Here is a 54,518-nt window from a genome sequence, read left to right as displayed (position 1 = left end):
AGTACCCGGCCTGGCTCGACGCGCTGCAGGCAGACTCGTCCTCGCGCCTGCCGCGGAAGACGTCCGGCGACGGCCTGCGCGCCGAGACCCTCGCCCTGCTGGGCTCGGCGAACCTCGCCGACAAGAGCTGGATCACCTCGCAGTACGACCGCTACGTGCTCGGCAACACGGCGCTCAGCTACCCCGACGACGGCGGCATGGTCCGCGTGGACGAGGAGTCGGGCCTCGGCTTCGCCGTCGCGACCGACGCCAACGGCCGCTGGTGCCAGCTCGACCCGGCGCAGGGCGCTCGCCTCGCGCTGGCGGAGGCGTACCGCAACGTCGCCGTCACCGGCGCCTCCCCCGTCGCCGTCTCGGACTGCCTCAACTTCGGCAGCCCCGAGAACCCCGAGGTGATGTGGCAGTTCCGCGAGGCGGTCACCGCCCTCGCCGACGCCTGCCTCGAGCTCGAGATCCCCGTCACGGGCGGCAACGTCTCGTTCTACAACCAGACCGGCGACGTGCCGATCTTCCCGACCCCGGTCGTCGGCGTGCTCGGCGTGATCGACGACGTCGCGCGCCGCATCCCCTCGGGCTGGCAGGACGAGGGCGACAACGTCTACCTCCTGGGCACGACCCGCGACGAGCTCGACGGCTCGGCCTGGGCCGGCACCGTGCACGACCACCTCGGCGGCCTGCCGCCCGAGCTGGACCTTGGCCAGGAGAAGGCCCTCGCCGAGCTGATCGCGGCGGGCGCGCGGGAGTCGCTGATCGCCTCCGCCCACGACCTCGCCGACGGCGGGCTCGTCGTCGCGGTCGCCGAATCGGCGCTGCGCTTCGGCGTCGGCGTGCGGATCTGGCTCAACGAGCTGATGGAGCGCGACGGGGTCGACGCGACGGCCGCCCTCTTCTCGGAGTCGACCGGCCGCGTGCTGGTGTCGGTGCCGCGCGAGGACGACGTGAAGTTCCGCGGGCTCTGCGAGGGGCGCGGGTACCCCGTGCTGCGCATCGGCGTGACGGACGCGGCGACTCCGGCCGTCGAGGTGCAGGGGCTGTTCACGCTGCCGCTCGCGGAGCTGCGCACGGTGAACAGCGCGGTGCTGCCGAAGCACTTCGCCTGAGGGGCGTCGCGGTTCCGCAGAAGTTGCGGTGAGCGCGCGCGCTTCCGCCGACTTCTGGAGAGTCGCCGTGCGGGCTCCTGCGGGCTCGGTTCCGCAGAAGTTGCGGTGACTGCTCGCGCTTCCCGCAACTTGTGGAGAGTCGGCGCGTCTCCGTGGCCGTCGCGCCGTCCACTGTCCAGAAGTCGTCGTACTGGGGCTCGAGTACGACGATTTCGGAGGACTCGAGCGCCGCAGTGCGACGCGCGGAGTCCCGCCCGCTCGCTTCCTCAGAAGTTGCGGTGAACGCTCGCGCTTCCCGCAACTTGTGGAGAGTCGGCGCGTCTCCGAGGCCGTCGCGCCGTCCACTGTCCAGAAGTCGTCGTACCGGGGCTCGAGTACGACGACTTCGGAGGACTCGAGCGCCGCAGTGGGACGCGCGGGCTCCCGCCCGCTCGCTTCGCCAGAAGTTGCGGTGACCGCGCGCGGTTCCCGCAACTTCTGGACGACCGGGAGCGCAGGAGGGTTCCGTTATTACGGAATAGTTGCAAGAGTGGAGGCATGACCTCCCGCGACCTCGCCGCCGAGCTCGACGAGCTCCGCTCGCGCCTCGACCGGCTCGAAGCGGGCGGAGTCGTCGCCACCGCGCCCGACGCCCCGCACGACGACCCGCTCTGGGCCCTCACGGCCCTCCGCGACCGGCTCCCCCCTCCCGGCGGCGTCGTCTTCGCGGGCACGGTCGGCACTCCGGCGGGCCCCGTCGAGTGGCAGTACGGGCTCACCACCGACGCGTTCTTCGAGCGCGACTGGGGCGCCAGCCCGGGCCCCGCCGCGCTCGCGGCCCTCGGCAGTCCGGTGCGCCTGCGCTTCCTCCAGGCCGTCGCCGGCGGAGTCGAGACGGTCGCGCAGCTCGCCGAGAGCGAGGGCGCCGGCACGACGGGTCAGATCTACCACCACGTCAACCAGCTCGTCGCGGCCGGCTGGCTCGAGGCGCGCGGACGCGGACGCTACGGCGTCCCTCCGGAGCGCCTCGTCCCGCTGCTCGTGATCCTGCTCGCCTCCGGAGGTCCCCGATGACCCGCCGCACCCGTCTCGTGGCCGCCGCCACCGCCGCCGTCGCGGTCCTCGCCGCCGGTGTCCTCCTCCGCCCGCCGACCCCGTCCCTCTCCCCCGAGACGACCGGCGACGCCGAGCTCGCGAGCTGGATCGGCGACAACCTCGGCGACGGCGTGCGCGACGAGATCGTCGCCGCGGTCGTCACTCCGGACGGCGTGCGCTTCGCCGGCTTCGGCGCGGACGAGACGACCGAGGTCGAGATCGGCTCGGTCACCAAGACGATCACCGCGCTCCTGCTCGCGCAGAGCGCCGCGGCGGGCACCGTCGCGCTCGAGGATCGGGCCGCCGATCACGCCGACGTCGGCGACTTCAGCGGCACCCTCGAGGAGCTCGCGACGCACACCTCCGGACTGCCGCGCCTGTCGAGCGGACTCGGCACGATCGGGCGGTCGCTGCTCGCGCAGCTGCGCGGAACCGATCCGTACGCGGGCTACTCCGCCGACGACGTGCTGCGCCACGCTGCCGATGCGTCACGCGTCGACGAGCCGTTCCTCTACTCGAACCTGGGCGCCGCGGTGCTCGGCCAGACCCTCGCCCGGGCGGAGGGGGTCGACTACGCCGATCTCGTGCAGGAGCGCGTCTTCGCCCCGCTCGGCATGACCGGCAGCCGCGTCCCGACGACCGCCGACGCCCTCGGACCGGACGCTCCGACCGGGTACGCCGCGAGCGGCCGCTCCGTCGACGCCTGGGCGATGGGCGGCTACGCGCCCGCCGGAGGCGTGCGCTCGACCGCGGCCGACATGGCCCGGTACGCGCAGGCGCTGCTCACCGACGACCCCGCGCTCGGAGTCGCCGCCGACGAGGTGCTCGCGCCGCGGCACGACGCCGGCGGGTCGGGTCGGGTCGGCCTCGCGTGGTTCACCTCCGAGGCGGTCGGCGGCGGCGGGACGACGTGGCACAACGGAGGCACCTCCGGCTACTCCACCATGCTCGCGATGGACCGCGAGCGCGGAGTCGCCGTCTTCGTGAACGGCAGCACCGCCACCTCGGTCGACGACGTCGGCCTGGACCTGCTCGCCCACGTCCTGGAGGGGGAGTCGTGATCCTCGCCACGCTCGTCGCACTCGTCATCAGCCTCTACGTCGTCGGACGCACCGCCCTGGCCGCAGTGCCGCTGCGCCGGTTCCGGAGGCTCCTCGCCGGCGACCGCCTCCGCCTGCTCTCGCACCTGGTCGACGCGGTGCTCGTGCTCGCGCTCGTCCGGGTCTTCGCCGACTGGACCGCGGTGACGCTCGCTCCATGGTTCGCACTGGTCGTGGTCACCGCGGCCGCCGCCGCCGGAGCCGCCCTGCGCTGGGAGTCGCTGCCCTGGCTCGCCGAGGGCGAGAAGGCCGGCCGGCGCGGAGTGGGGCTCGCCGCATCCGTCGCGGTGACGGCGGTGCTCGTGGGACTCGTCGCGGCCTGACGCGCGGTCAGTCCTCCTGCTCGGGCAGCGGGTCCGGGGCGTCGTTGTCGAGCACGCGGCCGTTCTGGTCGCCGACGCTCAGCACGGTCGACGGGCTCAGGTTGAGCGTGTCGCCGGCGTAGAGCGAGTCGATGCCCACTCCGTCGCGCCGCACCGAGTTGAGCGCGTCGAGGAACTCGGGGCTGACGCAGAACCGCTCGGCGATCTCGGCGCTGATGTCGCCTCCGGCCACGAGGTAGGAGGCGGGGCTGCCGTCGGTCGCGGTCGTGAAGGTGCCCGTCGCGCCGGTCGTCGGACCGCTGTCGCGGACGGACTCGAGATCGACGTCGCCGATCGAGCCCGAGGGAGCGGCGGCAACCGAGGCGCAGGAGCCCGTCGACGGCGTGGATCCGGAGGCGCCCGCCAGCGGAACCGGCGCGAGCACCTCGCTCGGAACGGGACGCGGAGCGGCGGCGGGCTCCGTCGTCGCGGCCGGCGTCTCGGCCGGAGCGCTCGGGCTCGGGGCCGGCGACGTGCAGCCCGCCAGCAGGAGCGTCGAGGAGAGGGCGATCAGGATGCGCTGGGTCGTCGTCTGCCGTGCCACCCGGCGACTCTAACGCGGCCTCCGCCCGACGGCGCCGCCCCGCACCGCCTGTCTTCGAGACGGGCGCACCTCGGGTCTGCACGCGGGTCGAGCATTGCCTCCGAGGGCGCTGAGGATCACACTGTCCCGCAGGAGGCGATGATGCCTGATCCGTACTGCTCGTCGATCGACCGGGATACCGCCGACCCGCGCCCGCACACGTCTCACTATCGAGGCGGTGGGAGCCTCCGCGCGCAGTGGAGAACACTGACGATCGTGCTCCTGCTGGCGGCCCTCGCCGGCCCGGCCGCCGGTGCCGCCGGGAGCGATCCCGTCGTCACCGTCGAGGAGACGGTGACGACCCCCGCTCCGGGGACGACGGTCACCACGACGCGCACGTCGACATCCGCCCCGCCCGCAGAACCGGAGGAGCCCGCCGCGGTGGACCCGGTCTGCACCGCCGCTCAGACCCTGATCGACCAGGGCCGGCCCGTCGACGCCCTCGCCCTGATCGACGCCGAGCGCACGGCACGGGGCGAGGAGGCCGCACAGCTGTGCACGGAGCAGCGCCGGGACGCCCTGCTCGCCGAGACCACGGGGCCGGAGGGACCGATCGGCGACGCCGATCGTGCATGGGAGGCCATCGTCGAGCAGTGGATAACCCCCCTGCTCGGGAGCATGCTCCTTGCCCTCGGCTGGACCGCGCTCGCCTTCGTCGTCGCGGTTCGCGTCCTCACCGCCCTGCCCTGGATGCACTCGCGGCGGCGGGACCGCGGCGCTCAGGCGGCTCTGGCGGTCGGAGCCGCGACGAGCGCGGTGGTGGCTCTCGTGCTGATCGCCGCGCTTCTCGACCAACGCGGTCGAGGTTCGCGTTTCGAGGAGGGCGGTGTCGCCGGAGAGGGAGTCGTCCAGGCGCCGTCCGTGTTCTGGATCGGGCCGGCCGTGCTCCTGGTCGTGTCCGCCGTCCTGACCGCCGCCCACCTCCTCGGGCGCCTCCGGGTCTCGCTCCTGGCGATGGACGTGCAGGGGGACGTCGACCGCTCGAAGGAGAGGACGACTCAGCTGATCGCCCTCCTCGGAAGGGTGGGCGGCAGCCCGCCGGCCGGCGTCGAGATCCCGCGAGGCAGCGACGTCACGTCGCTCGGTGACTCCATGTTGCTGCCGGCCCCGGTCGGCGCCGTGGCGAAGGCGGTGCTCGGGATCCTGGCGGCACTCGTCGGCAGGACGCCCTGGAAGGTGGCGCTCGACTACCTCGACGACGACACCGCCGCGGTCGTCGTCAGCAGGAACGGTCGGACGGTGCAGACCGCCGAGCTGTCGACGTCGGCGGGTCCGGCGGTCGGCGGCGTCTTCGCCGGGAACGACATCGAGGAGAAGCGGTCGATGCTCTGCGCCCTCGCGGCCGGGGTCGTGATCGTGGCGCTCAGCCGGGCCCATCCGGGCTTCGAGGGACTCGGAGGCGCGACCGACGGGCGGAGCGTCGGGCTGCAGTACGTCGCGACGACGACCTTCACCGACGACCACCGGACGGCGATGCTCCTGCTCGGAAGGGCCCTGCAGATCGACCCGGGGAACCGCGCCGCGGACGTGGCGCTGCAGAACCTCCTCCACCGGCGGGCGACGGACGCCGTCGAACTGCGCGCCTACCGCGACAGCCTCGCGGAGACCGCCGACTCCCTCCAGCGGGACGGTCACACCCTCTTGGCGCAACGGGTGCTCATCACCTACTTCGCCGTCCTCGTGAATCTCCACGCCGCGGCGCCCACGACCCTCCGCCCCTACGACCTCCCTCAGCGCCACCTGCAGATGGAGAAGCTCCTCGCCGAGACCGAGCGTCGGGACCGCGTCACTGAGCAGGATCCGCTCCTCCTCGCGACACGGCAGCGGTACGCGGTGCTCGTCGCGGCGGTCGAAGCCGAGTACCGCGGGATCGGGTCGGAGCCCGCGCCGGGCGGACTCGACGCGGTCGCGGCGTCGACGGCGCCGGCCGCGGGCCCGCCGACCGTATCCGCAGCGACGACGCCGACGGCGGTACCGGACCGCTCCCGCCTCGACCCTCACGGCGCCTACAACTCCGCCCTGGTCGCACTACAGAACAACGAGGACGCACTCGCGGAGTTCCTCATCCAGCCCGCCCTGACCTCGCTCGAGCTGCGCCGGTGGATCCGTCGGGACCCGGATGTGGTGCGGAACCGCGACCGGGCGGCCGTCGCTCGGATGGCAGGAGGAGGGTCACCCGCCCGACTATGGGATCTGGAGCTGTTCGCTCCGCACCGCGCTGCCTGCCGCCGCGCGGGCATCGCGACTCCTCTCGCCCTCGCCACCGTCGGGTCGGACGAGAAGACCGCTGCCGATCTGGGCCTGACGACCGCGACGCTACGCCGACTGGCGGATGCGGCGGGCGTCGCCGGTCGCCTCTGGAGCGTGGCGGCTCCCTCTCTACCCCGTCGAACGAACTTCCTGACCGTTAGAACAGACCTCGCTCAGTGGCGGGTGGATCTGGCCGAGATCGTGCTCGACGGCGACGAGCCCGACGTCGCCACGCCGAACGGGGTCGTCGAGGCTCTCAGGAAGCGGGTGCCGCGGCCCGCTGCCGAACACGAGGACTTCGCCGCCGAAGTCGGAGCGTGGCTCGTCGAGCTCGGGCTCGTCGCCTGAGGAGCGCCGACGACTCCCCGCCCGCATTGACCTCCGCCGCCGCTGAATGCCATGACGAGCCCCTGTTGGACACGGGGGTCCGGGCGGCGTGGGATGGGAGCATGCAGTACACGAATCTCGGCCGCACCGGCCTGTCCGTCTCCCGCGCCGTCCTCGGCACCATGAACTTCGGACCCGAGACCAGCGAGCCCGACTCGTTCGCGATCATGGACCGGGCGCAGGAGCTGGGCGTCAACTTCTTCGACACCGCCAACGTCTACGGCGGCGACGGGAACCGCGGCGGCACCGAGGAGATCGTCGGCCGCTGGTTCGCGCAGGGCGGCGAGCGCCGCGAGCGCACCGTGCTGGCGACCAAGGTCTACGGCGACATGGAGCAGTACGCGGCGCCCGGCGCCGAGCGCGGCCGCGACTCCTGGCCCAACGGCGGACGCCTGTCGGCCCTCAGCATCCGCCGCGCCCTCGACGACAGCCTGCGCCGCCTGCAGACCGACCACATCGACCTCTACCAGTTCCACCACGTCGACCGCTCGACGCCGTGGGACGAGATCTGGCAGGCGATGGACGTCGCCGTGCAGCAGGGCAAGGTCCTCTACGTCGGCTCGAGCAACTTCGCCGGCTGGCACATCGCGCAGGCGCAGGAGGCGGCCCGATCGCGGCACTTCACCGGACTCGCCTCGGAGCAGTCGATCTACAACCTGCTCACCCGCGACATCGAGCGCGAGGTGCTGCCGGCCGCGCTCCACTACGGGCTCGGCGTGATCCCGTGGTCGCCGCTGCAGGGCGGGCTGCTGGGCGGAGTGATCGAGAAGACGGAGTCGGGCAGCCGCCGCAATGCGGGCCGCTCCGCCGAGGCGATCGAGAAGAACCGCCCGGCGCTCGAGCAGTACGAGGCGTTCGCCCGCGAGCGCCGTGTCGCGCCCGGAGAGCTCGCGCTCGCGTGGCTCCTGCACCAGCCGGGCGTGACCGGGCCGATCACGGGCCCGCGGACCATGGAGCAGCTCGAGAGCGCGGTCGCGTCGGTCGACGTGGCGCTCGACTCCGACGACCTGGCGCGCCTCGACGAGATCTTCCCCGGACACCGTACGGCGCCCGAGGACTACGCCTGGTGACGCCGCCACTCACCCACCCACTCCCCACGAACGAAGAGGACTCATGAAGCAGCGCGCACTCGGCGACATCACCGTCGGCGCGATCGGCCTCGGCGGCATGCCGATGTCGATCGAGGGCCGCCCCGACCGCGACCGGTCGATCGCCACGATCCACGCGGCGCTCGACGCCGGCGTCACCCTGATCGACACCGCCGACGCCTACCACCTGGGCGGCGAGGACGACCTCGGACACAACGAGCTGCTGATCGCCGAGGCGCTGCGCGGCTACGGCGGCGACACCTCCGGAGTGCTCGTCGCCACGAAGGGCGGGCACCTGCGCCCCGAGCCCGGCGTGTGGACGCAGGACGGCCGTCCCGAGCACCTGAAGGAGGCGGCGCGCGCGTCCGCGCAGCGCCTCGGAGTCGAGGCGATCGGGCTGTACCAGTACCACCGGCCCGACCCCTCGGTGCCGTACGCGGACTCGATCGGAGCGCTCGTCGAGCTGCTCGACGAGGGCGTGATCGTGCGCGCCGGCATCTCGAACGCCGACCCGGCGCAGATCCGGGAGGCGCACGGGATCCTCGGTGCGCGCCTCGTCTCGGTGCAGAACCAGTTCTCGCCGTCGTTCCGCTCCAGCGAGCCGGAGCTCGAGCTCTGCGCGGAGCTGGGCATCGCGTTCCTGCCGTGGAGCCCGCTCGGCGGCATCTCGTCGGCGGCGGAGCTGGGCTCGCGCTACTCGGCGTTCGCGACCGTCGCCGAGGCGCACGGAGTCTCACCGCAGGTGGTCTGCCTGGCGTGGGAGCTGGCGATGGCGCCGATCGTGCTGCCGATCCCGGGCTCCTCGCGTCCCGAGAGCATCCGCGACTCGGCGACCGCGGCCGACCTGGAGCTGACCCCGGAGGAGCTCGCGTCGCTCGAGTGAGTGGCGGGCCTCGATACGCCCCTCCGGGGCTACTCGACCAGCAGACGGAGCCGACGCAACATCAGTGCAGAGGGGGGTCTGGCGGCTGTCAGCCGTCCGACCCCCCTCTCAGCTGAGGTTCTGCGACACCGCGGACGGCGACGGCAGCGCCGACACGAAGGCGCGGGCCGCCGCGGTCGGCCGCTCCGGAACCGCCACCATCGTGCGCCAGACGAGCAGCGGATCCTCGAGCGGCACCGCGGTCAGCGCCTCGGGCCGCTTCTCGGCGAAGTGCGCCGGCACCACCGCGACGCCCATGCCGTAGCCGACCAGGTCGAGCAGCGTGTGCACGTCGTTCACCTCGAGCTCGATCTCGAACGCCAGACCGTGCTCGGCGAACGCCTGCGCGGCCAGGTGGCTCGCGCCCCAGTGCCCCTGCAGCCCCACGATCGTCTCGCCGACGAGATCGTGTACGCGGCACACCGCGCGGTCGGCGAGCGGATGATCGGGGTGCGCCAGGACCGCGAAGCCCTCGCTCGCGAGCGGCAGGGTCCGCACGCCCGCGGGCGTCGCTCCGATGTCGGCGACCAGCGCGAGATCGAGACGGCCGGCGGCCACCGCGTCGAGCAGCGCGCCGGACCCGTCGTGCGTCAGCCGCAGCGCCACTCCCGGATGCTCGCCGCGGAACGTCGCGAGCTCGCGCGGCAGGTGCACGCCGCCCAGGCACTCCTCCGTGCCGACCGCGAGGCTCCCGCGCAGCACGCCCTGCACCGCCCGCACCGCGTCGCGCGCGGCGAGGGCGCTCGCCACCGACCGCTCCGACTCCTCGAGCATCGCCCGGCCGGCGGACGTCAGCTCCACGCGCCGGGTGCTGCGGGTGAACAGCGGACTGCCGAGCTCGCTCTCGAGCGCGCGGATGGAGGCCGAGAGCCCGGACTGCGAGATCTGCAGCGCGCTCGCGGCGCGGGTGAAGTGCTGCTCCTTCGCCACGGCGAGGAAGTGTTCGAGCTGACGCAGTTCCATGGGTCCATCTTCGCCGCGCGCGGGGGCCGGCGGGGACCGCGGGCTCAGACCGGGGCCGAGACCGCGATCACGACTCCTGTGAGGGACGAGCGGAGCCGCTCGAGGCTCTGGTCGTCGGAGTCGCCGTCGAGGAGGGACTGCTTCACCGCGCCCTCGTAGCTCGCCAGCACGAGACGGACCGCGACGGTCGGCTCCAGCGCGAACGTCCGGCCGACCTGCTGCAGCGCCGAGCCGATGATGTCGACGAGGGAGGCGTCGAAGCGCGCCCGGAACCCGCTGTAGCGCGGCGCGATCGCCGGGTCGCGCAGAGCCAGCAGCTCGAACTCGGCCTGCACCAGGCACCAGCGGCGGTCGTCGTCGAAGGGGCCGTGCAGGAAGTCGAGCACCACCGCGCCGAGCGCCTCGGCGGTCAGCGGCTCCGCGGTGCCGGCGAGCTTGGGCAGCGTGCGGCCCATCTGCTCGACGAGCCCGGCGAGGCGGGCGCCGTTCTCGCGCTCCATCAAGGCGAAGAACAGCTCTTCCTTGCTGGTGAAGTTCGAGTAGAAGGCCCCGCGGGTGAAGCCGGCCCGCTCCGACACCTGCTCGACCGAGGCCGAGTGCACGCCGGTCTCGGCGAAGACGTCGTAGGCCGCGTCGAGCAGCCGCTCGCGGGTGCGGCTGCGGCGGGAGGACTGCTCGGGAGCGTCGACCACGGTCATTCCTGGATCCTCTCCGAGAGCTGTCACGGGGCGTTGAGCGGAATCACTGTATCGGATACGTTCCTGTATCGGATACATTCGTGTATCGGGTACACCGTCGTATCGTCCTCCTCCCCTCGATCATCAGGAGACCGCGTGTCGTCGCTGCTCTACCGACTCGGGCGATGGGTCTACAAGGCCCACCGTCTCGTCGCCGTCCTCTGGCTCGCCGTCGTCGTGCTCGCGGGAGGCGGCGCCGTGCTGCTGAACCAGGGCACCGACAACAGCTTCTCGATCCCGGGCACCGAGTCGCAGACCGCGCTCGACCAGCTCGAGCGCACGTTCCCGCAGGTCAGCGGTACGTCCGCTCGCTACGTCGTCGTCGCTCCGGACGGCGGCAGCGTGGAGGACGCGGACATCACCGGGCCCGTCGGCGACGCCGTCGCCGCGCTCACCGGCATCGAGGGCGTGGCCGCGGTCACCGATCCCTACTCCGACACCGTCGAGGGCACGATCTCGGACGAGGGGAACGCCCTCGTCATCACCGCGCAGATGGAGGGGTCCGCCACCACCACCTCCGAGGAGGCCCGCGACGCCCTCCAGGCCGAGGCGACGACCCTCGAGGACGCGCTGCCCGCCGGCTCCGTCGTGTCGCTCGGCGGCGACCTCTTCTCGCAGAACCTGCCCGGAGTGACGATCACCGAGGCCATCGGCCTCATCGTCGCCCTCGTGGTCCTGGTCCTGACCTTCGGCTCGTTCCTGGCCGCCGGCATGCCGCTCGTCACCGCTCTCCTCGGCGTCGCGCTCTCGATGTCGGCCATCTTCATCGCGACCCGCTTCGCGTCGATCTCGTCGACGACTCCGCTGCTCGCCCTGATGCTCGGGCTCGCCGTTGGCATCGACTATGCCCTCTTCATCATCAGCCGCCACCAGGACCAGCTGAAGCAGGGCATGCACCCGGAGGAGTCGACCGCCCGCTCGGTCGCGACCGCCGGCTCCGCGGTGGTCTTCGCCGGCCTCACGGTGATCATCGCGCTGGTCGGCCTGTCGGTCGCGAACATCCCGTTCCTGACGACCATGGGCGTCGCCGCGGCGGGCGGAGTCGCGATCGCGGTGGTCATCGCCCTCACGCTCACTCCGGCGCTGCTCGGGTTCGCCGGCGAGCGCCTGCGCCCGAAGGAGCGCCGCGCGAAGAAGAAGGCGGCGGCCGCGAAGCAGGTCGCCGGCGCCCATGCCGACCCCGAGGTCGAGCCCGACTCGCTCCCCGCCTCTCCGGGCACCCACGTGCACGCCGAGGTGCCACGCGGCTTCTTCCGCGGCTGGGTCCGCGCCGTCACCCGGTTCCCGATCGTCACGATCATCGCCGTGATCGGCGTGCTCGGAGTCGCGAGCATCCCGGCGCTGAGCCTGCGCCTCGCACTGCCGGACGCCGGCTACCAGGCCGAGGGCACGCCCGCCCGCGAGACCTACGACCTGCTCGCCGAGAACTTCGGCGCCGGCTACAACGGCCCCCTCATCGTGACGGGCACCATCATCGGCTCGACCGACCCGCTGGGCCTGATGGCCGATCTCAAGACCGAGATCGAGGGCCTCGACGGCGTCGCCTCGGTGCCGCTGGCCACTCCCAACGAGACCGCCGACACCGGCATCATCCAGGTGATCCCCGAGGGCGGACCGGACTCGGAGGCGACCAAGGCGCTGGTCGCCGAGATCCGCGACAAGCACGACTACTTCCAGGAGGAGTACGGCGTCGACCTCGCAGTGACCGGCCAGACGGCGGTCGGCATCGACATCTCGGACACGCTCGCGAACGCCCTGCTGCCGTTCGGCATCCTGGTCGTCGGCCTCTCCCTGGTCCTGCTGACCATGGTGTTCCGCTCGCTGTGGGTGCCGCTGAAGGCGACGCTGGGCTACCTGCTGTCGGTCGGCGCGTCGTTCGGCGCGGTCGCCGCGGTCTTCGAGTGGGGCTGGTTCGCCGACGCCCTGCACGTGGACAAGACGGGCCCGATCATCAGCTTCATGCCGATCATCCTGATGGGCGTGCTGTTCGGCCTCGCGATGGACTACGAGGTCTTCCTGGTGTCGCGGATGCGCGAGGACTACGTCCACGGACGATCGGCGCGTGCCGCGGTCGAGTCGGGCTTCGTCGGCTCGGCGAAGGTCGTCACGGCGGCCGCGGTCATCATGTTCTCGGTCTTCGCGGCGTTCGTGCCCGAGGGCGACACGAACATCAAGCCGATCGCGCTGGGCCTCGCCGTGGGCGTGTTCGTCGACGCGTTCATCGTGCGGATGACGCTGGTCCCGGCGGTCCTGCACCTGCTCGGCGACCGCGCGTGGCACATGCCGCGCTGGCTCGACCGGATCCTCCCCTCCTTCGACGTGGAGGGCGAGGGCCTGACGAAGGAGCTCGCGCTCGCCGACTGGCCCGAGCCCGGAGCGACCGACGCGATCGCCGCGGACGGCCTCTCGCTCGACGGACCCGACGGCCCGCTCTACCGCGACGTCGCCGTGCGGGTGCCGGCCGGAGCCGCGCTCGTCGTGCACGGACCGCACCGCTCGGGACGCACCGCCCTGCTGCTGACGCTGGCGGGCCGGCTGGCGCCCGACTCCGGTCGCCTCAAGGTCGACGGGCTCGTGGTGCCGATCCGCTCCTCCGCGGTGCGCGGCCGGGTCGGGCTCGTGCGCCTGGCCGGAGCCGCCGATCCGATCGAGGAGGTGCGCGCGGCGCTCTCGACGCACCCGGCGCTCCTCGTGCTCGACGACGTCGACACGGTCACCGATCCGCAGCTGCGCGACGACCTGCGGGCCGAGCTCGACGGCGCCCGGGCGCACGCGCTCGAGCACGAGCGCCCGTTCACCGTCGTCGCCTCCGCCGTCGAGCCCGACGCGCTCGACGATCTCCTCCCCTCCGACCGCGACGTGCGCGCGGTCCCGACTGCGGCCGCCGGCCGCGCGATCGCAAAGGTCCTCTGACAGATGGCTCTCTTCTCCCTCGAGCGCCCCCGCGGCGCCAAGAAGGTGTCCTGGTTCACCCTCCTCGGGATCGTCCTGGTCCCCCTCGCCATCGGCGGGCTGCTCGTCTGGGCGCTGTGGGACCCGACCCAGCGCCTCGACCAGGTCACGGCCGCGGTCGTGAACGAGGACACCCCGGTCGACCTCGACGGGCAGACCGTGCCGCTCGGGCGCCAGCTCGCGGCGGGACTGGTCACTGGCGGCACCGAGGAGACGCCGACCGCGTCCCCGACTCCCGCGCCGAACGTCTCGGGCTCGGACTCGACCTCGAACTTCACCTGGGTCCTCACCGACAAGGACGACGCGGCGGAGGGACTCGCCGACGGCTCCTACGCCACTGTCGTCACCATCCCCTCGAACTTCTCGGCGGCGGCGACCTCCTACGCGGGCGACGCGGCGGCGGCGACCAAGGCCACCATCGACATCGCCACGAGCGACAAGGCGAAGCTCGTCGACGACGCGATCTCGGCGACGGTCACGAGCACCGCGACGTCCCTCCTGAACACGCAGCTCACCACCGCGTACCTCGAGAACGTCTACGTCGGCTTCAACACGCTGAACGAGCAGATCGGGCAGGCGGCCGAGGGCGCGGGCACGCTCGCCGACGGAGCGACCGAGCTCGGCACGGGGGCCTCCTCGCTCGCCGACGGCACCAGCTCGCTGGCCGACGGCATCGACGAGCTGTCGACCGGCGCATCGGCGCTGTCCGACGGAGTCGCGCAGCTGGGCACCGGGGCGACCGATCTGTCGGGCGGAGTGGCGCAGCTGGGCACCGGCGCGTCCGCGCTGTCGGGCGGAGTGACGCAGCTCGCCACCGGCGCGCGCGACTCGGCGACGGGCGCCGCGCAGCTGGGCACCGGAGCGACCGCGGTCGCCGACGGGCTCGACCAGTTGAGCGCGAGCACCGTCACGATCGGCGAGAGCACCCAGCAGATCGCGCAGCTCTCGGGCGGCGCCGCGCAGTCGACCGCGGGGACCTTCGCGGCGCTGCAGCAGGCCCTCGAGGGCTGCGCCGACCCGCAGTGCCTGGCCGCGAGCGGCATCGTCGCGAACGCGCTCACCGCCGCCGACGGTCCCGTCGCGCTGACCGCGACGGCGGCGGGGGCGACGCAGGCGCTCGATGCGGGGATCCGCGTCGGCACCCCCGAGGTGCCCTCACTCGTCACAGGTGCGCAGCAGGCCGCGGGCGGCGCCCGACAGGTCGCGACCGGAGTGACGTCGCTCTCGACCGGCCTCGAACAGCTCGCCGACGGGGCCGACCAGACCGCCGCCGGAGCAGCCCAGCTCTCGACCGGAGCCACGGCCGCCGCGACCGGAGCCGCCCAGCTGGCGACCGGCGCGACCTCGGCCGCCGACGGCGCCTCCGAGCTCGCCACCGGCGCCTCCTCGGCCGCCGACGGAGCCGACCAGCTCGCCGAGGGCGCCGTCGGAGTCTCGGACGGAGCCCTGCAGCTCGCCGACGGCACGCGGACCCTGGCCACCGGCCTGGACTCGGCCGTCGCGCAGCTGCCGACCTACACCGAGGCGGAGTCGCAGAACCTGGCCGACGTGGTCGCGGATCCCGTCGAGAACGCGAGCAGCTCCACGTCGCTGTTCGGGGCGTCCTCGGTGCCGTTCTTCACCACGATCGCCCTCTGGCTCGGCGCGCTGGCGTCGTTCCTGGTGCTCGCCGCGTTCTCGCACCGCGCGCTGACCTCGACCCGGTCCTCCGCGGCGCTCGCCCTCTCCTCCTACGCCCCGGCGCTCGGGATCGGGCTCGTGCAGGGCCTCGCCGTCGCGATCGTGATGCAGTTCGTCGCCGATCTCGACGCCGGCAGCTTCGTCGGCTTCGCCCTGCTGTCGATGCTGGTGGGTGCGTCGTTCGCCTCCGTCAACCAGGGCCTCGTCGCGCTGCTGGGCGGAGTGGGGCGCTTCCTCGCGATGCTCGCCGCGGTCATCGGGCTGGGCGCGGGCATCATCTCGACGGTGCCCGGCGTGTTCGAGGACGCCCTCAGGTTCCTGCCGCTGTCGGCCGCGCAGAACGCGCTGTCGGGCGTGGTGGAGAGCACCGGAGGCGTCGGCGGCGCGGTCGTCGGCCTCGTGCTCTGGCTGCTGTTCGGCCTGCTGCTGACGGTCGCGGCGATCGCCCGCCGCCGCGTCACCTCGGTGCGCGCCCTGGGCCGCCCCGCGGAGGCGTAGGCCCCCCGTTGCTGGTCGAGTAGCCCCGCAGGGGCGTATCGAGACCCACCCTCTCCAGCAGACGCGGATCTCGATACGGCCGCTCCGCGACCTACTCGATCAGCAAGCCCGGCGGGACTCAGGCCTCCGCGCCGTTCGCGATCTGCTCGTGGTGGTGGATGACCTCGGCGACGATGAAGCCGAGGAACTTCTCGGCGAACGCCGGATCCAGGTGCGACTCCTCCGCCAGCGACCGCAGCCGCGCGATCTGGCGCGCCTCGCGGTCGAGGTCGGCGGCCGGAAGTCCGTGCGCCGCCTTCAGCCGTCCGACCTTCTGCGTGAACTTGAAGCGCTCCGCGAGCAGGTGGATCAGGGCGGCGTCGATGTTGTCGATGCTCTGCCGGATCTGCTCGAGCTCGGCCCGGGCCTCCGACTCCTCGAGCGACGGGTTCTCGGTCATGCGTCCGACCCTAACGGACCCCGTCGACGACGAAGGCCCCCGCTCCGCGAGGAGCAGGGGCCGTCGAAGGGCGCGTCGTCAGGAGACGATCGTCAGCTCCACGGGGATGTTCCCGCGGGTCGCGTTCGAGTACGGGCACAGCGTGTGCGCCTTCTCGGTGACCTGCTGCGCCTGCTCCGGACTCGCGTTCGGCACGTGGATGTCGAGCTCGACCGCGAGGCCGAATCCGCCGTCGTCGTTCTTGCCGATCGAGACGCTCGCCGACACGGCCGCATCGGTCGTGTCGATCTTCAGCTCCCGGCCGGCGCCGTGCAGGGCGCCGAGGAAGCAGGCGGAGTACCCGGCCGCGAACAGCTGCTCGGGGTTGGTGCCGTCCCCGGAGCCGCCGAGCTCCTGGGGCGGGCGGGTGTCGAGGTCGAGGCGGTCGTCCTCGGTGCGGACGTGACCGTCGCGTCCTCCACCGGAGGCGTGGGCGATAGCGGTGTAGAGAGCTTCCATCCCCCCATCACACCACTCGTCGCCCGTGTGCGAGGTGAACGCCGGATGCACGTCCTCCCAGTGCGCGCTGCCCGCGGCCCGAGAATCCCCGGCAGGCCGAGTATCCGCCGACGATCAAGGCGCCAGGGCGTCAACCCCCTGACAGCCCCTCCCCGCGCGGTGTGGCCTGGAGGGGCACGACCGGCGAGCGCCGGTCAGAACGGAGCAAGCATGCGCGCACTCACGTGGCAGGGCGTCGAGAAGGTCTCGGTCGAGACCGTCCCCGACCCCCGCATCCAGCAGCCCACGGACGCGATCGTCCGCATCACCTCGACCGCGATCTGCGGATCGGACCTGCACCTGTACCGCCTCCTCGGGCCGTACCTCGACAAGGGCGACATCCTCGGCCACGAGCCGATGGGCGTCGTCGAGGAGGTGGGCGCCGGAGTGACCTCGCTGTCGGTCGGCGACCGCGTCGTCGTCCCCTTCAACATCGCCTGCGGCGAGTGCTTCATGTGCCGTCGCGGACTGCAGTCGCAGTGCGAGACCACGCAGGTCACCGAGTACCAGTCGGGCGCCGCGCTCTTCGGCTACACGAAGATGTACGGCCAGGTCCCGGGCGGGCAGGCGGAGTTCCTCCGCGTGCCGCTCGCCGACTACAACACCGTCAAGGTCGGCACCGACCTGCCCGACGACCGCTACCTCTTCCTCAGCGACATCGTGCCGACCGCCTGGCAGGGCGTCGACTACGCGCAGGTCCCGGAGGGAGGCACGCTGGCCGTCTACGGGCTCGGCCCGGTCGGTCAGTTCGCCGCCCGCATCGGCGTGCACAAGGGCTTCCGGGTGCTCGCGATCGACCCGGTCGCCGAGCGCCGCTCCATGGCGGCTCGCCACGGCGTCGAGGTGTTCGATCTCACGGACGACGTGGTCGCCGAGCTGCGCGACCTGACCGAGGGGCGCGGCCCCGACTCCGTCGTCGACGCGGTCGGCATGGAGGCGCACGGTTCGCCCGTCGGGTCGCTCGCGCAGTCGATGGCCGGGCTGCTGCCCGATCCGCTCGCGCGGAAGGCGATGGACACGGTCGGACTGGACCGGCTCGCCGCGATCCAGGGCGGACTCGAGCTGGTGCGCCGCGGCGGCACCGTGTCGCTCAGCGGCGTGTACGGCGGCGAGGCGGATCCGCTGCCGTTGAAGTCGATGTTCGACAAGCAGGTCACGCTCAAGATGGGCCAGTGCAACGTGAAGCGCTGGATCGACGAGCTGCTGCCGCTCGTCGAGGACCCGAGCGATCCGCTGGGCGTCATGGACCTCGTCACGCATCACGCGCCGCTCGAGGACGCGCCGGGCCTCTACGAGACGTTCCAGAAGAAGGAGGACGGCTGCATCAAGGTCGTCCTGCAGCCGTAGGGCTCCCTTTCCGCGATCAGAACGTCGGCCAGGAGTAGGGCTCAGCCACCATCGTGGCTGACAAGCACTCCTGGCCGACGTTCTGCTCGGCCACGGCTCCGAGGCCCGTTGACGCACGAAGGCGGCGCCCCCCGCGAGGGGAGCGCCGCCGACGTGAGCGACTGCCTACTTGAAGACGTCCTTGACGTCCTCGCCGACCTTCTTGGTCGAGGCGGCAGCCTGGTCCTTCTGGCCTTCGGCCTTCAGGTCCTGGTCGTTCTTGTGGTCGCCGACGGCTTCCTTCGCCTTGCCGGCGATGTCCTGAGCGGCGTTCTTGATCTTGTCATCGAGCCCCATAGGTGGTGCCTCCTTCACTGATCGTTGAGCACGACGTTAGGCATCGAAGCTCGCTACCACCTGAACAGGGGCAGGGGGTTGCGTCCCGGCCCGGGGAGGGCCAAGCTCCGCCCCTCAGGTCGCGGGAGTCGCCGTCTCGGACGCCGGAGTGTCCGACGGCGGATTCGTGGGCGTCTGCGTCGATCCGTCGTCGGCGCTGGTCGGCACCGCGCTGCCCGACTGGTTCGGCGTCTGCGCGTCACCCGTGCAGCCGGCCAGCAGGCCGACCATCAGGGCGGACGCGCCGAGCGCCCCGAGGATCCGTCGGGCGGTCACTTCTTGCTCACCGCGTCCTTGACCGCTCCGGTGACCTTCTCGACGATGTTGGGCTTGGGGTCGGTGCCGTAGAAGCGCGGGTCCGGCTGAGTGGCCGGCGGCATCGGCGCGCTGGTGGTCGGCCCGTCGTGGTAGCTGAACTCGCCCTTGCCGTCGGGGGTGGGGCCCGACGCCCAGGTGCCCTCCTTGGCGGCCTGCCCGTCCGAGAAGTTGAGGTACTGGTACGAGACCGAGCGCTCCTCGTTCGCGAGCGGGAAGTTCGAGGGCACCGGCAGGTCCTCCTTGCCCTCCGCGCGCAGCTCGGCGGCGGCCGCCATCCACTGGTTCTGGTGCATGGTGTCGCGGGCCAGGAGGAACGACATGAGGTCGCGCACGCCGTGGTCGTCGGTCATGTGGTACAGCCGCGCCACCTGGAGGCGGCCCTGCATCTCGGCGTTCGCGTTCGCGGTGAAGTCGGCGAGCAGGTTGCCGCTCGCGGTGATGTACGAGCCCTGCCACGGGTTGCCCATGCTGTCGACGGGGCGGGCGCCGGCGCCGGCGACGATCGCGTGCTGGATATCGGTGCCTCCGATCACCGCGGCGAGGACCGGGTCCTTCTTCATCGCGTCCTCGGACTGCTCGATCGGAGCCTTCTCGAGCAGCTGGGCGATCATCACCGCGATCATCTCCACGTGGCCGAACTCCTCGGCACCGATGCCGAACAGCAGGTCGCGGTACTTGCCGGGCTCGTGCGAGTTCCACGCCTGGAAGCCGTACTGCATGGCGACGGAGATCTCTCCGTACTGCCCGCCGAGCACCTCCTGGAACCTCCTCGCGAAGACCGCGTCGGGCTTGGAGGGCGACGCCTTGAACTGCAATTCCTGCTTGTGGAAGAACATGCTGATGGTTCCCTTTCCTCACAGATATGGGCGGGTGCGACCCCGTGTCCTCTCGACCGTAGGCAGCCCTGTTCGCGGGCCAGAAGGGGCTTGACTGCGGAGCGTTCCCGCCGCGGGACCGACGAATTGAGAGCGCTTTCCCGGCGACTCCGCAGTGCGCTCCGAGGCGCTCGACGGCAGCCCCCGTCGCACCCATTCCGGGCATCGCGGGGGCGCGATGGTAGACCTGTCCACCGCCTCAGCGCTACGCCCTTCCCGCTTCCTGGGAGCGCTGCCCAGACTGGCCACTGCCGGCGCACCGATCCCCTCGGAGCGGCCCGTCGGCACGCACACCTATTCCCCCGACTCGATCCTGGAAGGGACTGACGATGTCCACCATCGATCCCGATTCACCTCCGTTCGGCAACGGCGCGGCCAACTACGGCGCGACCGAGGCGAGCTACGACACCACGACGACCACCGGGACCACCGGCACTTCCGGGACCTCCGGCAAGGTCGACACCGCGAAGGAGGCTGTCGGCACCGCGAAGGAGCAGGCCGGCTCCGTCGCCGGCGACGCCAAGCAGGCCGCCGGTGACGTGCTCTCCACCGGCAAGCAGGAGGCGGCGAACGTCGCCCACGAGGCCAAGGTGCAGGTCAAGGACCTCCTCGACCAGAGCCGCGGCCAGCTGACCGAGCAGGCGCACGCCCAGAAGGACAACGCCGCCAAGGGCGTCCGCGCCTTCAGCGACGACCTCACCTCGCTCGCCAAGGGCGAGGGCGGGAGCAACGCCGCCACGAACCTCGTCTCGCAGCTCGCCGATCGCGCCCAGGGTGTGGCGTCGTGGCTCGAGGACCGCGAGCCCGCCGAGCTGCTGGAGGACGTCAAGTCCTTCGCCCGCCGCCGTCCGGGTGCGTTCATCCTGATCGCCGCGGCCACCGGCCTCGTCGGCGGACGCCTCCTCCGCGCGCTCACCGCCGAGGCCAAGGACGAGAAGGAGGCCACCGCCTCCACGTCGGGCCCCGAGTACAGCGCCCCCGCCGCGTCCAGCGTCGACACCGCGTACGTCGACAGCCCCTTCGTCGACGACACCTACACGGGCACCACCGGCAGCAGCTCGCTCGAGCGCGACCACCTGCCCACCGAGCCGGTCGCCGACCCGCTGAGCACGCCGCCGACCTCGACGGGCTACGACACCTTCCCCGGTGGGAGCAGGCCATGACCGACTCCACCGGAGCGCATCGCGCCGGGTTCGGCGAGCCGACCCCCGACGAACGCGCCGCGACCACCTCGCTGGGCGAGCTGCTCGGCGAAGTGTCCCGCGACCTCTCCACGCTGATCCGCCAGGAGATGGCGCTCGCGAAGGCCGAGATCAAGGAGTCCGCCGGCAAGGCGGGCAAGGGCGCAGGACTGCTCGGAGGCGCCGGTTACGCCGGCGCGATGGCCGTGCTGTTCCTCTCGATCGCCCTCTGGTGGGGCCTGGGTCACCTGATCGACAACGGCTGGTCGGCCGTCGTCGTCGCCGTGATCTGGGGCGTCATCGCCGCGATCCTCTACTCCGTCGGGCGCAAGAGCCTCAAGCAGGTGGAGGGCGCACCCGAGACGGTCGACTCCCTCAAGAAGATTCCCGAATCACTCAAGCCGAACGGGGCAGGACGATGACGTACGACGCAGCACAGAACAAGACCGCGGACGAGATCCGCGCCGACATCGAGCGCACCCGCGGCGAGCTGGGCACGGATGTGGACGCGCTGGCCGAGAAGGTCAGCCCGCACGCCATCGCGCAGCGCCAGACCGACAAGGTCAAGAACGCTGTCGGCTCGGTCCGCGACCGGGTGATGGGCACCGTGCACGACGCGACCGACTCGGTCTCGGGCTCGGTCTCCGGAGCGGGCGACTCCGTCAAGGGCGCCGCCGGCTCGGTCAAGGGCAAGGCCGAGGGCAATCCGCTCGCCGTCGGCCTGATCGCGCTGGGTGCGGGACTGCTCGTCGCCTCCCTCATCCCGGCGTCCAGCGCCGAGAAGCAGGCGGCGTCGAAGGTCAAGGACTCGGCCCAGCCGGTCGTCGACAAGGTCACCGACGCGGCGAAGGAGGCGGCGAGCGAGCTCCAGGAGCCTGCGCAGCAGGCCTTCGCGTCCGTCAAGGAGACCGCGACCGACGCCGCCGCGAACGTCAAGGACGCCGGCACGTCCGCGACCGAGGACGTCAAGGACTCGGCCCGCGAGGCCAAGCACGCGGTGCAGGAGAACGGACAGGCGTAGCCTCTCCCCTCACAGACGAAGAAGGGCGGTGGATCCTCGGATCCGCCGCCCTTCTTCGTTCTCTCAGCCCCGCAGCGGAGCCGATCCCGCCTTCGTGGTCCGCTCGGCGAGTCCGGCGAGCAATTCCCGGAACGCGTCCTCGGCCGTCCGCGTCGGTTCCCACCCGAGCACCTCGCGCGCCCGCTCGGTCGACATCACCGGCACATTCGTCGCGATGTCGATCCATCCCGCGTCCGTGCGCTGCAGGCGCAGGTGCCAGGTGGCGGTGACGAGCGAGCGGATCAGACCCGTCGGCGCCGGGATCCAGCGCGCGCCGACGAGGTCCGCGATCCGCTGCGGTGTGAGCACCGGCTCGGCCGCGATGTTGAACGCGCCGCCCGCCCGGCGGTCGATCGCCCGCCAGAAGGCGTCGGCGACGTCGTCCGCGTGCACCGCCTGGAAGATCATCGTGCGCGGCAGCGGCAGCACCGGCGGCCGGATCGCTCCGAGCCACCGCGTCGGGTAGCGCGGCCCCGCGAAGAGCCCCGCGATCTCGGTCGCCGCCGCCTTCTGGAACACCAGCCCGGGCCGCAGCCGCGTGACGACGATCTCCGGATGCTCCGCCTCGAACACGTCGAGCGCCCGCTCGTTCGCCGCCTTGTGCACGCTGTAGGTCGAGGTGTGCAGTCCGCCCGTGGGCCAGCTCTCGTCGACCCGGTCCGACTTCGGCGCCGCGCTGTAGGCGCCGACGGAGGAGGCCACCGCCACCTGCCCGACCCCGCTCGCGGCCGCCGCCTCGAGCACCTTCGCCGTGCCTCCGACGTCGACGAGGCGCTGGAACGCCGGATCGTGGCTGGGCTGGAGCGCCCACGCCAGGTGCACGACCGCGTCGACGCCCGCGAAGGCCTCGCGCAGGAGCCGCTGCGCCGCACTCGACGCGACGTCGATCTCCTTCCACGTCGCTCCCCGGTACTCGGAGGAGTCGGGGCGGGGCGCCCGGCGCGCGATGCCGACGACCTCGACCGACTCCTCCCCCTCGAGCCTGCGCAGCAGCGCCGTGCCCAGGTTGCCCGTCGCTCCGACGATCGCGATCCGCATGTCGATGTCCTCCCCCGGCCGGCAGGCGCCGCCGTGGTTCGAGGCTAGGCAGTGGTGCAGGGGTGACGCGGCGGCTTGACAGGGTGCGCCCGTCGGCGACGAGGTAGTCGCCCGCGTGTCTGACGCGCTCTCTTCCTGCTGCGCCGCCGAGACCAGCGCTGGGACGCTTCGAGCGGGATCCGGTGGAGAGCCATGAACATGGGCGCCTCGGCCGTGACCTCCCGATGAAGCGCGCTACGGAGTGGTCGACCGAGAAGGGCACGCAGACGCCACCAGTCCGATCGGTCGTCGGCGAACGCTGTCGTGACCTACCGCTCGAGGACGGTGAACTGACGATTCCGACCGACCTGGTTCCACTGTCTCCGGATGACAAAGGCCTCCTGGCGCACTTCATCCGCGTAGAGCTGTAACGGGCCTATGTCCTCGTCGAGGATCCAGCCCCTGCGCCGCAGCCATTCAGCCGCATGCGCGCCCCCGAGAGATACTCCGCGATGAGGCTTTCACAGGACCACCTTGTTCGAACCCGGACGGAGAACAGAGGTGACCGACCTCGCAGGTCGCCGTCGAGCTCGCCGCTCTCTCGCCCGATCTCGTCGAGGGGTCGTGCTGATCGGCCCCGTGGTGGATCCGGAACGCCCCGGAGCCGTCCGGCAGGGCCTCGCGCTTGACGACGACGCACTCCGCGACACCTCCCACGAGCACCTACCTCCCGGGTCAGGGCCCGACCGCCGCATCACTTGCGGCTCTCCGGTCATGCCCTCCGACCATCACCCGCATGCCGCCTGTGCAGGGGCGGATAGACTTCACAGGAACGGCGTCCCGTACATGGTGGAGCGTACGGGACGCGTCTCCTCCCAGCCCCCGAGGACGCAGACGCTCCTTGCTTCGGAGGGCCGTTCCATGCCCGAGAGCCGATACGTCGCAGCCCTCCGCAGCGCTGCCGAGGCCCAGGACTGGAGTCGCACCCTCGAACTCCTCGAGGCGTACTGGCCGCGTCTCGTGCACGTCCGCCAGGCCGAGCTGCTGGGGATCCTCGAGCTGATCCCGGAGAGCGTCCTGGACGAGCGCCCGCGGTGGATCCGGGCACGGGACTTCGTCCGCAGCCGCTCGAGCACCGCACCACCGGACGACGACGATCCTCACGGGCTCCCGGCCCTCACCTCCCGGATCATCGAGCTCCGGCACGCGGGCCGAGCCGCGGAGGCGCTTCCGCTCCTCGCGCAAGGCCGGAGCCTGGAGAACGCGACCTCGCAGGTCGAGACGTCCGGCGAGCGCTCCGAACGGCTCTACCAGTGGGCTCGCGCTCTCGAGGACATCGGCGAGACGAGCGACGCGCTCGACCTCTACGAGGACGCGGCCCTCGCGTCGGGGTCCGCACCGTCCGGCCGGATGCGCTCGCTCGCGGGCGGCGCCGCCGCCCTCCTCGCCGCTTTCCACGGCGAGCGGGCCCGAGCTCAGCGCTCTCTCGACGAATTCTGCGGGGGCGAGGAGGAGCCGCTCGGCGGCGGCGCCTCCGCGGCTCTCGCCCGGGTGCTCCTGCGCTTCGACGTCCTCGACCGCGAGGGGGCTCGCCGACTCGTCGCCGGGATCGATCCGACCACCGTCAGGCACCGCTGGGCGCACTACTTCCACGTCCGCGCGATCGTGGAGTGGGAGCAGCGATCGCGCGTTCTCGGAGCCGAGCTGGACACGCAGCTGAAGTCGCGACCGCTCTCGACGCTCTCCGTGATCGATGCCGGTTCCGTGCGGATCACGCGCTACCTCCTGCATGCCGCCGATGCTCGGACCCGTCGCGCAGCGGACGCACTGGGTTCCTCGACGTCGATGAGCACGATCCTCGACCACTTCATCACAGCCCTCAGGGCGTCCGTCCACACCCGCGAGGGACGCACCGCCGACGCCCGCCACCTCCTCGCCCGCCTCCGCACCGCCCGGCTCGCTCCCCGCGCCGAACTCCTGGCGCTCGTCGTCGGACCGGACCGCTCCCCCGATGACCTCGAGCGCATCGCCGCCCTTGCGGCCGAGCACGGCCTGTACTGGCTCCTCACTGTGCTCCCCGAGCAGGATCGGAGCGCGGTCTCGGCGCTGCTCGCCCAGCACGAGCCGTTCATCGCCCCCGCGAGCGCCATCGAGCCGACTAGAGCCCTCTCTCCCCCGCTGCTGACCCCCCGGGAACAGGACGTCGCCCAGCGCGCCGCCCTCGGGGAATCGACCGCCGACATCGCCTCCGCCCTGCACGTGAGCCCCAACACGGTGAAGACCCAGCTCCGCAGCGTCTACCGCAAGCTCGGCGTCTCCACCCGCGACGAGCTCTTCGCCGCGCTGCACTGACGGGCGCCCTGGTCGGCGAGCCGGCGCTGCCGACCGGGACGACGGAACGCACCCGGCGACGACGCGGGCCGACGACCCCTAGCCCAGCCACCGCCCCCGCGCATCCCCGCGCGCAGCATCCGCACGCTCCCTAGCCTGGGACGCATGCCCCACCGCGATCCCGCCGTCCACCACGAGGTCGACGGCGTGCAGCTGCGCTCCTACGCCGTCGGCCCGCTCGACGCGCCCCGGACCTTCGTGCTCCTGCACGGCATCGGGATGTCGCACCGCACGTTCTCGCGCCTGGTCGCTCCGCTTCGGCGGCACGGCCGGGTGGTCGCCGTCGACCTCGCGGGCTTCGGCGCCAACCGCTCGCCGAGGCGGCGGGTCGGCATCGCCGATCACGCCCGGTTCGTGGCACGGGTGCTCGAGGACCGCGGCGTCACCCGCGCGATCGCCGTCGGCCACTCGATGGGCACGCAGGTCGCGGTCGAGCTGGCCGCACTCGTCCCCGACGTCGTCGAGGGGGTCGTCCTCATCGGCCCCGTCGTCGATCCGCAGCGCCCCGGAGCCGTCCGGCAGGGCCTCGCGCTCGCCCGCGACTGCCTCGGCGAGCCGATCGGAGTCGACGCGCTGGTCTTCGTCGACTACCTGCGCGGAGGCATCGGCTGGTACCTGCGGCAGCTCCCGGAAATGCTGCACCACCCGATCGTCGAGCGGGCGGCCGTGCTCGCGCAGCCGGTGCTGATCGTCCGCGGCTACGACGACCCGATCGGCACGCGCGACTGGTGCACGCGGCTCGCCGACGCCTGCTCGGACGCCCGGGTGATCGAGCTCGGTCGCTCCCGCCACGTGGTCCCGCGCACCGAGCCCGAGGAGCTGGCCCGCGAGCTGGGGCGCTTCGCCGCCGCGATCGGGACGCCCACCGCGGCTCCCGGCGAGACGACCGCCGAGGCCTCCCCCGAGACGGCCCCCGTCGTCGAGGCCGTGCGGTGAAGCGGATCCTGCGCGACGGCCTCTGGTGGATCCAGGACTACGCCTACGCCGTGGCCTGGCAGGTGCGCGGCGTCGTCTCCCGCCGTGCCCCCGACGACTACCTCGACGGCGACCGTCGGCCCGTGCTCGTCCTGCCCGGGATCTGGGAGACGTGGTCCTTCCTCCGCCCGATCATCGACCCGCTGCACGAGCGGGGGCATCCGCTGCACGTGCTCGACGACCTGGGCCGCAACGGCCGCCCGGTCGCCCGCACGGCGGAGGACGTCGCCGCCTACCTGGAGCGCCACGACCTGCGCGACGTGGTGATCGTCGCCCACAGCAAGGGCGGGCTGATCGGCAAGTACGTCATGACCGAGCTCGACCCCGACGGCCGGGTCGACCGCATGGTCGCGGTCTCGACCCCGTTCGGCGGCTCGCGCTACGCGCCCTACCTCGTGCTGAAGAGCCTCCGCTCGTTCTCGCCGCGCGACGCCACGACGCTGCTGCTGGCCAGCCGGGCGGGAGCGAACGCACGCATCACCTCGGTCTTCGGCGTCTTCGACCCGCACATCCCCGAGGGCAGCATGCTCGAGGGCGCGGTCAATGTGCGGATCGAGACCGGCGGTCACTTCCGGATCCTCGGGAACCCCGAGACGCTCGCGGCCGTGATCGCCGCGGTGTCGGCCGAGGAGCGCGCCTGAGCGCCTACTCCTTCGCCGCCGACCGCCCCACGAAGTGCACGGAGCGGCGTCGCTCCGCCTCCTCGCGCACCTCCAGGTGCCGCACGACGAAGGCGCCGGCGAGGAACGCGTAGCCCACACCCGACGCGACTCCGGCGGTGATCGAGAGCACCTGGAGCAGCAGCGCCAGCGTCGGCGACGACCCCTGGTACGGCCCCCAGACGAACGGCGCGACGTCGATCAGCAGGATGCGCAGCGCTACGGCGACGAGGCCGATGACGAGCATCGCGCGCGAGGACAGCGTCGGGATCATGGGTCTCCTCCGGTCATCGTCCCAGTCTCGTCCGCGCGCCGGGAGGAGTCGAGGGCCCTGTAGCGCGCGCTCCTCACCGGTCGCAAACCCCTACCCGTCCGGGGGCACCGAGCGGATGCTGGTGGCATGGCTCCTGCGCGCACGACCGGACCGACCGAGCTCCTCCTGGTGCGCCACGGCGAGAGCGTCGCCAACGTCGCCGCCAGCGCGGCCGAGGCCGAGGGTGCTCTCGAGATCGCGGTCGACCGGCGCGACGCCGACGTCGAGCTGTCCGAAGCCGGGCAGGAGCAGGCCCACGCGCTCGGACGCTGGCTCGGCGGGGAGGCGGCCCTGGTCTCGGCCTGGAGCTCGCCCTTCCTCCGCGCCTCGTCGACCGCGCACCTGGCCCTCGCCGAGGCCGGCCTCGACCTGCCGCTCCGGATCGACGAGCGCCTCCGCGACCGCGACCTCGGCATCGCCGACCGGCTGACCACCTCCGGGTTCCGCGCCCGCTACCCCGACGAGGCGGCGCGGAGGGAATGGCACGGCAAGTTCTACTACCGGCCGCCGGGCGGCGAGTCCTGGACCGACCTGGCGCTCCGGATGCGCTCCTTCCTCGACCACCTCGCCGCCGTTGCGCCGCCCGGACCCGCGGTGCTGTTCTGCCACGACGCCGTCGTGCTCATCACCCGCTACGTCTGCGAGGGGCTGTCCGAGCGCGAGCTCCTCGACATCGGCGCCTCCACCCCCGTGGCCAACGCGTCGGTGACGCGCCTGATCCGAGGCGACGACGGCTGGAGCGTCGAGCGCTTCTCGAGCACCGAGCACCTGGAGCGGACCGGCGCGCCGGTCACCCGGCACGACGACCGTGACGAAGGAGAGGGAGACCCGCATGAGTGAGGTCATCGACCGCGCACTGCTCGAGGGGCGCTGGCCGCTGCCCGAGCCCGGAGGATCCAAGCACGCCCGCGGAGACGTGGTCGTCGTCGGCGGCGCCAGGAAGACCCCCGGCGCCGCCCTGCTCGCGGGGATCTCGGCGCTGCGGGTCGGCGCGGGCCGCATCACGCTCTGCGTCGCCGAGTCCGTCGCCTCGGCCACCGCGGTGGCGCTCCCCGAGTGCGGCGTCGTCCCGCTGCAGGAGTCGCGGACCGGATCGATCACCGGCCGCGGGCTCGAGGCGCTCGAGGGCGAGCTCGCCTCGGCCGACGTCGCCCTGGTCGGACTGGGCCTGGACGACCCGAAGGCGACCGCCGCGACGCTGCGGGCCCTCGCTCCGCTGCTGCGGGACGTGCCCGCCGTGCACCTGGACGCGTTCCCGCTCGGCGTCCTGCCGGGCCAGAAGCGGGTCGCCCGCTCGCTCGCGGGACGGCTCCTGATGACTCCGAACACGGCCGAAGCCGAGCGGCTGCTCGGAGCGGAGATCGACGACGTCGAGACGGCCGCCGTCGCGATCGCGCGCCGCTACGAGGCGGTCGTGAGCCTGTTCAACGTCGTCGCGAGCCCGGACGGCGTGCTCGTGCACGCCGAGGGCGAGCACCCGGGCCTCGCGACGGCCGGGAGCGGCGACGTGCTCGCCGGCGCGACCGCGGGACTTCGCGCGCGAGGCCTTGACGGCGCCGGCGCGGCGGCCTGGGCGGTGCACCTGCACACCGAGGCCGACTCCCGCCTCACCGAGCGGATCGGCGCGGCCGGCTACCTGGCGCGCGAGATCCCCGCCGAGTTCCCGCCCCTGCTGCGCCCCTGAGCCACCCCCTCCGAGACATCGCGGATCTCGATACGGCCGCTGCGCGCCCTACTCGATCAGCGAGGGCGACCGCTCAGAGCGCGACGTCCGCGACCGAGAACGCGACTCCCGGAGTGATCAGGATCGCCGTCTTGCGCGGCTCACCCTCGCCCTGGTTCACGATCAGCCAGCGTGACGCCTCGCCGTCGAGCGCCCGCTCCACATCGGCGCGCACCTCCGCGGCGCTCGTATCGGTCAGGCTGTACGGCGATCCGCCGTAGATGATCTCGACACGCTTCACAGGATGGGCTCCTCGCTCGGGCGACTGCTTCCGTGCGGTTCCTCGCTGATGCGCAGACCGTGTGCGGTGTGCGAATCGGCCAGCAGCTGACGGATCCAGTCGGGGTTGATCGAGGGCGCGCGGCCCCCGTGGTACTTGAAGCGCAGCGGGATCGCGGGGTGCAGCCAGATCGAGGTGCGCCCGTCGCCGACCGCCTGAGAGTCCTTCCACGAGAAGTAGAAGGACTCGTTGCGCGACAGCTTCGAGCCGATGACGATCTGCAGGTGCGCCAGCAGGCGGTCGTCGAAGTCGGCCTCCAGAGTGGAGTCGTAGATCAGTCGGCCCATCAGGGCACTCTCCGTTCGGGCCGCGATGCTCGGCGGGGGCCGGGTGACGCCGGGGCAGCGCTCCCGCTCCGGTACTCGCGGCAGGAGCCGATCCTACCGAGACGTCCTCGTGCGGCCACCTCAGCGGACCTCGTCGTCGTCGAACCCGGTGAAGTCCAGGTCGGGCAGGTGCAGCGCGCTCTCGGAGTCCGCCGGCTCGGCGACCGGGTGCGAGACGCCCAGCCGCCCCGCCTCGCGCGTCATCCGCGCCACGAGCTCCTCGTCCACGATCTCCTCGGCGTCGCTCTCCTCCGGCTCGCTGAGGAGCTGGCTGGCGGGGCCGATGAGCAGTGCCGCAGTGCCGAGCCCGCCGTCCTCGCGCCGGACGGGGATCTCGACCGCCGCGGATCCCCTCCCCAGCGCGAGCGCCTCGGCGTAGTGCACCAGCGACCGCGCGATGGCGCTGCCGGTCAGCACCGAGCTGCCCGCGTAGTGGATCCGTTCCATGGCCTCTTCCTACTCCTGTCCCGGATCGGGGGGCAGGAGTTGCGGGAGCGGCCTCGCCGTTGCTAACGGAGCGCCTCGAGGCGCCGGTCGAGGCCGTCGCGCACCGCCGGCCACTCCTCGCGGAGGATCGAGTGCACGGCCGTGTCGCGCCATGATCCGTCGGCCCGCCGCTGATCGTGCCGCAGAACCCCCTCGAACGTCGCGCCCAGGCGGAGGATCGCGGCCCGCGACCGCGCGTTGGCCGCGTCGGCCTGCAGCTTCACCCGCGAGTAGCCGCTGTCGAACGCGAGGCCGAGCAGCAGCCGCTTCGTCTCGGGGTTCACCGCGGTGCCCCACACCTCGGGCGCGTAGGCGGTCCAGCCGAGGTGCGCCGCCTCGCGCGTCTCGTCGAAGTCGGCGAGCGCCGTCGCCCCGACCACCCGCCCGTCGACGAGGACGGCGCACGGCAGTCCCTCCCACGGGTAGTAGCGGCGGACGAAGGCGCGGAAGGCGGCCGGATCGGGATCGAGTCCGGCTGCTCCTCCTCCGTAGCCGCCGGCGAAGACCTCGGGGCGCGCGATCGCGGCGTGCAGGCCGTCGAGGTGCTCCTCGCCGAGCGGCTCGAGCACGACGATGCGGCCGACGAGGCGCACAGGGCCCGGGCGGCGCGGAGGGACGGGAGCGGAGTCGGTCACCCGGCCATTCTGGGTCCCCTCCGCCCCGGCGAGAGGTCCAAACCGCGTGCCAGCATGGGGTCCATGGCCGACTCCGCGCTGTTCGAGACCTCCGCCGCCGCCTTCGTCCGCCTGCTCGAGCGGATCCGCGACGACCAGTGGACGCTGCCCGCCCTCGGCGAGTGGGACGTCCGAGGGCTCGCCGGGCACACCTCGCGCGCGATCCTCACCGTCGAGGCGTACCTGGCCGCCCCGGAGCCGGCCGAGGCGACGGTGCCGGACGCGCTCGCGTACTACGGGGCCCTCGCCGGCAACATCGGCGACCCGGCGGCCGTCGCCCGGCGCGGAGTGCAGGCGGGCGCCGCGCTCGGCGACCGGCCCGCGATGGTCGCGGCGGAGGCGCTGCGCCGCGCGTCAGCGCGTCTCGCCGAGCAGCCGCCCGGTCGGCTCGTCGCGGTGGGGCCGCACTCCCTCGCGCTCGACGAGTACCTCCGCACCCGCGTGCTCGAGCTGGTCGTGCACTCCGTCGACCTGTCGCGCGCGACGGGAGCGCCCCACGGGCTGCCCGGCCCCGCTGTCGAGGCGGCCTGCGCGCTGGCGGGGTCACTCGCGGCGAGGTCCGGGCGGGCGGAGGAGTTCCTCATGGCGGTCAGCGGCCGCGACGGGCTCCCGGCCGGCTTCTCGGTCGTCTGACCCCGGGCACACGAAAGGGCCGCCGCTCCGGATCCCTCCGGGCGACGGCCCTCCTGCACACCCGGCGCACCCTCGCTGACCGAGTAGGCCGCTCACGGCCGTATCGAGATCCGCATCCGCCCTACTGCCGGCGGAACCAGACCCCGCTCAGGCCACCGCGAGCGCGGCGACCGGTGAGACCGTCGTCGCCCGGCGGGCGGGCAGCACCGCCGAGACGACCGTGATCAGCACGCCGACGGCCACCACCGAGACGAGGACCCCCACCGGGATCGTCGGCGGCACGAGGCCGATGCCCTTCATCGAGCCGAAGATCGCGATCGCCCCGCTCCAGCCGTAGACGACGCCGAGCACGAGGCCCAGCAGCGCCGCGGCGAGCACCATCTGCGCAGCCTCGAGCACGACCATCCAGCGCACCTGCGAGCCCGTGAATCCGAGGGCGCGGAGCAGCCCCAGCTCGCGGCGCCGCTGCAGCACGCTGAGCGAGAGGGTGTTGACCATGCCGACCGCGGCCAGGAGCACCGAGAAGCCGAGCAGGACGCTCATGATCGCGGTGCTGACCGACACGAACTGGTCGAGCGCCGCGAAGAGCTCGGGCTCCATGTCCTCGGACATCCGCATGATCGTGGCGAAGGTCGCGGCGGCGACCGCGAACATCGTGACGAGCGTCACTCCGATCACCAGCCCGATGACCGCGCGGGCGCTGCGGGCGGGGTTCCTGATGGCGTTCGCCGAGGCGAGGCGGGCGACGGACCCGCCGCCGAACGCCCGGCCGACCAGCGAGGTCAGCGGAGGCAGGAGAACGGGGGCGCCGAGGATGACGCCCGTGAACGAGACCATGCCCCCGACGAGACCGAGCAGCACGCCGTACGGGCTCACCAGTCCGGCCACGACACCCGCGCCCAGGAGGACGAAGCCGAGCACGACGAACGCGATCGCGAGCGCGTTGCGTCCACGACGTCCGCGGAGCTCGTCGTAGCGCGGCTCCGCGGCGGATCCCGCGGCCTCGGCCGGCGAGACCGAGAGCACGCGCCGCGATCCGCCCCACGACGCGATCACGGTCGACGCGATCACCGCGGCGGCCGGCAGCACGAGGCCCGGCGAGACGAGCGGGTAGTCGATGCGCGAGAACGTGCCCGTGGCGAAGGCGAGCTCGGCGCCGGCGGCGACGAGCGCGACGGCGGCGACGAGGCCGATGACCGCGCCGAGCACCCCCTGCACGAGGCCGTTCCGCACCACCTCGGCGCGCAGCGAGCGACCGGAGGCGCCCAGCAGTCGCAGCAGCGAGATCTCGCGGGTGCGCCCCGCGATGACGGTCGACACGGCGTTCGAGGTGACGATGCCGCCGACGAACACGGCGATGCCGAAGAACACCGCGCCGACGACTCCGAGGGTCGTCGCGGCCTGCTCGATGCCGTCGAGGCCGGCGTCCTGGAACGCGGCGACCATGTCGGCGACGACCATGACGAGCACTCCGCCGAACGCCGCCGAGAGGGCTGCGACCGTGACGATCGCGCCTCCGCCCTGGTGGGAGCCCGTGCGCACGCCGCTCACGCCGCGGCCTCCATCTCGAGCATCGCGCGCGAGACCTCCTCGGCGCTCATGCCGCGGCGGTCGTCGACGACGGCGCCGTCGCGGAGGAACACGATGCGGTCGGCGTACGCGGCCGCGATCGGGTCGTGGGTCACCATCGCGATCGACTGGCCGTACTCGCGGGTGGAGGCGCGCAGCAGCGTGAGGACCTCGCGGCCGGTGCGCGAGTCGAGGTTGCCGGTGGGCTCGTCGGCGAAGATGAGCTGCGGCCGGGTCGCGAGGGCGCGGGCGATGGCGACGCGCTGCTGCTGGCCGCCCGAGAGCTCGTAGGGCCGGTGGGTGAGGCGCTCGCGCAGCCCGAGCGACTCGATGAGGCTCGCGATCCACGCCTCCTCGTCGGCCGTGACGCGGCGGCCGTCGAGCTCGAACGGCAGGCGGATGTTGCCGCGCACGTCGAGCGTGGGGATCAGGTTGAACGCCTGGAAGACGAAGCCCACCTCGCGGCGGCGGAGCATCGTCAGCTCGGCGTCGCCGAGGCCGCTGATCTCGGTGTCGCCGAGGAACACGCGCCCGTCGGTCGCCGTGTCCAGGCCGGCGAGGACGTGCATGAGGGTGGACTTGCCGGAGCCGCTCGGACCCATGACGGCGGTGAACTCGCCGCGCTGGATCGAGAGGGTGACGCCGTCGAGGGCGACGACGGGGGGCGTGCTGCCGTACAGCTTGCGCACGTTCTCGACGCGCGCCACGACGGTGGAGGTCTGGTTCTGCATGTCCTCGACGCTACGGAGCGGGCCGCGTCGCGGGCGTCGCCCGAGGGTGGTCGCCCGGTCATCCCAGCGGGGGACCGGAGGTGGTCCTCTGTAGGGGCGGCCCAGGATCAGCGGGCGCGGAGTCCGGCCCGGCGGAGCGCGAGGGCGGCGAGGGCCCGCGTCGCCCCGGGGTCGCCCGTGCGCCACCCCGGGACGGCGTCCGGGTGCGCCGCGAGGATCTCGCGCGGCGACGCCTCCGTCAGCGCACGCAGCGCCAGGAGCTCGGAACCCGCGGCCGTCGTCCCCAGCGCCCGGAGCTCGGCGGTGCGCCGGGCGAAGCGCAGTCGCGGGCGCAGCCAGAGCACGGCCAGGAGCAGGAGCGGCAGCCCGCCGACGGCCAGGCCCGCCACGATCGCGAGGGCTCCCGCGAGCTGCTGCTGGTCGCGACCCGCGGCGGCCAGCACGGAGCCGGCTCCGCTCGCCTCGTCGAAGGGCGCGCGCACGGCGTCGCCGAGCAGCGGGATGCCGCCGAGCGTCGTCCCGGCGTCGGACATGGTGGAGCCGAAGCCGCTGCCCGCGCTCTCGAGGCGGCGTCCGATCTCGGCCAGCCCGGCGATCAGGCTGCCCACGGCGACGCCGGCCGCGATCGCGATCACGGCGACGGCGACCGCCAGGGCGTCGGCCGTGATCTGCCGCGCACGCACGGCGGGGAGGTCCGCGTAGATCTGCATCCGCCGATCATGCCCCGCCCGAGCCCACTCGTGTTCACAACGAAGGAAGGATCCACCTCAGGGGCCGGCGATCCCCGTCGATCCGTCGCCACCCGCAGATCCTTCCTTCGTTGTGAACGCGGCCCGGGCATCGGCCCTCCTCCCCAGCCCCCTCACGCCCGAGATCGGTGCCTGGAAGCCGTGCCGAGCGCTCCCGGTCCTGCCCGCCGCCGCGACACTGCGTTCATGGACCTCGACGCAGTGCTGATGCGCCACGGCGGCACTGCCAGCAGGGCGGCCCTCGTCGAGGCCGGGCTCAGCAGCCGTCATCTGACGGCCGCCGTCGCCGACGGCGCCCTCGTCCGGGGCCGCCGGGGACAGTACGCCTCCGCCCGGCTCCCCTCGGAGGTGCTCACGGCCTTCCGGATCGGAGGCAGGCTCGCCGCGACCGATGCGGCACGCTCCCACGGGCTGTGGGTACTGCGATCACCACGGCTCCACGTGCACGTCGCACCGAGCACCGCGCGTGTCGACCCACCCCGAGACGTCCGGCTCCACTGGGACCCCGCATGGCCCGACGACGAGCCGCTCCGCGTCTCGCCCGCGCACGCCCTCCTGCAGCTCGGACGTTCCGTGGGGGTCGAGGACATGCTCGTCGCTCTCGAGTCGGCGAGGGAGCAGCGTCTCGTCTCCCGGGACGACCTCGTCGAGCTGCGACGGCTCTGCCCGGTCCGACTCCACGAGTTGCTCGCCTTCTCCCGTGATGACGTCCAGAGCGGTCTCGAGTCCCTCGCCCGCTGGCGGCTCCGGTCGATGGGCGTCATCGCGATCGCCCAGGCCTGGATTCCGGGGGTCGGCCGCGTCGACCTCCTGATCGGCCGCAGCCTCATCATCGAGCTCGACGGCCGGTCGACGCACGACTTCGAGAACGACCGTCGTCGCGACACGGCGGCCGCCGTCGACGGCTACGTCACTCTCCGCTTCTCCGCGAGTCAGGTGCTCACGCGGTGGCCGGAGGTCGAGCGCGCGATCGTGAGCGCGATCTCACGCGGACTGCACCGCCTCTGAGCGGGTCAGTCGAGGAGGTCGTGCAGGACGACGACCTGCTCGCGCTCGGGGCCGACTCCGATGGCCGAGAAGCGGGCGCCGCTCATCGCCTCGAGGGCGCGGACGTAGTCCTGCGCGGCCTGCGGGAGGTCGGCGAACGTGCGGCAGCCGGTGATGTCCTCCTGCCAGCCGGGGAACTCCTCGTAGATCGGCTTCGCGTGGTGGAAGTCGCTCTGCGAGACGGGGACCTCGTCGTGGCGCACGCCGTCGACGTCGTAGGCGACGCAGACGGGGATCGTCTCGAGGCCCGAGAGGACGTCGAGCTTGGTGAGGACGAAGTCGGTGACGCCGTTGATGCGCGCGGAGTAGCGGGCGATCGGGGCGTCGTACCAGCCGCAGCGGCGCGGGCGGCCGGTCGTGGTGCCGAACTCGAAGCCCTGCTTGCGGAGGTACTCGCCCCACTCGTCGAACAGCTCGGTCGGGAAGGGGCCCGCGCCGACGCGGGTCGTGTACGCCTTGATGACGGCGATGACGCGCTCGATGCGGTTGGGGGCGACTCCGGAGCCGGTGGCGGCTCCTCCGGAAGTCGCGTTCGAGGACGTGACGAACGGGTAGGTGCCGTGGTCGACGTCGAGCATGGTGGCCTGGCCGGCCTCGAAGAGCACGGTCTTGCCGGCGTCGAGCGCCTGGGCGAGCACGAGCGAGGTGTCGGCGACCATGGGGCGCAGGCGCTCGGTGTACTGCAGCAGATCCTCCATGACCTGCTCGACGAGGATCGCGCGGCGGTTGTAGACCTTCACCAGCAGGTGGTTCTTCTGGTCGAGGGCGCCCTCGACCTTCTGACGGAGGATGTTCTCGTCGAAGAGGTCCTGGATCCGGATGCCGACGCGGTTGATCTTGTCGGCGTACGCGGGGCCGATGCCGCGGCCCGTGGTGCCGATCTGGCGCTTGCCGAGGAACCGCTCCGTCACCTTGTCGAGGGTGCGGTGGTAGCTCGTGATGACGTGGGCGTTGGCGCTGACGAGCAGCTTCGAGACGTCGACGCCGCGGGCGCTCAGCGCCTCGAGCTCGTGGAAGAGCACTTCGATGTCGACGACGACGCCGTTCGCGATGACGGGGACGACGCCCGGCGTCAGGATGCCCGAGGGGAGCAGGTGCAGCGCGTACTTCTCGTCGCCCACGACGACGGTGTGGCCGGCGTTGTTGCCGCCGTTGAACTTGACCACGTAGTCGACGCGGCTGCCGAGGAGGTCGGTGGCGCGTCCCTTGCCCTCGTCGCCCCACTGGGCGCCGGTGATGACGATTGCTGGCATGGCGTGTCCTTCTCGACGGGGAGTGGGCGCCCGGCCCGTTTCGGGTCCACCGGGCCTCGGCGGGCCGGCCCGGCATCGAGATGCCGCTTCTGCGCGACCAGCCGCTCGATTCTAGCGGAGCGGCTCCGGGGGTGCTCAGGAGGCGGAGGGGATGCATCGCCGAGCAATGCTCTCGAATCCGACACACGGCGTTCACACATCCGGCCTAGGTTCGAAGACGTTCACTCTCCACCCATCACGCGAACAGGACACCGATGCGCCGATACCGCGCTGCCAGCCTCCTCGTCGTCGCCGCCCTCGGAGCGGCCACCGTCGCCCCCTCGGCGGCAGCGGCCACCGTCGACGACGGCCTCGAGCTCACCCTCGTCTCGACGACCGACACCCACGGACACGTCTACAACTGGGACTACTTCGCGAACGCGCCCTACGAGGGCGAGGACACCCTCGGCCTCACGCGCGTCGCGACCGAGGTCGACCGCCTGCGCGCCGAGAAGGGCGACGAGTCCGTCCTCGTCTTCGACAACGGCGACGCGATCCAGGGCACCCCGCTCACCTACTACTACGGCCTGGGCGACGGAGCCGCGGGCGTCCTCGCGGGCGAGACGACGCATCCGATGGCCGCCGCGTTCAACACGATCGGCTACGACGCGCAGGTCGTCGGCAACCACGAGTACAACTACGGCCTCGACATGCTCAGCTCCTACGAGGGCGATCTGAACGCCCCGCTGCTGGGCGCGAACGTCGTCGACGTCGCCACCGGCGAGCCGTACCACGAGCCCTACACGCTGATCGAGCGCGAGATCGACGGCGAGACCGTCACCGTCGGCGTCCTCGGCCTCGTCACCCCGGGCGTCCGCGTCTGGGACAAGCAGTACGTCGACGGCGTGCTCGAGTTCCGCGACATGGTCGAGACCGCGAAGGAGTGGGTGCCGAAGGTGCAGGCCGAGGCCGACGTGGTCGTCGTGCTCGCGCACACCGGTCAGGGCACCGTCGCCGACGCCGACTACGACCCGGCCGACCTCAACGAGGACGTCGTCAACAACATCGCGACGCAGGTCCCCGGCATCGACGTGCTCGTCGCCGGGCACAGCCACCAGGACGTGCCGCAGACGCTCTACACGAACGTCGCCGGCGAGCAGGTGCTCGTCACTCAGCCCTACTACTGGGCGCAGGGCCTGACCGAGGTCACGCTGAACCTCGTGCCCGATGCGGCCGGCGACCTGCAGGTCGACTGGTCGGCGGGCGAGGCGCCGGTCGCCGAGGCCGTCTACGCGCGCGACATCCCGGAGGAGTCGACCGCTGTGCTCGACGCGCTCGCCGAGGCGCACACGACGACCATCGACTACGTGAACACCCCCGTCGCGGAGTCGGTCGAGGAGCTCTCGGCCGAGACCTCGCGCTACGAGGACACCCCGATCATCGACTTCATCAACTCCGTGCAGGCCGAGACGGTCGACGCCGCGCTCGAGGGTACGGAGTGGGCGGACGTCCCGGTGATCTCGCAGGCGTCGCCGTTCTCGCGCACCGCGGTCTTCCCGAAGGGGCAGGTCACGATCCGCGACATCGCGGGCCTCTACATCTACGAGAACACCCTGCGCGGAGTCGAGATGACCGGAGCCGAGGTGCGCGAGTACCTCGAGTTCTCGGCCCGGTACTTCAACCAGGTCGCGCCCGGCGCACCGTTCGACCCGGCCACGGGAACGAACGCGATCACCGAGGACCGCCCGACGGGCATCCCGGACTACAACTACGACGCGCTCTCGGGCCTGGACTACGTGATCGACATCTCGCAGCCCGCGGGATCCCGCATCCGTGATCTCACCCAGCTCGACGGCACCCCGGTCGCCGACGACGACGTGTTCGTGATGGCGGTCAACAACTACCGTCAGAGCGGCGGAGGCGCCTACCCGGCCGTCGCCGCGGCTCCGCTGGTCTACGACGAGCGGCTCGAGATCCGCCAGCTGCTCATCGACTGGGCGACCGCGCGCGGAGTGATCGACCAGGCCGACTTCTTCGACGCGAACTGGTCGCTGACCTCGGTCGCGGCTCCCGTCGCGCCCGCCCCGACCGAGCCGGGCACCCCCGCGCCGACCGAGCAGCCCACGGCCGCTCCGTCGCCGCAGCCCACGGCCACGGCGGTGCCGGTCGCCGGAGGCGGGAACTCGGGCTCGCTCGCGCACACCGGCTCCGACGCGGCCGGCTTCGCGGGCGCCGCGCTCCTGCTGCTGCTCTCGGGAGCGGCGCTGACGATCCTGCGGCGCCGCCGCACGGCGTAGCGAGCGCCGCGCCCCGCGGGCTCCCTCCGCGGGAGCACCTCCGGCTCGTGGAATCGCGTTCGGCTCGCGGAATCGTCCTGATTCCGCGAGCCGGACGTCGTTCTGCGAGCCGGACGCCTCTGCGCCGGCGGGCGGATCGACCTCCGGCTCGTGCGAATCAGTTCGGCTCGCGGAATTCTCCGGGCCTTGCGAGCCGAACGTGATTCCACGGGCCGGACGTGAGGCCGGCGTACCGAGCCGCCTCAGCGGCGGGCGACGATGCGCTCGGTGCCCGTCCACGTCGGCAGGGGACCGTGGCCGTCGCGGACGACGGAGACGACGGCCGCGGCGATCGCCCAGACGATCAGGGCGGCGAGGACGATGAGGAAGACCATGGCGAACTCCTTCGCATTCGGGCGCTCTCTGCGCCGATCACGACGATCCGCGTAAGACCCCGCCGGCCGCATCGGGCGATCGCCCTATCCCTCCCGATCCCCGCCGTTCCGCGGATCGGGACGCACGTTCCGCCCGGGTGGCACCGCTCAGCGCCCCGGGATCCACGGGGCGGGACTCGTCCAGCCGCGCCCGCGCTCCTCCTCCGCTCGTCGGATGAGGCGATCGCCCGATGCGCCGCCGCGCACTCCCGCGGGAGCCTCCTCTCACGCCCGATGAGAGGACCGAGATGATGCTGAGCGACCACTCCTTCCCCGCGCTGCTCGAGGAGCGCGAGCGCCGCCTCGCGCAGGACCTCGAGCGCGAGCGGCTGCGCCGGGAGCGCGCTGCGGAGACCTGCCGACCGCCCCTGATCAGCCGCCTCCTGCCCGTGCTCCGCCGCGGTCCCGCCCGCCTCTGAACGACTCCGCCGCGTTCCGGTCGAGCACCGGCGCGAAACCGACATCGCGCGTCGCGGAGCCCCTCCGGTGTCCGTGCCCGGTGGCACCATGACTCCCATGCCGATCCCGCCCTCCCCGTCCGTCCTCGTCGGTCGTGACGACGACCTCGCGGCCCTGCGGCGCGCCTACGAGCGGATGCTCGTCCAGGGTGCGCGCGCGGTGGTCGTCGGCGGCGAGGCCGGCATCGGCAAGAGCAGGCTCGTCGCCGAGTTCGTGCAGCGGCTGCCGCCCGAGGCCCTGGTGCTCCGTGGGCAGTGCGTCGATCTCGACCGCGACGCGCCTCCCTACGCGCCGATCACCGCGCCGCTGCGCGAACTGGCGCGCGTGGTGGGGCCGGAGGAGCTCGCCGCGCTGGCGGGCGCCTCGGTCGAGGGGCTGCGCATCCTGCTCCCCGAGCTGCCCGGGAGCGGCGAGCCGGCCGCGGCCGCCCCGCCCGTCCTCGAAGCGGTCACCGTCGCCCTCGAGGCGGCGTCGCGCGTGCGTCCGATCGTGCTGGTCGTGGAGGACCTGCACTGGGTCGATCCGGCGACGCTCGGAGTGCTGCGCTTCCTCGTGCGCGTCGCGACCGCCGGCCGGATCCTCGTGGTCCTCACCTTCCGCAGCGATCAGCTGCGCCGCGGCGATCCCCTGCGCGCCTGGCTGCCCGAGCTCGAGCGGAGCGACCGCGTGCAGCGGCGCGAGCTCGCCCGGCTCGACCGTCGCGGCGTCGAGGCGATGGTCGCGTCCCTCCGCGGTGCCGCGGTCGCTCCGCGCGATCTCGCGCTCGTCGTCGAGCGGACGGAGGGGGTGCCCTTCTTCGTCGAGGAGTTCGCGCGCGCCGAGGCGGCGACGGTGCCCGAGTGCTACCCCGAGTCGCTGCGCGACGTCCTGCTCGCCCGGTACGAGGGGCTCAGCGAGCCGACGCAGAAGATCCTGCGCACGCTCTCGGCGGGCGGCACCTGCGTCGAGCACGACCTCATCACGGTGGTGCACGGCGACGCCGACTCGGTCGAGACCGCCGCGCGCGAGGCCATCGCCGGCGGGGTGCTCGTCGTCGACGGCAGCAGCTACAGCTTCCGGCACGCCCTCGTGCGCGACGCCATCCACGACGAGCTGCTGCCCGGCGAGCGGGTCAGGGCGCACACCTGCTACGCCGAGGCGCTCGAGTCGCGGGGCCCGTCCGCCGCGTCCGAGATCTCGTACCACTGGATGGCCGCCCACGACGCCGAGCGGGCGTTCGCCTCCTCGCTCGATGCCATGGCGCACGCGCGCGCCTCCTTCGCCCACGCGCTCGCCGCCCGCATGGGCGAGCGGGCGCTCGAGCTGTGGGAGCAGGTGCCGCCCGACGCCCGCGGGCGCGACCGGGCCGAGCTCCTCGGCTCGACCGCGCACCACTTCCGCGATGCGGGGGAGAGCGAGCGGGCGGTCGCCCTGGTCGACGAGGCGCTGGCGATCGAGGGCCTGGGTGCCCCGTGCCGGGCGACCCTCCTGCGTGACAAGGCGTCCTACCTCGCGAACCTCGGCCAGGTCGGCTCCGTCGCCCTGCTGCGCGAGGCGCTCGCCCTGCTCGAGGGCGGGGAGCCGAGTGCCCTGCGCGCACGGATCCTCGGCGAGCTGGCCGCCCGGCTGATGCTCGAGGCCGATCTCGTCGAGGCGGTCGCGGTCGCCGATGCGGCCGCCGCCGAGGCCGAGGCGGTCGGGTCGCAGGGGCGCCGGAGCGTCGCGGCGAACATCCGCGGCATGGCGCTCGTCGAGCTCGGCCGGATCGACGAGGGGCTGGAGCAGCTGGAGCTGGCCGGCGCGCTCGCGGGCGAGGACGACTCCGCTCGGCTGCGCTACTGGCTCAACCTCTCGGACGCGCTCTCACTCCTCGGGCGGTTCCGCGAGGCGGTGGCCGCGGGCGAGCAGGGCGCCGAGCACGCCCGTCGGCACGGGGTCGCGCGCACGCTCGGCGCGATGCTGATGGCCAACACGGCCGACGCTCTCGCCTCGACCGGCGAGTGGCGCCGCGCCGAGGAGCTGCTCGACCGCGCGCTCGAGCTCGACGCTCCGCTGGGGTTCGCGGCCCACCTCCAGCGCCGCAAGATCTGGACGGTCCTCTGGCGCGGAGACCGGGCGCAGGCGGCGTCCCTCCTGGCCCGCTGGCGGCAGCCGCTGAGCCGTCAGCTGCGCACCGAGCGGCTCTCGCTCGTGGGCCTGGCGAAGGTCGCCGGAGCGATCGCGCTCGAGAACGGCGACGTCGCGGGCGCGTGGGCCGAGGTCCGCGACGCGATCGGGCCCGAGCACCGGCCGCTCCCCTCCGCCGATCTCTTCCTGCTCGTCGTCGTGGCCCGCATCGTGGCCGCCGCGCGCCGCGAGGGCGTCGTGCTCCTCGACGCGCAGGGCGAGCGGATCGACGCCGAGGCGCGGCTGCGCGAGATCCTCGCGACGGCGGCCCGGTGGCCGACGGGCGCCGCCCTGATCGCCGTGATCGAGGCGGAGCTGGGAGGCGCCTCGGGAACGGGGGACGACCCCCGCGCCTGGGCGGTCGCCGCCCGGGCGAACGAGGCCGACACGGCGGAGGTGCACCTGCTCCCCTACTCGCGGCTCCGCCTCGCCGAGGCGCTGGCGGCCGTCGGCCGGCGCGACGAGGCCGAGCGGGAGGCGCAGGAGGCGCGGGCCGTGGCCGAGCGGGCCGGCCTGGGGCTCCTCGTCGACGCCGTCGACCGCTTCGAGCGCCGACTCGGCCGTGACGCGGGGGCGGGTTCCGGAGCCGCGTCCGGCTCGGGTGCGCTCGGCACCGAGCCGTTGACCGACCGCGAGCGGCAGGTCCTCGCGCTCGTGGCGCAGGGGCTCGGCAACCGCGCCATCGCCGAGGAGCTCTTCATCAGCGTGAAGACAGCGAGCGTGCACGTCTCGAACATCCTCCGCAAGCTCGGCGCGGCCACCCGCACCGAGGCGGCGTACCTCGCCCGTCGCTCGGGCGGCTGAGCCGCCCCGCGCGAGGGAACCCCGCCGCGACCTCAGACGCGGCGCCGCCGGGAGCGCCAGGCCGCGAACGCCCCGGTCGACCAGAGCGCCCAGATCACCAGCAGCGGCTGGAAGACGAGCCGGATCGCCCGCGCGGCGTCCGTCTCGAGGCCGAAGGCCGACGTCCGGGTGACGAGCTGCGAGACGTTGCCCGGGAACACCGCCACGAAGAACGCCGCGACCACGACTCCGACGACCACCCGCCACCGCGCCAGCAGCACGAGCGCCAGCCCCAGCGCGATCTCGACCACCCCCGACGCGACGACGACGGTGTCGGGATCGAACGGGAGCCACGGCGGCACCTGCGCCTGGAAGGACTGCCGCGCGAAGGTCAGGTGGCCGACCCCCGCGGTGACGAGCACGAGACCCAGGAGGATCCGGGCGATCGTGCGGGGCACGGAGCGGCCTGCTGCGCGAGAGGAGGACGAGGAGGCGGGCATGCCCCCAGTCTGCGCTCGGCAGCGCGCCGGATGCGCACGCGAGCGGGTCCGCAGACCGTCGGACGCGCGTTCCCGCGCCGCCCCGTATCCTCGTAACCGCCCCGTCCGCAGACCGTGAAACGAGAAGCATGAGCACCCTGCCCCGCCTGATGGCCTTCGACCTCGACGACACCCTCGCCGCCTCGAAGTCCCCCGTCGACCCGGCGATGGCCGACCTCCTCGTCCGCCTGCTGAAGGCGACCGAGGTCTGCATCATCTCGGGCGGGCAGATCGGCCAGTTCCGGATGCAGGTACTCGACCGCCTCGAGGGCGCCGACCCCGAGGCGCTCGCCAAGCTCCACCTCATGCCCACCTGCGGCACGCAGTACTACCGCTTCGAGAACGGCGACTGGACGCAGGTCTACGCCGAGAACCTCACCGAGGACGAGAAGTCCCGCGCCCTCGCCGCCGTCGAGGAGAAGGCGAAGGAGCTCGGCTACTGGGAGTCCGAGACCTGGGGCCCGATCCTCGAGGACCGCGAGTCGCAGATCACGTTCTCGGCCCTCGGCCAGGCCGCGCCCGTGCCCGTCAAGCAGGCCTGGGACCCGACCGGCGAGAAGAAGAACACCCTCCGCGAGGCCGTCCAGGCCGTGCTGCCCGACCTCGAGGTGCGCTCCGGCGGCTCCACCTCGGTCGACATCACCCGCAAGGGCATCGACAAGTCCTACGGCATGAACAAGCTCACCGAGCTCACCGGCATCCCGCTCGACGACATGATCTTCGTCGGCGACCGCCTCGACCCCGACGGTAACGACTACCCGGTCAAGGCCATGGGCGTCGAGTGCTTCGCGGTCGAGGGCTGGCACGACACCGCCGCGTACCTGGAGTCGTACGGCATCTGATCCGCGGCATCCGGACCGCTCCGCGAGGCCCTCTGCTCCGGCAGGGGGCCTCGCGTCGTCCGGGCGAGGGCCGCTGCCGGGGTCACGCGGGCGCTTCCGTAGGGGTGACGCGCGAAGCCGACCGGCCTAGCATCGGAGGCAGCCACCGCGGACGCCCGCTGGACGCGCCTCCGCACCGCCCCGACCGAGGGAGTAGCGACATGAGCACGGACGAGATGATGAAGGCCATGCCGATGGCCGACGCCGCGACGATGGACACGACCGCGATGCAGGCCTGCATCGACGCGTGCTCCGCCTGCCTCCAGGCCTGCACGATGTGCTCCGACGCGATGTCGTCGATGGACGGCATGGGCCGGTGCGCATCGATGTGCGCCACCTGCGCCGACGTCTGCCTCGCGATGATGCGCATGATGATGCGGCCGGCGAGCATGGACGCCGCCGTGCTGCGTCCGATGCTCGAGGCGTGCATCGCCGTGTGCCGCGCCTGCATGGCGGAGTGCTCCTCCCACGCCGAGATGAGCGAGACCTGCCGTCTGTGCGCGATGACCTGCGAGGACTGCGCCTCGGCGTGCGAGGCGATGCTGGCGACCCTGCCGGCCTGACCGGCGCTGCGAGACGGGCCGTCGCTCCGCTAGGGCCTGTTGAACACGATCTCGCGTGCTCCGCTCGTCCTGATCGCACGATCTGCGGCGTCGGGAATCTCGACCACTGCCCGCAGTGGCCTTCGCTTCCCTCCTTGCAGCTCGCACGATCAGGCCGTGCTCGCGACGGCGATCTCTTGTTCACCAGGCCCTAGCCGCGGGCGACGCTGATCTGCTGCGCGCCCGCCGTCAGCACGCCGTAGCGCGCGTGGAACGACACCGGAGCACCCGCGGCGAGCGCCGTCGCGGCATGGTGCCAGACGCGCTCGGTCGCGCCCGAGTCCCAGAGCACGAGCTCGATCCAGCCCTCGTCGTCGACCGAGGCGACGATCGCGTCGACCCGGCCCTGCGGAGTGGCGCGCGCCAGCCGCAGCTGCAGTGCGCCGAGTCCGTGGCCGGCCCGGTCGTGCACGCACATCGCGCCGCGCTCGCAGGCGGTGTCGACCGTCGTCTGCAGGCGGGTGCGGGGTGGCATGGCGCGTCCTCTCGTGGGGTGGTCCCCGCCACGGTAGGCGCGCACTCGGAGTCCCGCATCCGAGGGCGTCACACGGCGCAACAGCCCGTCAGCCGTCCTCGGACAGCGAGCCGCTCGACGTGCCGTCGAGGGACAGCCGGACGCGGCGCGGCAGCTTCGCGACGATGATCGCGTGCGACTCCTGCACCAGCTCGCCGGCCAGGCCCGGATCGACGCGGGCGAGGTCGACCGTGACCCAGTGCGTCTTGTTGAGGTGGTACCCCGGATCCACGCCGTCGACCCCCGCGACGAGGTGCACCACGTTCTCGGGCAGCGCCTTCACGCTGATGCAGGCGCGGCCGCGCAGCTCGGACTCGAGCGCGAACACCTTGCCGCCGACCTTCCACACCCGCGTGCCGGGGCCGAACGGGAAGCCGGGCTCCGCTCCGGGGAGGTCGGTGAGCAGCTGCTCGAGCGCGTCGGGATCCACGGAGCCAGTGTGCCGCGGTCGATGCACGGGCGCATCCCGCGATCGGGCCGGTCGGTAGACTCGCCGGGTCGATCGAGCAGCCAGCGGAGCGCCTCCGCTTTCGGTCGGCCGGAATCGGAACCCGCATGCCTGACTCCCCGGCACCCTCCTCCCCGAGCCCTGCGGCCGCGCCGCGATCGGCGCTCGGACGCGCCGCCGGACGGTACTCCCGCGCGTTCGCGGTGCCCGGATCGCTCGCGTTCTCCTCCTCGGGCTGGTTCGGACGGTTCCCGAAGGGCAGCCTCGCGATCGGCGTGCTGGTGCTCGTCACCGAGGTCTCGGGCAGCTACGCGCTCGGCGGAGCCGTCTCGGGCACGCTGACGCTCTCCCTGGCCGCCGCAGGGCCGGTCTGGTCGCGGGTGATGGACCACTGGGGCCAGCGGCGCGCCCTCGCCCTGTCGCTCCCGGTGCTCGTCGCGGCGTCGCTCGGACTCGTCGCCGCCGTGCTGCTCGGCGCGCCGATCTGGAGCTGGTTCGCCCTGGCGGTCCTCGCCGGACTCGCCGTGATCGACATCGGCTCGGCCGTGCGCTCGCGGTGGAGCGCCGCGACGTCGGACCCCGGGCTGCGGCACACCGCCTACTCGGTCGAGTCGGTGGCCGACGAGGCGGCGTTCGTCGTCGCTCCGCCGGTCGTGACCCTGCTCGCCTCCCTCGTGCATCCGGCGGCGGGCGTGCTCGTGGGCCTCGCGATCGGAGTGATCGGGAGCGGCTCGCTGCTCGCGCAGGTGCGGACGCAGCCCCCGCTCGCGGTGCGCTCCCCCGGAGGCAGGGCGGTGCCCGTGCGCCTGCCCGCGGCACTGATCGGGGTGGTCGCCGTGTTCGCAACGATCGGAGGCGTCTTCGGCTCGTTCAACGTGGCCGCGATCGCGACGGCGGAGGCCGCCGGTGCGGATGCCGCGTCGGGCCTCCTGCTGTCGGTCTACAGCATCGGCAGCGTGCTCACCGGAGTCGTCGTCGGCGCCGCGCACCTGCCCGGCAGCCCGCTCTCGCGCTTCGTCGTCGCGGGTGTCGCGTTCGGCGTCGTCGTGCCCGTGCTGGTCTTCTCGGGCTCCCTGCCCGTCCTCGCCGTGCTCGCGTTCCTCGCGGGCCTCGCGACCTCCCCGCTCCTCATCACCGGCTCGAGCCTCGTCGAGACGATCTCCCCCCGCGCCCGCCTCACCGAGGCCCTCGCCTGGCCCCCCACCGGCCTCGCGATCGGAGTGACCGCCGGCTCCTCCCTCAGCGGCCTCGCCGTCGAGTCCCTCGGCCCCCAGTCCGGCTTCACCGTCACCGCCGCCTCCGCCGCCCTCGGCGCCCTCCTGACCCTGGCCACGGCCGCGGCGCTGCGCCGCCGCTGAGGGCCCGCGTCGGTCAGGTCTCCCGGACGAGGCCTGCACAGCTGAGGCTGAGCACGCCGATCGGCCGGAATCCGTCCGCGTCGTCGCGTTCAGCCTTACTCGCGAGGCTGCAGCGTCCCGTCTGGAAGACGTGGGTCTCGATACGCCGCTCCGCGGCTACTCGACCAGCAAGGGGCGGCTCGCCGTCCCGCCCCGCTCGTGCCGCAGGCACGGCACCTCCCGCTCGTGCCGCAGGCACGGCACCTCCCGCTCGTGCCGCAGGCACGGCACCTCCCGCTCGTGCCGCAGGCACGGCGCCTCCCGCTCGTGCCGCAGGCACGGCGCCTCCCGCTCGTGCCGCAGGCACGGCGCCTCCCGCTCTCCAGAAGGTGGCTGATCGGCGTCCGGTTGCGGTGATCGCAAGGCGGAGGAGGGAGTCGTAGCGGGAGCTACGGCGACCGACGACAACGCCGCGAGCGCCGTGACCGGGCGCCGATCAGTCCTCGCCGAGGATGACTATGGCGGCGGTGGGGGGTAACGCGTCCTCGTGGTACCGCTCGATCTCGGGGATGGCGGCCGGGTCGGCCTGCTCGAGGAAGGTGGTGAGGCGCTGGACCTCGTCGGTCTCGCCGATCGATTCGGCGGCGCGGCGGAGGGCGTAGAGGGCGAGGAGGAAGCCGCGGTTGGGGCCGTGGCGCCAGGGGATGGGGCCTTGTCCGCGCCAGCCGGCGGTGCGGAGGAGGTCGAGGCCGCGGTGGTAGCCGACGCGGGCGTAGGCGTAGGACGGCAGGGCCGCGTCGATGCCCCAGACGCTGTCGGCGAGGAGTGCCCAGGCCAGCGGGGAGCGGGGGTGGGCGGCGGTGAGGGCGGCGAATTCGACGGCTCCCGGGGTCGTGTGCTTCGCGAGGGCCGCGGTGACCGCGGGGTCCTCGGGGAGGAGGGTCGGTTCGGGGCCCAGCAGGTTCTCGCCGTTCATGTCTTCAGGCTAACCCCGTCCTCCTGGGGCGTCACCGTGGAGGCCACTTGATCTTGCACAGTAGTGTGCAACTTCGTACGATGGACGGGTGACCACGAGCAGAGCACCCCGACGCGATGCGGCCGACAACCGCGCCGCGATCCTCCTCGCCGCGCGGACCCTCCTCCGCACCGACTCCGACGCCTCGCTCGAGGCGATCGCGAGCGAGGCCGGAGTGACGCGCCGCACCGTCTACGGCCACTTCTCCTCCCGCGAGGAGCTCCTCACCACCGTGTTCCGCGAGGGAGCCGCGCGGATCGCCGCGGTCCTCGCTCCGGTGCGGCACGAGGACCCGGCGTGCGAGCTCGCGCTGATCGGCTCGCGGATGTGGCGCGAGGTCGAGTCGATCCGCGTCCCCGCCCGCTCCGCCCTGCGCTCCCCCTTCGCCGAGCTCGTCGCCCAGACGCTCGAGCCCGTGCGCGCCCAGCTGCGCGAGACCGCCGCCCGCGGCATCGCCTCCGGCCGTTTCCGCCCCGATCTCGACGCCGGTCGCCTGGCGCGACTCGTCGAGGACGCGGCGATCGCGGTGCTCGACGAGGCCGCCGACTCCGATCTCGGCGAGGCGGAGGCCGAGCGCCTCGTCATGGTCGACGTCCTCGCGATCGCGGGCTTCGGCTGGACCGACGCCGACGCGCTCGCCGCCCGGGTCGCCGCCGAGGAGGCCCGCTCGTGAGGATCGAGCTGCAGGACGTCGCCAAGGGCGGAGCGCTCCCGGCCGTCTCGCTGACGTTCTCGAGCGGATCGGCGACCCTCGCCCTCACCGAGACGGAGCAGCGCCCCACGGTCCTCGGCCTCCTCGCGAGCGGGCGGATGCGCCCCGACAGCGGGCGCATCACCGTCGACGGAGCCGAGGACCCGAAGCGGATGCGCGCCGCGGTCGCCCTGGTCGACGCCCCGGCGGTCAGCGAGCCCGCCCCCGACGTGACCCTCGCCGGAATGGCTTCCGAGGAGCTCGTCTTCGCCGGACGCTCCTCGCACCCGCGCGCCGTCTCGCGCGCGCTCGAGGCGCTCGGCGTCGCCGACCTCGCGCGCCGACCGGTGTCCGAGCTCCCCGCGCTCGAGCGCGTCCGCGTGCTCGCCGAGCTCGCGCTGCTGCGCGAGGGGGTGGAGGCGCTCGTGATCGTCTCTCCCGACCGCCACGGCGGCGACCCCGCCGCGTGGTGGGCGCTCGCCAAGGAGCTCGCCGCGCGCGGGCCGGCCGTCCTCGTGATCGCGGGCACCGCCTCCGCTTCGGCCATCGCCGCGACGGATCTCCTCCGCACGCAGTTCGACCCCGCACCGCCCACCGCCCTCGCGACCCTCGAGGACGGCGTCGAGGAGGAGACCGCCGGCGCTCTCCACCGCGCCCTCGCCCCCTCGCACTTCCCCGGCACCACCCCCGACCCGATCGACGACACCCGCTCATGAGAATCCGCGTCCCCCAGATGATCCAGGCGGAGTTGCGCCGCCTCACCGCCACCCCGATGGCCCGCCTCGCGCTGATCGCGCTGATGCTCGTGCCGATCCTCTACGGCGGCCTGTACCTCTGGGCCAACCAGGACCCGTACGCGAAGCTGCCCGACGTCCCGGTGGCCCTGGTCGTCGACGACGCCGGCACGACCGCCGACGACGGCACCGCCACGAACACGGGCGACGAGGTCGCCGACCAGCTCCTCGAGGACCACGCGTTCGATTGGCACCGCGTCTCGTCGACCGAGGCCGCCTCCGGAGTCGACGACGGCACCTACGACTTCAGCGTCACCCTGCCTGCGGACTTCTCGGCCGCCCTCGCCTCGAGCGGCAGCGACGCGCCCTACCGCGCCAGCGTCGTCCTCACCACCAACGACGCCACGAGCTACCTCGCGAGCACGATCGGCGAGCAGGCCGCGAAGACGCTGCGCGCCTCCATCGTCGAGAAGGTCGACGAGGAGGCGGCCGCCCAGTTCCTCGTGGGCCTCGCGACGATCCGCGGCGACCTCTCGACGGCGGTCGACGGCGGCTCGCAGCTCGTCGACGGCGCGACGACCCTCTCGAGCGGAGCCGCCTCCGCGCAGGACGGCGCCGGCACCCTCGCCGACGGGGCCGCGCAGCTCTCCGACGGAGCGTCCTCGCTCGCCGACGGCACCGCGCAGGTGGCCGGCGGAGTGCAGCAGCTCGCCGACGGGAGCGGCACGCTCGACGCGGGCCTGCAGCAGCTGCGCGGCGCCACGGCCGATCTACCCGCGCAGACCGCGACCCTCGCCGAGGGCGCCGCGCAGGTCGCCGCGGGCGATTCCGCCCTCGCCGCGCAGGCCGACGCCGTGGGCGCCGCCTCCCAGCAGGTGGCCGACAGCGTCCCCGTGATCCGCGGCGACATCGAGGCGAGCCTGCAGGAGTCTGGACTGGATCCCGCGCGCATCGCGGAGGTGCTCGCGCTGCTGGATCCGCTCGGCGACGACACCCTGGCCGCGAACGCGCAGGCGCAGGGCCAGGTCGCGCTGATCGACCGGCTCGCCGGAGGAGCGACGCAGGTCGCGACCGGCGCGCAGGCCCTCGCCGACGCGACTCCGGCCCTCGCCGCGGGCATCGCGAGCGCGGCCGACGGCTCGTCGCAGCTGACGAGCGGAGCCGCCACCGCCGCCGACGGGGCGCAGTCCGCCGCCGACGGGGCCGCGACCGTCCGCGACGGCGCCTCCTCCCTCCTCGACGGCTCGACGGCCCTGCGCGACGGACTCGGCGACCTCACCACCGGGCTCGGCGACCTCACCACCGGCGCCACCACGCTCCGTGACGGCCTCGAGGACGGCGTCGTCGCGATCCCCGACCGCTCGGCCGAGCAGCAGGCGGCGCAGGCCTCCGCCATCGCCGACCCGGTGGCCGTGGACAGGAGCGAGGTCGCCTCGGCCGGCACGTACGGCGCCGGGCTGGCTCCGTTCTTCGCGAGCCTCGCCGGCTGGATCGGCATCTACGCCCTGTTCCTGATCGTGAAGCCGGTCTCGCGCCGCGCGATCACCGCGCTGCACTCGCCCCTCCGGATCACCCTCGCCGGCTGGCTGACCCCGGGCCTGCTCGGAGTGGTCCAGATGGCCGGGCTGTTCGCGATCATCTCGCTCGCCCTCGGCTTCGACGTCGCCTCGCCGCTCGGCGTCTACGGGGTGATGGCCCTCGCCTCGCTGACGTTCGCCGCGATGATCCTGGCCCTCAACGTCTGGCTGGGGAGCGTCGGACAGTTCCTCGGCCTGGTGCTGATGGTGGTGCAGCTCGTGACCGCGGGCGGCACATTCCCCTGGCAGACCCTCCCCGGGCCGCTCGCCGCGCTGCACCACGTGCTGCCGATGGGCTTCGCCACCGACGCCGTGCGGCAGCTGATGTACGGCGGCGACGGCAGCGCGGCGCTGCACGACTCCCTCGTGCTGCTCTGCTGGCTGGTCGGCGGTCTCGCCCTCGCGGCGATCGGAGTGGTCCGCATGACGCGGTTCCGCACCCTGCGCGACCTGCAGCCGTCCCTGATCGGGTGACGTCGAGACGGCTCAGACGCTGGCGCCGGAGATAGCATCGGGGGCATGGCAGCACATCGCGGCGAGGTCGAGGCCTGGCTCACCGACATGGACGGCGTGCTCGTGCACGAGAACAAGGCGCTCCCCGGCGCGCCCGAGCTGATCCAGGAGTGGACCGACGCGGGCACCCCCTTCCTGGTACTCACCAACAACTCGATCTTCACTCCGCGCGACCTGGCCGCGCGCCTGCGCGCCTCGGGGCTGCACGTGCCGGAGGAGCGCATCTGGACGAGCGCGCTCGCCACCGCCGACTTCTGCGCCTCGCAGATGCCCGGCGGCAGTGCGTTCGTGATCGGGGAGGCGGGCATCACGACCGCGCTCCACGAGGCCGGCTTCATCATGACCGAGACCTCCCCCGACTACGTCGTGGTGGGCGAGACCCGCAACTACAGCTTCGAGGCGATCACGAAGGCGATCCGCCTGATCATCGGCGGCGCCCGGTTCATCGTGACGAACCCGGATGCGACAGGGCCGAGCTCCGAGGGCGTCATGCCCGCGACGGGAGCGATCGCCGCGCTGATCACCAAGGCCACCGGCAAGGACCCCTACGTGGTCGGCAAGCCGAACCCGATGATGTTCCGCTCGGCGATGAACAAGATCGGCGCGCACAGCGAGAACACCGGCATGATCGGCGACCGGATGGACACCGACATCGTCGCCGGCATCGAGGCGGGCCTGCACACGGTGCTCGTGATGACCGGGATCAGCGACGCCGCCGAGATCGAGCGCTACCCGTTCCGCCCCGACGAGGTGCTCAGCGGCGTGCACGAGCTGCTGTCGGGCGAGCCCCTCGAGTCGGAGTTCCCGCCGGACGTCGTGGTCTGAGCCGCGGTTTTTCGCGCTCAGAAGCGAACGTGCTGCAGCACCCAGGCGTGCATCGCGACCGCCGCGGCCGCCGACGCGTTGATCGAGCGCGTCGAGCCGAACTGAGAGATCTCGAGCACGGCCTCGGAGGCGGCGATCGCCTCGTCCGACAGGCCCGGCCCCTCCTGACCGAAGAGCAGGACGCAGCGCTCGGGCAGCGCGAAGGTCTCGATCGGGACGCAGCCGGGCACGTTGTCGATCGCGATCAGCGGCAGTCCCTCCGCCCGCGCCCACTCGACGAGCTCGGCGACCGTCTCGTGGTGCTGCACGTGCTGGTAGCGGTCGGTCACCATCGCACCGCGCTTGTTCCAGCGGCGTCGACCCACGATGTGGACCCCGCGGGCTCCGAACGCGTTGGCGCTGCGCACGATCGAGCCGATGTTCATGTCGTGCTGCCAGTTCTCGACGGCCACGTGGAACGGGTGGCGGGAGCGGTCGAGCTCGGCGACGATCGCGTCCATCCGCCAGTAGCGGAAGCGGTCGATCACGTTGCGGGCGTCGCCGTGCGCGAGCAGCTCCGGATCCAGCCGCTCGTCCTCGGGAGGCTCGCCGATCCACGGGCCCACACCGTTGGTCGTCGCCTCGACGGAGGGCGCGGGGCCGGTCCCGGCTGGCCTCTCGTTCTCGTCCACGATCGGCAACCCTACAAGCAGGGGCGGCCGGTTCCCTCGGGCCCTCGACGCCGGGGATACTGACGCAGGGGCACGCCGAGAACGTCTCCCGCGAGGAGACGACCATGACCCGCTTCCACCCCGCTCTGCGCGCCGGAGTCGCGACGGCCGCGGTGCTGCTCGCCCTGGCCGGATGCGCCGAGCCGGCGACGCGAGCCCCCTCGACTCCCAGTGCCGCGGGGACGGCGGCTCCTGTGCCCGACGCCACGGATCCGAGCGCGACCCCGGGGGCCGCTGATCCGAGCGCGGCGCCGACGACCACCGCTCCGAGCGCCGGGGGGCCGACCGGAGGCGCGACCACCGGCCCGGGCGCGCAGGCCTCGCCTCCCGCGCTCAGCGACCTCGTGCTCACTCCGGACGGGCTGATCGCGCCCGCCGGATCCGCCTCGCTGATCGTCGGGCAGCCGATCCCCAGGGGTGCCGGCGCAGCGGCCCTCGCCGTGTTCGACGCGGACTTCTGCACCCCGGCCTGGACGGAGGCGGGCGTCGAGGTCGACGGAGCGCCCGGCCGCTGGGTGCCGAACTACCCCGACGAGACGCAGGCGGGAGTGCTGGGGCGGTTCCCGTTCGGACTCCTCGCCGACGAGGAGACCGCTCCGCTGCGGCTGATCCTCGTGAGCAGCCCGGCACTCCGGAGCGCGGGCGGTGCCGGCATCGGCTCCACGCGCGCCGAGCTCGAGGCGGCGCTCGGGGGCACGGCGCAGGTGACCGACACCGACGACCCGGCGGGCGTGGACCTGTACACCGTGCGCGGCGCGAACGCGAGCCTCACCTTCGAGGTGGGCAACGGCACCGACGTCGTCGAGCTCGCCCACGTCGGGCCTCTGCTCGACGTGCCCCTCAGGCTGTCGGGGACGGACGCCGGGCCGTACGGCTGCAGCCTGGTGTGACTCAGCCCGCGGGCGTGCCGGCGAGCGAGCCGACCAGCTCGCCGCCGCCTGCGCGGTCCACGAAGCAGAACGAGCGGCGCTCGCCCGCGTCCCACTGCTCCTGCGTGACCGGGAACGAGGCCGAGACCTGGACGTCGCCGTAGGTCTCGGCCGCCGCGACGTCCACGACTCCGGCGGCCTGGCAGAGCGAGGCGACCGAGAGCGCGAGCGCATCGGATCCGGGGAACACCGTCTCGGTCAGCGGCTCGGCAGCGACCAGCTGGCCGGCGTGCGGCGCGGCGCAGTCGACCACGGTGAACTCCTCGGCCCAGACGGAGTCGAACGGCTGCAGGCACTCCCCGCCGAGGAGGGCGCTCCACGCGTAGGTGCCGGCGGGCAGGGGTCCGACCGTCGGCAGCACCGCGGTGGGCTCCGGAGTCGCGCTCGCCTCCTCGCTCGGCGCCTGGGTCGCGACCGGCACCGCGGCCTCGGGACGGTTCGCCGACGCGACGGCGTAGCCGATGGCCGCGAGG

At 73.0% G+C, this 54,518-nt stretch carries 56 protein-coding genes (2 of these 56 cut by a window edge); 31 read left to right on the top strand and 25 right to left on the bottom strand.

Going from position 1 to position 54,518, the window contains the following annotated elements; genetic code table 11:
- The 4 genes from purL to ASF48_RS17015 all read left to right on the top strand — a co-directional run.
- Positions 1-1,100: the end of a phosphoribosylformylglycinamidine synthase subunit PurL gene (purL, locus tag ASF48_RS17030; RefSeq protein WP_055794275.1), read on the top strand. The gene continues 1,195 nt to the left of window position 1, outside the view; only the last 1,100 of its 2,295 coding nucleotides appear in the window; its start codon lies beyond the left edge, outside the window; it ends in the stop codon at positions 1,098-1,100.
- Positions 1,101-1,637: 537 nt separating this feature from the next.
- Positions 1,638-2,153, top strand: coding sequence for an ArsR/SmtB family transcription factor (locus ASF48_RS17025; RefSeq protein ID WP_055794273.1), 516 nt, complete (start codon positions 1,638-1,640; stop codon positions 2,151-2,153).
- Positions 2,150-3,235, top strand: a complete 1,086-nt coding sequence (locus tag ASF48_RS17020) for a serine hydrolase domain-containing protein (RefSeq protein ID WP_055794271.1) — start codon at positions 2,150-2,152, stop codon at positions 3,233-3,235. The genes ASF48_RS17025 and ASF48_RS17020 overlap by 4 nt, the downstream gene beginning before the upstream one ends.
- Positions 3,232-3,597: a hypothetical protein gene (locus ASF48_RS17015; protein WP_055794269.1), complete on the top strand. Its 366-nt coding sequence runs from the start codon at positions 3,232-3,234 to the stop codon at positions 3,595-3,597. The genes ASF48_RS17020 and ASF48_RS17015 overlap by 4 nt, the downstream gene beginning before the upstream one ends.
- Positions 3,598-3,604: 7 nt before the next feature.
- Here ASF48_RS17015 and ASF48_RS17010 read toward each other — a convergent pair whose 3' ends face one another.
- Complete coding sequence (locus ASF48_RS17010) at positions 3,605-4,180, bottom strand: hypothetical protein (protein ID WP_055794267.1); 576 nt, start codon at positions 4,178-4,180, stop codon at positions 3,605-3,607.
- A gap of 255 nt (positions 4,181-4,435) precedes the next feature.
- On the opposite strand from ASF48_RS17010, the gene ASF48_RS17005 reads away from it, so the two are divergent.
- The 3 genes from ASF48_RS17005 (at position 4,436) to ASF48_RS16995 (ending at position 8,827) form a co-directional block, all read left to right on the top strand.
- On the top strand, positions 4,436-6,817 hold the full coding sequence (locus ASF48_RS17005) for a hypothetical protein (RefSeq protein WP_055794265.1): 2,382 nt from the start codon (positions 4,436-4,438) through the stop codon (positions 6,815-6,817).
- Positions 6,818-6,918: 101 nt separating this feature from the next.
- The gene (locus ASF48_RS17000; RefSeq protein WP_055794263.1) at positions 6,919-7,926 is read left to right on the top strand and encodes an aldo/keto reductase; all 1,008 of its coding nucleotides are present in this window, start codon (positions 6,919-6,921) and stop codon (positions 7,924-7,926) included.
- A 43-nt stretch (positions 7,927-7,969) separates the two neighbouring features.
- Complete coding sequence (locus tag ASF48_RS16995; protein WP_055794262.1) at positions 7,970-8,827, top strand: aldo/keto reductase; 858 nt, start codon at positions 7,970-7,972, stop codon at positions 8,825-8,827.
- Positions 8,828-8,935: 108 nt separating this feature from the next.
- Here ASF48_RS16995 and ASF48_RS16990 read toward each other — a convergent pair whose 3' ends face one another.
- Both ASF48_RS16990 and ASF48_RS16985 read right to left on the bottom strand, forming a co-directional pair.
- Positions 8,936-9,829, bottom strand: a complete 894-nt coding sequence (locus ASF48_RS16990; protein ID WP_055794260.1) for a LysR family transcriptional regulator — start codon at positions 9,827-9,829, stop codon at positions 8,936-8,938.
- Between the two features lie 44 nt (positions 9,830-9,873).
- Positions 9,874-10,527 carry a TetR/AcrR family transcriptional regulator gene (locus ASF48_RS16985; RefSeq protein WP_055794258.1) on the bottom strand — a complete coding sequence of 218 codons (654 nt, stop codon included), beginning with the start codon at positions 10,525-10,527 and terminating at the stop codon, positions 9,874-9,876.
- A gap of 135 nt (positions 10,528-10,662) precedes the next feature.
- On the opposite strand from ASF48_RS16985, the gene ASF48_RS16980 reads away from it, so the two are divergent.
- Both ASF48_RS16980 and ASF48_RS16975 read left to right on the top strand, forming a co-directional pair.
- Positions 10,663-13,479, top strand: a complete 2,817-nt coding sequence (locus ASF48_RS16980) for an MMPL family transporter (RefSeq protein WP_082481670.1) — start codon at positions 10,663-10,665, stop codon at positions 13,477-13,479.
- A gap of 3 nt (positions 13,480-13,482) precedes the next feature.
- Positions 13,483-15,696 (top strand): YhgE/Pip domain-containing protein, encoded by a 2,214-nt coding sequence (locus tag ASF48_RS16975; protein WP_055794256.1) that lies wholly within the window; start codon positions 13,483-13,485, stop codon positions 15,694-15,696.
- A 118-nt stretch (positions 15,697-15,814) separates the two neighbouring features.
- Here the strand turns inward: ASF48_RS16975 and ASF48_RS16970 are convergent, their stop codons facing one another.
- On the bottom strand, positions 15,815-16,135 hold the full coding sequence (locus ASF48_RS16970; RefSeq protein ID WP_055794255.1) for a chorismate mutase: 321 nt from the start codon (positions 16,133-16,135) through the stop codon (positions 15,815-15,817).
- A gap of 78 nt (positions 16,136-16,213) precedes the next feature.
- On the bottom strand, positions 16,214-16,633 hold the full coding sequence (locus tag ASF48_RS16965; protein WP_055794253.1) for an organic hydroperoxide resistance protein: 420 nt from the start codon (positions 16,631-16,633) through the stop codon (positions 16,214-16,216).
- 210 nt (positions 16,634-16,843) lie between these two features.
- Here ASF48_RS16965 and ASF48_RS16960 point away from each other — a divergent pair, with 210 nt between their 5' ends.
- Complete coding sequence (locus ASF48_RS16960; RefSeq protein WP_055794251.1) at positions 16,844-18,019, top strand: zinc-dependent alcohol dehydrogenase; 1,176 nt, start codon at positions 16,844-16,846, stop codon at positions 18,017-18,019.
- Between the two features lie 165 nt (positions 18,020-18,184).
- Here ASF48_RS16960 and ASF48_RS16955 read toward each other — a convergent pair whose 3' ends face one another.
- The 3 genes from ASF48_RS16955 to ASF48_RS16945 form a co-directional block, all read right to left on the bottom strand.
- Positions 18,185-18,355 carry a CsbD family protein gene (locus tag ASF48_RS16955; RefSeq protein WP_055794249.1) on the bottom strand — a complete coding sequence of 57 codons (171 nt, stop codon included), beginning with the start codon at positions 18,353-18,355 and terminating at the stop codon, positions 18,185-18,187.
- Between the two features lie 114 nt (positions 18,356-18,469).
- Positions 18,470-18,670 carry a hypothetical protein gene (locus tag ASF48_RS16950; protein ID WP_055794248.1) on the bottom strand — a complete coding sequence of 67 codons (201 nt, stop codon included), beginning with the start codon at positions 18,668-18,670 and terminating at the stop codon, positions 18,470-18,472.
- Positions 18,667-19,548 (bottom strand): manganese catalase family protein, encoded by an 882-nt coding sequence (locus tag ASF48_RS16945; protein ID WP_055794246.1) that lies wholly within the window; start codon positions 19,546-19,548, stop codon positions 18,667-18,669. Before ASF48_RS16945 ends, ASF48_RS16950 begins: the two co-directional genes overlap by 4 nt.
- A gap of 368 nt (positions 19,549-19,916) precedes the next feature.
- On the opposite strand from ASF48_RS16945, the gene ASF48_RS16940 reads away from it, so the two are divergent.
- The 3 genes from ASF48_RS16940 to ASF48_RS16930 are packed head-to-tail and all read left to right on the top strand — an operon-like array spanning position 19,917 to position 21,789.
- Complete coding sequence (locus tag ASF48_RS16940) at positions 19,917-20,750, top strand: hypothetical protein (RefSeq protein WP_055794244.1); 834 nt, start codon at positions 19,917-19,919, stop codon at positions 20,748-20,750.
- Positions 20,747-21,190, top strand: coding sequence for a phage holin family protein (locus ASF48_RS16935; protein WP_055794243.1), 444 nt, complete (start codon positions 20,747-20,749; stop codon positions 21,188-21,190). The genes ASF48_RS16940 and ASF48_RS16935 overlap by 4 nt, the downstream gene beginning before the upstream one ends.
- Positions 21,187-21,789 carry a DUF3618 domain-containing protein gene (locus ASF48_RS16930; RefSeq protein WP_055794241.1) on the top strand — a complete coding sequence of 201 codons (603 nt, stop codon included), beginning with the start codon at positions 21,187-21,189 and terminating at the stop codon, positions 21,787-21,789. Before ASF48_RS16935 ends, ASF48_RS16930 begins: the two co-directional genes overlap by 4 nt.
- A 63-nt stretch (positions 21,790-21,852) precedes the next feature.
- Here the strand turns inward: ASF48_RS16930 and ASF48_RS16925 are convergent, their stop codons facing one another.
- Complete coding sequence (locus tag ASF48_RS16925) at positions 21,853-22,866, bottom strand: NAD-dependent epimerase/dehydratase family protein (protein WP_055794239.1); 1,014 nt, start codon at positions 22,864-22,866, stop codon at positions 21,853-21,855.
- A 900-nt stretch (positions 22,867-23,766) separates the two neighbouring features.
- On the opposite strand from ASF48_RS16925, the gene ASF48_RS16920 reads away from it, so the two are divergent.
- From ASF48_RS16920 to ASF48_RS16910, 3 genes are all read left to right on the top strand, one after another.
- Complete coding sequence (locus tag ASF48_RS16920) at positions 23,767-25,197, top strand: helix-turn-helix transcriptional regulator (RefSeq protein ID WP_055794237.1); 1,431 nt, start codon at positions 23,767-23,769, stop codon at positions 25,195-25,197.
- 144 nt (positions 25,198-25,341) lie between these two features.
- Positions 25,342-26,172: an alpha/beta fold hydrolase gene (locus ASF48_RS16915; RefSeq protein ID WP_055794236.1), complete on the top strand. Its 831-nt coding sequence runs from the start codon at positions 25,342-25,344 to the stop codon at positions 26,170-26,172.
- Entirely contained in the window at positions 26,169-26,852 is a 684-nt protein-coding gene (locus tag ASF48_RS16910) for an esterase/lipase family protein (protein ID WP_055794234.1), read from the top strand. Before ASF48_RS16915 ends, ASF48_RS16910 begins: the two co-directional genes overlap by 4 nt.
- 4 nt (positions 26,853-26,856) lie before the next feature.
- Here the strand turns inward: ASF48_RS16910 and ASF48_RS16905 are convergent, their stop codons facing one another.
- Positions 26,857-27,144, bottom strand: a complete 288-nt coding sequence (locus ASF48_RS16905) for a hypothetical protein (protein ID WP_055794232.1) — start codon at positions 27,142-27,144, stop codon at positions 26,857-26,859.
- A gap of 126 nt (positions 27,145-27,270) precedes the next feature.
- Here ASF48_RS16905 and ASF48_RS16900 point away from each other — a divergent pair, with 126 nt between their 5' ends.
- Both ASF48_RS16900 and ASF48_RS16895 read left to right on the top strand, forming a co-directional pair.
- A complete protein-coding gene (locus ASF48_RS16900) occupies positions 27,271-28,023 on the top strand; it encodes a histidine phosphatase family protein (RefSeq protein ID WP_055794230.1) in 753 nt (250 codons plus the stop codon).
- On the top strand, positions 28,016-28,867 hold the full coding sequence (locus tag ASF48_RS16895) for an ADP-dependent NAD(P)H-hydrate dehydratase (RefSeq protein WP_055794228.1): 852 nt from the start codon (positions 28,016-28,018) through the stop codon (positions 28,865-28,867). Before ASF48_RS16900 ends, ASF48_RS16895 begins: the two co-directional genes overlap by 8 nt.
- 73 nt (positions 28,868-28,940) lie before the next feature.
- Here the strand turns inward: ASF48_RS16895 and ASF48_RS16890 are convergent, their stop codons facing one another.
- The 4 genes from ASF48_RS16890 to ASF48_RS16875 all read right to left on the bottom strand — a co-directional run bounded on the left by ASF48_RS16890 (position 28,941) and on the right by ASF48_RS16875 (position 30,633).
- Positions 28,941-29,147 (bottom strand): hypothetical protein, encoded by a 207-nt coding sequence (locus ASF48_RS16890; RefSeq protein WP_055794225.1) that lies wholly within the window; start codon positions 29,145-29,147, stop codon positions 28,941-28,943.
- Positions 29,144-29,473 carry a DUF7882 family protein gene (locus ASF48_RS16885; RefSeq protein ID WP_055794224.1) on the bottom strand — a complete coding sequence of 110 codons (330 nt, stop codon included), beginning with the start codon at positions 29,471-29,473 and terminating at the stop codon, positions 29,144-29,146. Before ASF48_RS16885 ends, ASF48_RS16890 begins: the two co-directional genes overlap by 4 nt.
- A gap of 120 nt (positions 29,474-29,593) precedes the next feature.
- Positions 29,594-29,959, bottom strand: coding sequence for a hypothetical protein (locus ASF48_RS16880; RefSeq protein WP_055794222.1), 366 nt, complete (start codon positions 29,957-29,959; stop codon positions 29,594-29,596).
- Between the two features lie 62 nt (positions 29,960-30,021).
- A complete protein-coding gene (locus tag ASF48_RS16875) occupies positions 30,022-30,633 on the bottom strand; it encodes a GNAT family N-acetyltransferase (RefSeq protein ID WP_055794220.1) in 612 nt (203 codons plus the stop codon).
- Positions 30,634-30,696: 63 nt separating this feature from the next.
- Between ASF48_RS16875 and ASF48_RS16870 the strand changes: the two genes are divergently transcribed.
- Complete coding sequence (locus tag ASF48_RS16870; protein WP_055794217.1) at positions 30,697-31,305, top strand: maleylpyruvate isomerase family mycothiol-dependent enzyme; 609 nt, start codon at positions 30,697-30,699, stop codon at positions 31,303-31,305.
- A 147-nt stretch (positions 31,306-31,452) separates the two neighbouring features.
- On the opposite strand, the gene ASF48_RS16865 is transcribed toward ASF48_RS16870, so the two are convergent.
- From ASF48_RS16865 to ASF48_RS16855, 3 genes are all read right to left on the bottom strand, one after another.
- Positions 31,453-32,856 carry an ABC transporter permease gene (locus ASF48_RS16865; protein ID WP_055794215.1) on the bottom strand — a complete coding sequence of 468 codons (1,404 nt, stop codon included), beginning with the start codon at positions 32,854-32,856 and terminating at the stop codon, positions 31,453-31,455.
- Positions 32,853-33,605 carry an ABC transporter ATP-binding protein gene (locus ASF48_RS16860; RefSeq protein WP_055794208.1) on the bottom strand — a complete coding sequence of 251 codons (753 nt, stop codon included), beginning with the start codon at positions 33,603-33,605 and terminating at the stop codon, positions 32,853-32,855. Before ASF48_RS16860 ends, ASF48_RS16865 begins: the two co-directional genes overlap by 4 nt.
- Positions 33,606-33,712: 107 nt before the next feature.
- Entirely contained in the window at positions 33,713-34,315 is a 603-nt protein-coding gene (locus tag ASF48_RS16855; RefSeq protein WP_055794206.1) for a hypothetical protein, read from the bottom strand.
- Between the two features lie 225 nt (positions 34,316-34,540).
- Here ASF48_RS16855 and ASF48_RS16850 point away from each other — a divergent pair, with 225 nt between their 5' ends.
- Positions 34,541-35,362 (top strand): type IV toxin-antitoxin system AbiEi family antitoxin domain-containing protein, encoded by an 822-nt coding sequence (locus tag ASF48_RS16850; protein ID WP_055794204.1) that lies wholly within the window; start codon positions 34,541-34,543, stop codon positions 35,360-35,362.
- A 5-nt stretch (positions 35,363-35,367) separates the two neighbouring features.
- Here ASF48_RS16850 and ASF48_RS16845 read toward each other — a convergent pair whose 3' ends face one another.
- Positions 35,368-36,654 (bottom strand): adenylosuccinate synthase, encoded by a 1,287-nt coding sequence (locus tag ASF48_RS16845; protein WP_055794202.1) that lies wholly within the window; start codon positions 36,652-36,654, stop codon positions 35,368-35,370.
- Positions 36,655-36,908: 254 nt separating this feature from the next.
- Between ASF48_RS16845 and ASF48_RS16840 the strand changes: the two genes are divergently transcribed.
- Entirely contained in the window at positions 36,909-38,930 is a 2,022-nt protein-coding gene (locus ASF48_RS16840) for a bifunctional metallophosphatase/5'-nucleotidase (protein ID WP_082481664.1), read from the top strand.
- Positions 38,931-39,172: 242 nt separating this feature from the next.
- Here the strand turns inward: ASF48_RS16840 and ASF48_RS20040 are convergent, their stop codons facing one another.
- Complete coding sequence (locus ASF48_RS20040) at positions 39,173-39,304, bottom strand: hypothetical protein (protein ID WP_268788524.1); 132 nt, start codon at positions 39,302-39,304, stop codon at positions 39,173-39,175.
- Between the two features lie 287 nt (positions 39,305-39,591).
- On the opposite strand from ASF48_RS20040, the gene ASF48_RS19505 reads away from it, so the two are divergent.
- Positions 39,592-39,762, top strand: coding sequence for a hypothetical protein (locus ASF48_RS19505; protein ID WP_157603207.1), 171 nt, complete (start codon positions 39,592-39,594; stop codon positions 39,760-39,762).
- A gap of 97 nt (positions 39,763-39,859) precedes the next feature.
- On the top strand, positions 39,860-42,751 hold the full coding sequence (locus tag ASF48_RS16835; RefSeq protein ID WP_162238044.1) for an ATP-binding protein: 2,892 nt from the start codon (positions 39,860-39,862) through the stop codon (positions 42,749-42,751).
- 32 nt (positions 42,752-42,783) lie between these two features.
- Here the strand turns inward: ASF48_RS16835 and ASF48_RS16830 are convergent, their stop codons facing one another.
- On the bottom strand, positions 42,784-43,230 hold the full coding sequence (locus tag ASF48_RS16830) for a DoxX family protein (RefSeq protein WP_055794198.1): 447 nt from the start codon (positions 43,228-43,230) through the stop codon (positions 42,784-42,786).
- 128 nt (positions 43,231-43,358) lie between these two features.
- Between ASF48_RS16830 and ASF48_RS16825 the strand changes: the two genes are divergently transcribed.
- Positions 43,359-44,111, top strand: a complete 753-nt coding sequence (locus tag ASF48_RS16825; protein ID WP_055794196.1) for an HAD-IIB family hydrolase — start codon at positions 43,359-43,361, stop codon at positions 44,109-44,111.
- Positions 44,112-44,311: 200 nt separating this feature from the next.
- On the top strand, positions 44,312-44,713 hold the full coding sequence (locus ASF48_RS16820; protein WP_055794194.1) for a hypothetical protein: 402 nt from the start codon (positions 44,312-44,314) through the stop codon (positions 44,711-44,713).
- A gap of 190 nt (positions 44,714-44,903) precedes the next feature.
- On the opposite strand, the gene ASF48_RS16815 is transcribed toward ASF48_RS16820, so the two are convergent.
- Both ASF48_RS16815 and ASF48_RS19700 read right to left on the bottom strand, forming a co-directional pair.
- Positions 44,904-45,227 carry a hypothetical protein gene (locus ASF48_RS16815; protein ID WP_055794193.1) on the bottom strand — a complete coding sequence of 108 codons (324 nt, stop codon included), beginning with the start codon at positions 45,225-45,227 and terminating at the stop codon, positions 44,904-44,906.
- 88 nt (positions 45,228-45,315) lie between these two features.
- Positions 45,316-45,696 (bottom strand): MmcQ/YjbR family DNA-binding protein, encoded by a 381-nt coding sequence (locus tag ASF48_RS19700; RefSeq protein ID WP_055794191.1) that lies wholly within the window; start codon positions 45,694-45,696, stop codon positions 45,316-45,318.
- Positions 45,697-45,821: 125 nt separating this feature from the next.
- On the opposite strand from ASF48_RS19700, the gene ASF48_RS16805 reads away from it, so the two are divergent.
- The gene (locus ASF48_RS16805; protein ID WP_055794189.1) at positions 45,822-47,072 is read left to right on the top strand and encodes an MFS transporter; all 1,251 of its coding nucleotides are present in this window, start codon (positions 45,822-45,824) and stop codon (positions 47,070-47,072) included.
- 475 nt (positions 47,073-47,547) lie between these two features.
- Here the strand turns inward: ASF48_RS16805 and ASF48_RS16800 are convergent, their stop codons facing one another.
- Positions 47,548-48,027, bottom strand: coding sequence for a DUF3151 domain-containing protein (locus ASF48_RS16800; protein WP_055794187.1), 480 nt, complete (start codon positions 48,025-48,027; stop codon positions 47,548-47,550).
- 88 nt (positions 48,028-48,115) lie between these two features.
- On the opposite strand from ASF48_RS16800, the gene ASF48_RS16795 reads away from it, so the two are divergent.
- Genes ASF48_RS16795 through ASF48_RS16780 form a run of 4 tightly spaced genes read left to right on the top strand, consistent with a single transcriptional unit; the run spans position 48,116 to position 52,406 of the window.
- On the top strand, positions 48,116-48,739 hold the full coding sequence (locus ASF48_RS16795) for a TetR/AcrR family transcriptional regulator (protein ID WP_055794184.1): 624 nt from the start codon (positions 48,116-48,118) through the stop codon (positions 48,737-48,739).
- The gene (locus ASF48_RS16790; protein ID WP_200931039.1) at positions 48,736-49,473 is read left to right on the top strand and encodes a hypothetical protein; all 738 of its coding nucleotides are present in this window, start codon (positions 48,736-48,738) and stop codon (positions 49,471-49,473) included. The genes ASF48_RS16795 and ASF48_RS16790 overlap by 4 nt, the downstream gene beginning before the upstream one ends.
- A 2-nt stretch (positions 49,474-49,475) precedes the next feature.
- Positions 49,476-51,542, top strand: a complete 2,067-nt coding sequence (locus ASF48_RS16785; protein ID WP_055794340.1) for a YhgE/Pip domain-containing protein — start codon at positions 49,476-49,478, stop codon at positions 51,540-51,542.
- A 45-nt stretch (positions 51,543-51,587) separates the two neighbouring features.
- Positions 51,588-52,406: an HAD-IIA family hydrolase gene (locus ASF48_RS16780; protein WP_055794182.1), complete on the top strand. Its 819-nt coding sequence runs from the start codon at positions 51,588-51,590 to the stop codon at positions 52,404-52,406.
- Positions 52,407-52,423: 17 nt separating this feature from the next.
- Here ASF48_RS16780 and ASF48_RS16775 read toward each other — a convergent pair whose 3' ends face one another.
- Positions 52,424-53,077, bottom strand: a complete 654-nt coding sequence (locus ASF48_RS16775) for a TrmH family RNA methyltransferase (RefSeq protein WP_055794338.1) — start codon at positions 53,075-53,077, stop codon at positions 52,424-52,426.
- Between the two features lie 104 nt (positions 53,078-53,181).
- Here ASF48_RS16775 and ASF48_RS16770 point away from each other — a divergent pair, with 104 nt between their 5' ends.
- Complete coding sequence (locus tag ASF48_RS16770; protein ID WP_055794180.1) at positions 53,182-54,006, top strand: hypothetical protein; 825 nt, start codon at positions 53,182-53,184, stop codon at positions 54,004-54,006.
- A 1-nt stretch (position 54,007) separates the two neighbouring features.
- On the opposite strand, the gene ASF48_RS16765 is transcribed toward ASF48_RS16770, so the two are convergent.
- Positions 54,008-54,518: the 3' end of a hypothetical protein gene (locus ASF48_RS16765; protein WP_055794177.1), read on the bottom strand. The gene runs 1,352 nt beyond the window's last position; only the last 511 of its 1,863 coding nucleotides appear in the window; its start codon lies beyond the right edge, outside the window; the stop codon is at positions 54,008-54,010.

This window comes from Rathayibacter sp. Leaf299, assembly GCF_001423055.1.
Taxonomy (GTDB): domain Bacteria; phylum Actinomycetota; class Actinomycetes; order Actinomycetales; family Microbacteriaceae; genus Rathayibacter; species Rathayibacter caricis.
The sequence above is the reverse complement of the archived record's forward strand: the minus strand, read 5'-3'. Positions and strand labels throughout refer to the sequence as shown.

Excerpts from the sequence above, each read along its gene's own strand:
- ASF48_RS17025 (WP_055794273.1), top strand. The coding sequence starts at position 1,638 with ATGACCTCCCGCGACCTCGCCGCCGAGCTCGACGAGCTCCGCTCGCGC.
- ASF48_RS17020 (WP_055794271.1), top strand. The coding sequence starts at position 2,150 with ATGACCCGCCGCACCCGTCTCGTGGCCGCCGCCACCGCCGCCGTCGCG.
- ASF48_RS17000 (WP_055794263.1), top strand. The coding sequence starts at position 6,919 with ATGCAGTACACGAATCTCGGCCGCACCGGCCTGTCCGTCTCCCGCGCC.
- ASF48_RS16995 (WP_055794262.1), top strand. The coding sequence starts at position 7,970 with ATGAAGCAGCGCGCACTCGGCGACATCACCGTCGGCGCGATCGGCCTC.
- ASF48_RS16990 (WP_055794260.1), bottom strand. The coding sequence starts at position 9,829 with ATGGAACTGCGTCAGCTCGAACACTTCCTCGCCGTGGCGAAGGAGCAG.
- ASF48_RS16985 (WP_055794258.1), bottom strand. The coding sequence starts at position 10,527 with ATGACCGTGGTCGACGCTCCCGAGCAGTCCTCCCGCCGCAGCCGCACC.
- ASF48_RS16975 (WP_055794256.1), top strand. The coding sequence starts at position 13,483 with ATGGCTCTCTTCTCCCTCGAGCGCCCCCGCGGCGCCAAGAAGGTGTCC.
- ASF48_RS16970 (WP_055794255.1), bottom strand. The coding sequence starts at position 16,135 with ATGACCGAGAACCCGTCGCTCGAGGAGTCGGAGGCCCGGGCCGAGCTC.
- ASF48_RS16965 (WP_055794253.1), bottom strand. The coding sequence starts at position 16,633 with ATGGAAGCTCTCTACACCGCTATCGCCCACGCCTCCGGTGGAGGACGC.
- ASF48_RS16960 (WP_055794251.1), top strand. The coding sequence starts at position 16,844 with ATGCGCGCACTCACGTGGCAGGGCGTCGAGAAGGTCTCGGTCGAGACC.
- ASF48_RS16955 (WP_055794249.1), bottom strand. The coding sequence starts at position 18,355 with ATGGGGCTCGATGACAAGATCAAGAACGCCGCTCAGGACATCGCCGGC.
- ASF48_RS16945 (WP_055794246.1), bottom strand. The coding sequence starts at position 19,548 with ATGTTCTTCCACAAGCAGGAATTGCAGTTCAAGGCGTCGCCCTCCAAG.
- ASF48_RS16940 (WP_055794244.1), top strand. The coding sequence starts at position 19,917 with ATGTCCACCATCGATCCCGATTCACCTCCGTTCGGCAACGGCGCGGCC.
- ASF48_RS16935 (WP_055794243.1), top strand. The coding sequence starts at position 20,747 with ATGACCGACTCCACCGGAGCGCATCGCGCCGGGTTCGGCGAGCCGACC.
- ASF48_RS16930 (WP_055794241.1), top strand. The coding sequence starts at position 21,187 with ATGACGTACGACGCAGCACAGAACAAGACCGCGGACGAGATCCGCGCC.
- ASF48_RS16925 (WP_055794239.1), bottom strand. The coding sequence starts at position 22,866 with ATGCGGATCGCGATCGTCGGAGCGACGGGCAACCTGGGCACGGCGCTG.
- ASF48_RS16920 (WP_055794237.1), top strand. The coding sequence starts at position 23,767 with ATGCCCGAGAGCCGATACGTCGCAGCCCTCCGCAGCGCTGCCGAGGCC.
- ASF48_RS16915 (WP_055794236.1), top strand. The coding sequence starts at position 25,342 with ATGCCCCACCGCGATCCCGCCGTCCACCACGAGGTCGACGGCGTGCAG.
- ASF48_RS16905 (WP_055794232.1), bottom strand. The coding sequence starts at position 27,144 with ATGATCCCGACGCTGTCCTCGCGCGCGATGCTCGTCATCGGCCTCGTC.
- ASF48_RS16900 (WP_055794230.1), top strand. The coding sequence starts at position 27,271 with ATGGCTCCTGCGCGCACGACCGGACCGACCGAGCTCCTCCTGGTGCGC.
- ASF48_RS16895 (WP_055794228.1), top strand. The coding sequence starts at position 28,016 with ATGAGTGAGGTCATCGACCGCGCACTGCTCGAGGGGCGCTGGCCGCTG.
- ASF48_RS16885 (WP_055794224.1), bottom strand. The coding sequence starts at position 29,473 with ATGGGCCGACTGATCTACGACTCCACTCTGGAGGCCGACTTCGACGAC.
- ASF48_RS16880 (WP_055794222.1), bottom strand. The coding sequence starts at position 29,959 with ATGGAACGGATCCACTACGCGGGCAGCTCGGTGCTGACCGGCAGCGCC.
- ASF48_RS16870 (WP_055794217.1), top strand. The coding sequence starts at position 30,697 with ATGGCCGACTCCGCGCTGTTCGAGACCTCCGCCGCCGCCTTCGTCCGC.
- ASF48_RS16860 (WP_055794208.1), bottom strand. The coding sequence starts at position 33,605 with ATGCAGAACCAGACCTCCACCGTCGTGGCGCGCGTCGAGAACGTGCGC.
- ASF48_RS16855 (WP_055794206.1), bottom strand. The coding sequence starts at position 34,315 with ATGCAGATCTACGCGGACCTCCCCGCCGTGCGTGCGCGGCAGATCACG.
- ASF48_RS16850 (WP_055794204.1), top strand. The coding sequence starts at position 34,541 with ATGGACCTCGACGCAGTGCTGATGCGCCACGGCGGCACTGCCAGCAGG.
- ASF48_RS16845 (WP_055794202.1), bottom strand. The coding sequence starts at position 36,654 with ATGCCAGCAATCGTCATCACCGGCGCCCAGTGGGGCGACGAGGGCAAG.
- ASF48_RS16840 (WP_082481664.1), top strand. The coding sequence starts at position 36,909 with ATGCGCCGATACCGCGCTGCCAGCCTCCTCGTCGTCGCCGCCCTCGGA.
- ASF48_RS20040 (WP_268788524.1), bottom strand. The coding sequence starts at position 39,304 with ATGGTCTTCCTCATCGTCCTCGCCGCCCTGATCGTCTGGGCGATCGCC.
- ASF48_RS19505 (WP_157603207.1), top strand. The coding sequence starts at position 39,592 with ATGATGCTGAGCGACCACTCCTTCCCCGCGCTGCTCGAGGAGCGCGAG.
- ASF48_RS16835 (WP_162238044.1), top strand. The coding sequence starts at position 39,860 with ATGCCGATCCCGCCCTCCCCGTCCGTCCTCGTCGGTCGTGACGACGAC.
- ASF48_RS16830 (WP_055794198.1), bottom strand. The coding sequence starts at position 43,230 with ATGCCCGCCTCCTCGTCCTCCTCTCGCGCAGCAGGCCGCTCCGTGCCC.
- ASF48_RS16825 (WP_055794196.1), top strand. The coding sequence starts at position 43,359 with ATGAGCACCCTGCCCCGCCTGATGGCCTTCGACCTCGACGACACCCTC.
- ASF48_RS16820 (WP_055794194.1), top strand. The coding sequence starts at position 44,312 with ATGAGCACGGACGAGATGATGAAGGCCATGCCGATGGCCGACGCCGCG.
- ASF48_RS16815 (WP_055794193.1), bottom strand. The coding sequence starts at position 45,227 with ATGCCACCCCGCACCCGCCTGCAGACGACGGTCGACACCGCCTGCGAG.
- ASF48_RS16805 (WP_055794189.1), top strand. The coding sequence starts at position 45,822 with ATGCCTGACTCCCCGGCACCCTCCTCCCCGAGCCCTGCGGCCGCGCCG.
- ASF48_RS16800 (WP_055794187.1), bottom strand. The coding sequence starts at position 48,027 with ATGAACGGCGAGAACCTGCTGGGCCCCGAACCGACCCTCCTCCCCGAG.
- ASF48_RS16780 (WP_055794182.1), top strand. The coding sequence starts at position 51,588 with ATGGCAGCACATCGCGGCGAGGTCGAGGCCTGGCTCACCGACATGGAC.
- ASF48_RS16770 (WP_055794180.1), top strand. The coding sequence starts at position 53,182 with ATGACCCGCTTCCACCCCGCTCTGCGCGCCGGAGTCGCGACGGCCGCG.